At 72.4% G+C, this 54680-nt stretch carries 52 protein-coding genes and 1 pseudogene; 26 read left to right on the forward strand and 27 right to left on the reverse strand.

Features of this window, described 5'->3' with window-relative positions:
- Nucleotides 1–168: 168 nt before the first annotated feature.
- On the reverse strand, nt 169–549 hold the full coding sequence (locus ACIRG6_RS33390) for a hypothetical protein (protein WP_364686497.1): 381 nt from the start codon (nt 547–549) through the stop codon (nt 169–171).
- A gap of 293 nt (nt 550–842) precedes the next feature.
- Here ACIRG6_RS33390 and ACIRG6_RS33395 point away from each other — a divergent pair, with 293 nt between their 5' ends.
- Complete coding sequence (locus ACIRG6_RS33395; RefSeq protein ID WP_364686500.1) at nt 843–1958, forward strand: serine hydrolase domain-containing protein; 1116 nt, start codon at nt 843–845, stop codon at nt 1956–1958.
- A 92-nt stretch (nt 1959–2050) separates the two neighbouring features.
- The gene (locus tag ACIRG6_RS33400) at nt 2051–4003 is read left to right on the forward strand and encodes an APC family permease (protein ID WP_364686503.1); all 1953 of its coding nucleotides are present in this window, start codon (nt 2051–2053) and stop codon (nt 4001–4003) included.
- A 42-nt stretch (nt 4004–4045) separates the two neighbouring features.
- On the opposite strand, the gene ACIRG6_RS33405 is transcribed toward ACIRG6_RS33400, so the two are convergent.
- Nucleotides 4046–4207 (reverse strand): hypothetical protein, encoded by a 162-nt coding sequence (locus ACIRG6_RS33405; protein WP_364686506.1) that lies wholly within the window; start codon nt 4205–4207, stop codon nt 4046–4048.
- Nucleotides 4208–4568: 361 nt separating this feature from the next.
- Entirely contained in the window at nt 4569–4808 is a 240-nt protein-coding gene (locus ACIRG6_RS33410; RefSeq protein ID WP_364686509.1) for a hypothetical protein, read from the reverse strand.
- Between the two features lie 316 nt (nt 4809–5124).
- Here ACIRG6_RS33410 and ACIRG6_RS33415 point away from each other — a divergent pair, with 316 nt between their 5' ends.
- Nucleotides 5125–7785, forward strand: a complete 2661-nt coding sequence (locus tag ACIRG6_RS33415; RefSeq protein ID WP_364686512.1) for an ATP-binding protein — start codon at nt 5125–5127, stop codon at nt 7783–7785.
- Nucleotides 7786–7822: 37 nt separating this feature from the next.
- On the opposite strand, the gene ACIRG6_RS33420 is transcribed toward ACIRG6_RS33415, so the two are convergent.
- Nucleotides 7823–8305, reverse strand: coding sequence for a GNAT family N-acetyltransferase (locus ACIRG6_RS33420; protein ID WP_364686515.1), 483 nt, complete (start codon nt 8303–8305; stop codon nt 7823–7825).
- A 375-nt stretch (nt 8306–8680) separates the two neighbouring features.
- On the opposite strand from ACIRG6_RS33420, the gene ACIRG6_RS33425 reads away from it, so the two are divergent.
- Together ACIRG6_RS33425 and ACIRG6_RS33430 are read left to right on the forward strand one after the other, a co-directional pair.
- A complete protein-coding gene (locus tag ACIRG6_RS33425; RefSeq protein WP_048455366.1) occupies nt 8681–8884 on the forward strand; it encodes a cold-shock protein in 204 nt (67 codons plus the stop codon).
- A 260-nt stretch (nt 8885–9144) separates the two neighbouring features.
- Nucleotides 9145–9315 (forward strand): annotated as a pseudogene (locus tag ACIRG6_RS33430) (DEAD/DEAH box helicase); the annotation flags it as partial.
- Between the two features lie 115 nt (nt 9316–9430).
- Here ACIRG6_RS33430 and ACIRG6_RS33435 read toward each other — a convergent pair.
- Nucleotides 9431–11083: an amidohydrolase gene (locus tag ACIRG6_RS33435; RefSeq protein WP_403325405.1), complete on the reverse strand. Its 1653-nt coding sequence runs from the start codon at nt 11081–11083 to the stop codon at nt 9431–9433.
- A 66-nt stretch (nt 11084–11149) separates the two neighbouring features.
- Complete coding sequence (locus tag ACIRG6_RS33440; protein WP_364686525.1) at nt 11150–12577, reverse strand: APC family permease; 1428 nt, start codon at nt 12575–12577, stop codon at nt 11150–11152.
- Between the two features lie 255 nt (nt 12578–12832).
- Here ACIRG6_RS33440 and ACIRG6_RS33445 point away from each other — a divergent pair, with 255 nt between their 5' ends.
- The 4 genes from ACIRG6_RS33445 to ACIRG6_RS33460 all read left to right on the forward strand — a co-directional run bounded on the left by ACIRG6_RS33445 (nt 12833) and on the right by ACIRG6_RS33460 (nt 15666).
- On the forward strand, nt 12833–13396 hold the full coding sequence (locus tag ACIRG6_RS33445) for a TetR/AcrR family transcriptional regulator (protein ID WP_318218652.1): 564 nt from the start codon (nt 12833–12835) through the stop codon (nt 13394–13396).
- Nucleotides 13397–13480: 84 nt separating this feature from the next.
- Complete coding sequence (locus tag ACIRG6_RS33450) at nt 13481–13642, forward strand: hypothetical protein (RefSeq protein ID WP_403325408.1); 162 nt, start codon at nt 13481–13483, stop codon at nt 13640–13642.
- A 313-nt stretch (nt 13643–13955) separates the two neighbouring features.
- A complete protein-coding gene (locus ACIRG6_RS33455) occupies nt 13956–14927 on the forward strand; it encodes an alpha/beta hydrolase (RefSeq protein ID WP_403325411.1) in 972 nt (323 codons plus the stop codon).
- Between the two features lie 19 nt (nt 14928–14946).
- Entirely contained in the window at nt 14947–15666 is a 720-nt protein-coding gene (locus tag ACIRG6_RS33460; protein ID WP_403325414.1) for an alpha/beta fold hydrolase, read from the forward strand.
- A gap of 95 nt (nt 15667–15761) precedes the next feature.
- Here ACIRG6_RS33460 and ACIRG6_RS33465 read toward each other — a convergent pair whose 3' ends face one another.
- Both ACIRG6_RS33465 and ACIRG6_RS33470 read right to left on the reverse strand, forming a co-directional pair.
- Nucleotides 15762–18038, reverse strand: coding sequence for a PI-PLC domain-containing protein (locus ACIRG6_RS33465; RefSeq protein ID WP_403325417.1), 2277 nt, complete (start codon nt 18036–18038; stop codon nt 15762–15764).
- Nucleotides 18039–18193: 155 nt separating this feature from the next.
- Nucleotides 18194–19639 (reverse strand): glyceraldehyde-3-phosphate dehydrogenase, encoded by a 1446-nt coding sequence (locus ACIRG6_RS33470; RefSeq protein ID WP_350723175.1) that lies wholly within the window; start codon nt 19637–19639, stop codon nt 18194–18196.
- Nucleotides 19640–19887: 248 nt separating this feature from the next.
- Between ACIRG6_RS33470 and ACIRG6_RS33475 the strand changes: the two genes are divergently transcribed.
- On the forward strand, nt 19888–20358 hold the full coding sequence (locus ACIRG6_RS33475; RefSeq protein WP_403325420.1) for an SRPBCC domain-containing protein: 471 nt from the start codon (nt 19888–19890) through the stop codon (nt 20356–20358).
- A gap of 23 nt (nt 20359–20381) precedes the next feature.
- Here the strand turns inward: ACIRG6_RS33475 and ACIRG6_RS33480 are convergent, their stop codons facing one another.
- Nucleotides 20382–20963 (reverse strand): AMIN-like domain-containing (lipo)protein, encoded by a 582-nt coding sequence (locus ACIRG6_RS33480; protein WP_403325423.1) that lies wholly within the window; start codon nt 20961–20963, stop codon nt 20382–20384.
- Between the two features lie 192 nt (nt 20964–21155).
- On the opposite strand from ACIRG6_RS33480, the gene ACIRG6_RS33485 reads away from it, so the two are divergent.
- The gene (locus ACIRG6_RS33485) at nt 21156–21557 is read left to right on the forward strand and encodes an SseB family protein (protein ID WP_225630392.1); all 402 of its coding nucleotides are present in this window, start codon (nt 21156–21158) and stop codon (nt 21555–21557) included.
- Nucleotides 21558–21626: 69 nt separating this feature from the next.
- Here the strand turns inward: ACIRG6_RS33485 and ACIRG6_RS33490 are convergent, their stop codons facing one another.
- The 5 genes from ACIRG6_RS33490 to ACIRG6_RS33510 form a co-directional block, all read right to left on the reverse strand.
- The gene (locus ACIRG6_RS33490; protein ID WP_318217312.1) at nt 21627–22019 is read right to left on the reverse strand and encodes a MarR family winged helix-turn-helix transcriptional regulator; all 393 of its coding nucleotides are present in this window, start codon (nt 22017–22019) and stop codon (nt 21627–21629) included.
- Nucleotides 22020–22108: 89 nt separating this feature from the next.
- Nucleotides 22109–23140: a LacI family DNA-binding transcriptional regulator gene (locus tag ACIRG6_RS33495; protein WP_403325427.1), complete on the reverse strand. Its 1032-nt coding sequence runs from the start codon at nt 23138–23140 to the stop codon at nt 22109–22111.
- Nucleotides 23137–24042, reverse strand: coding sequence for a carbohydrate ABC transporter permease (locus tag ACIRG6_RS33500; RefSeq protein WP_403325430.1), 906 nt, complete (start codon nt 24040–24042; stop codon nt 23137–23139). The genes ACIRG6_RS33495 and ACIRG6_RS33500 overlap by 4 nt, the downstream gene beginning before the upstream one ends.
- Nucleotides 24039–24968: a carbohydrate ABC transporter permease gene (locus ACIRG6_RS33505; RefSeq protein ID WP_403325433.1), complete on the reverse strand. Its 930-nt coding sequence runs from the start codon at nt 24966–24968 to the stop codon at nt 24039–24041. The genes ACIRG6_RS33500 and ACIRG6_RS33505 overlap by 4 nt, the downstream gene beginning before the upstream one ends.
- Nucleotides 24965–26284, reverse strand: coding sequence for an ABC transporter substrate-binding protein (locus ACIRG6_RS33510; protein WP_364683751.1), 1320 nt, complete (start codon nt 26282–26284; stop codon nt 24965–24967). Before ACIRG6_RS33510 ends, ACIRG6_RS33505 begins: the two co-directional genes overlap by 4 nt.
- 185 nt (nt 26285–26469) lie before the next feature.
- On the opposite strand from ACIRG6_RS33510, the gene ACIRG6_RS33515 reads away from it, so the two are divergent.
- The 6 genes from ACIRG6_RS33515 to ACIRG6_RS33540 all read left to right on the forward strand — a co-directional run bounded on the left by ACIRG6_RS33515 (nt 26470) and on the right by ACIRG6_RS33540 (nt 31243).
- A complete protein-coding gene (locus ACIRG6_RS33515) occupies nt 26470–28491 on the forward strand; it encodes a beta-galactosidase (protein WP_403325436.1) in 2022 nt (673 codons plus the stop codon).
- Between the two features lie 125 nt (nt 28492–28616).
- Nucleotides 28617–28904 carry an ArsR family transcriptional regulator gene (locus ACIRG6_RS33520; RefSeq protein WP_364683749.1) on the forward strand — a complete coding sequence of 96 codons (288 nt, stop codon included), beginning with the start codon at nt 28617–28619 and terminating at the stop codon, nt 28902–28904.
- A 198-nt stretch (nt 28905–29102) separates the two neighbouring features.
- Nucleotides 29103–29567: a fluoride efflux transporter FluC gene (locus ACIRG6_RS33525; RefSeq protein ID WP_364683748.1), complete on the forward strand. Its 465-nt coding sequence runs from the start codon at nt 29103–29105 to the stop codon at nt 29565–29567.
- A complete protein-coding gene (locus ACIRG6_RS33530) occupies nt 29564–29953 on the forward strand; it encodes a DUF190 domain-containing protein (protein WP_364683746.1) in 390 nt (129 codons plus the stop codon). Before ACIRG6_RS33525 ends, ACIRG6_RS33530 begins: the two co-directional genes overlap by 4 nt.
- Nucleotides 29950–30324, forward strand: a complete 375-nt coding sequence (locus ACIRG6_RS33535) for a fluoride efflux transporter FluC (protein WP_364823861.1) — start codon at nt 29950–29952, stop codon at nt 30322–30324. The genes ACIRG6_RS33530 and ACIRG6_RS33535 overlap by 4 nt, the downstream gene beginning before the upstream one ends.
- Nucleotides 30325–30406: 82 nt before the next feature.
- Nucleotides 30407–31243, forward strand: coding sequence for an undecaprenyl-diphosphate phosphatase (locus ACIRG6_RS33540; protein WP_350723155.1), 837 nt, complete (start codon nt 30407–30409; stop codon nt 31241–31243).
- A 31-nt stretch (nt 31244–31274) separates the two neighbouring features.
- On the opposite strand, the gene ACIRG6_RS33545 is transcribed toward ACIRG6_RS33540, so the two are convergent.
- Entirely contained in the window at nt 31275–32333 is a 1059-nt protein-coding gene (locus ACIRG6_RS33545; protein WP_364683744.1) for a fatty acid desaturase family protein, read from the reverse strand.
- Nucleotides 32334–32448: 115 nt separating this feature from the next.
- Between ACIRG6_RS33545 and ACIRG6_RS33550 the strand changes: the two genes are divergently transcribed.
- Complete coding sequence (locus tag ACIRG6_RS33550; protein WP_391985049.1) at nt 32449–33372, forward strand: glutaminase; 924 nt, start codon at nt 32449–32451, stop codon at nt 33370–33372.
- 21 nt (nt 33373–33393) lie between these two features.
- On the opposite strand, the gene ACIRG6_RS33555 is transcribed toward ACIRG6_RS33550, so the two are convergent.
- The 3 genes from ACIRG6_RS33555 to ACIRG6_RS33565 all read right to left on the reverse strand — a co-directional run bounded on the left by ACIRG6_RS33555 (nt 33394) and on the right by ACIRG6_RS33565 (nt 36640).
- Nucleotides 33394–34572: a D-alanyl-D-alanine carboxypeptidase family protein gene (locus ACIRG6_RS33555; RefSeq protein ID WP_364683741.1), complete on the reverse strand. Its 1179-nt coding sequence runs from the start codon at nt 34570–34572 to the stop codon at nt 33394–33396.
- Nucleotides 34573–34690: 118 nt separating this feature from the next.
- Complete coding sequence (rho, locus tag ACIRG6_RS33560) at nt 34691–35830, reverse strand: transcription termination factor Rho (protein ID WP_364823865.1); 1140 nt, start codon at nt 35828–35830, stop codon at nt 34691–34693.
- 417 nt (nt 35831–36247) lie between these two features.
- A complete protein-coding gene (locus ACIRG6_RS33565) occupies nt 36248–36640 on the reverse strand; it encodes a nuclear transport factor 2 family protein (protein ID WP_318217299.1) in 393 nt (130 codons plus the stop codon).
- 67 nt (nt 36641–36707) lie between these two features.
- Here ACIRG6_RS33565 and ACIRG6_RS33570 point away from each other — a divergent pair, with 67 nt between their 5' ends.
- Nucleotides 36708–37292: a PadR family transcriptional regulator gene (locus ACIRG6_RS33570; protein ID WP_403325444.1), complete on the forward strand. Its 585-nt coding sequence runs from the start codon at nt 36708–36710 to the stop codon at nt 37290–37292.
- A gap of 4 nt (nt 37293–37296) precedes the next feature.
- Nucleotides 37297–38022 carry a class I SAM-dependent methyltransferase gene (locus ACIRG6_RS33575; protein ID WP_364683735.1) on the forward strand — a complete coding sequence of 242 codons (726 nt, stop codon included), beginning with the start codon at nt 37297–37299 and terminating at the stop codon, nt 38020–38022.
- Between the two features lie 15 nt (nt 38023–38037).
- Here ACIRG6_RS33575 and ACIRG6_RS33580 read toward each other — a convergent pair whose 3' ends face one another.
- From ACIRG6_RS33580 to ACIRG6_RS33610, 7 genes are all read right to left on the reverse strand, one after another.
- Nucleotides 38038–38784, reverse strand: a complete 747-nt coding sequence (locus ACIRG6_RS33580; RefSeq protein WP_364683733.1) for a GntR family transcriptional regulator — start codon at nt 38782–38784, stop codon at nt 38038–38040.
- A 163-nt stretch (nt 38785–38947) separates the two neighbouring features.
- Nucleotides 38948–40114, reverse strand: coding sequence for a serine hydrolase domain-containing protein (locus ACIRG6_RS33585; RefSeq protein ID WP_364683731.1), 1167 nt, complete (start codon nt 40112–40114; stop codon nt 38948–38950).
- Between the two features lie 110 nt (nt 40115–40224).
- Nucleotides 40225–41193, reverse strand: a complete 969-nt coding sequence (locus tag ACIRG6_RS33590; RefSeq protein WP_364683729.1) for an acetylxylan esterase — start codon at nt 41191–41193, stop codon at nt 40225–40227.
- A gap of 298 nt (nt 41194–41491) precedes the next feature.
- On the reverse strand, nt 41492–42073 hold the full coding sequence (locus ACIRG6_RS33595; RefSeq protein ID WP_364683727.1) for an Rv1733c family protein: 582 nt from the start codon (nt 42071–42073) through the stop codon (nt 41492–41494).
- 228 nt (nt 42074–42301) lie between these two features.
- Nucleotides 42302–43081, reverse strand: coding sequence for a ferredoxin reductase (locus tag ACIRG6_RS33600; protein ID WP_403325449.1), 780 nt, complete (start codon nt 43079–43081; stop codon nt 42302–42304).
- Nucleotides 43074–43679 (reverse strand): sulfite oxidase-like oxidoreductase, encoded by a 606-nt coding sequence (locus ACIRG6_RS33605; RefSeq protein ID WP_364683725.1) that lies wholly within the window; start codon nt 43677–43679, stop codon nt 43074–43076. The genes ACIRG6_RS33600 and ACIRG6_RS33605 overlap by 8 nt, the downstream gene beginning before the upstream one ends.
- Nucleotides 43680–43773: 94 nt before the next feature.
- A complete protein-coding gene (locus ACIRG6_RS33610; protein WP_403325602.1) occupies nt 43774–44181 on the reverse strand; it encodes a MarR family winged helix-turn-helix transcriptional regulator in 408 nt (135 codons plus the stop codon).
- A gap of 167 nt (nt 44182–44348) precedes the next feature.
- Here ACIRG6_RS33610 and ACIRG6_RS33615 point away from each other — a divergent pair, with 167 nt between their 5' ends.
- Complete coding sequence (locus ACIRG6_RS33615) at nt 44349–45422, forward strand: hypothetical protein (protein ID WP_364823883.1); 1074 nt, start codon at nt 44349–44351, stop codon at nt 45420–45422.
- 172 nt (nt 45423–45594) lie between these two features.
- Nucleotides 45595–46413 carry a putative protein N(5)-glutamine methyltransferase gene (locus tag ACIRG6_RS33620; protein WP_364683719.1) on the forward strand — a complete coding sequence of 273 codons (819 nt, stop codon included), beginning with the start codon at nt 45595–45597 and terminating at the stop codon, nt 46411–46413.
- Between the two features lie 12 nt (nt 46414–46425).
- Here ACIRG6_RS33620 and ACIRG6_RS33625 read toward each other — a convergent pair whose 3' ends face one another.
- Nucleotides 46426–48504: a SpoIIE family protein phosphatase gene (locus ACIRG6_RS33625; protein ID WP_403325453.1), complete on the reverse strand. Its 2079-nt coding sequence runs from the start codon at nt 48502–48504 to the stop codon at nt 46426–46428.
- A 258-nt stretch (nt 48505–48762) separates the two neighbouring features.
- Between ACIRG6_RS33625 and ACIRG6_RS33630 the strand changes: the two genes are divergently transcribed.
- The 4 genes from ACIRG6_RS33630 to ACIRG6_RS33645 all read left to right on the forward strand — a co-directional run bounded on the left by ACIRG6_RS33630 (nt 48763) and on the right by ACIRG6_RS33645 (nt 52888).
- Nucleotides 48763–49641, forward strand: coding sequence for a hypothetical protein (locus ACIRG6_RS33630; protein WP_364683715.1), 879 nt, complete (start codon nt 48763–48765; stop codon nt 49639–49641).
- Nucleotides 49642–49780: 139 nt separating this feature from the next.
- The gene (locus ACIRG6_RS33635; RefSeq protein ID WP_364683713.1) at nt 49781–50152 is read left to right on the forward strand and encodes a hypothetical protein; all 372 of its coding nucleotides are present in this window, start codon (nt 49781–49783) and stop codon (nt 50150–50152) included.
- Nucleotides 50153–50278: 126 nt separating this feature from the next.
- Nucleotides 50279–52294: an NADPH-dependent 2,4-dienoyl-CoA reductase gene (locus ACIRG6_RS33640; RefSeq protein ID WP_365024467.1), complete on the forward strand. Its 2016-nt coding sequence runs from the start codon at nt 50279–50281 to the stop codon at nt 52292–52294.
- Nucleotides 52295–52336: 42 nt separating this feature from the next.
- Nucleotides 52337–52888, forward strand: coding sequence for a PadR family transcriptional regulator (locus ACIRG6_RS33645; protein WP_365024465.1), 552 nt, complete (start codon nt 52337–52339; stop codon nt 52886–52888).
- A 359-nt stretch (nt 52889–53247) separates the two neighbouring features.
- On the opposite strand, the gene ACIRG6_RS33650 is transcribed toward ACIRG6_RS33645, so the two are convergent.
- Nucleotides 53248–54258: a fibronectin type III domain-containing protein gene (locus tag ACIRG6_RS33650; protein ID WP_403325457.1), complete on the reverse strand. Its 1011-nt coding sequence runs from the start codon at nt 54256–54258 to the stop codon at nt 53248–53250.
- Nucleotides 54259–54680 lie beyond the last annotated feature (422 nt).

A 54680-nucleotide genomic window follows, 5' to 3' on the forward strand; every position in this document is an offset into this window, starting at 1 on the left:
TCGGGATGGCGACCAGCGCCCGGCTCGTTTGCACCGGCCGGTGAAGTCCGTCGAGACCTTGCGACATGACTCCTCTCTACACCGCGGCCGACCCGCCCGCACAGGCACGGACGGACACACGGCCACCCCACCGGAGGCGTCGCCGACGCACCCGCGCAGTCATGCGGGCTACCAGCGGTGGGTGCGCCGCAGGAGGTTGCGTAGGACCCTGCGTGCCGAGCGCAGTGCGGGTCGGGGCCCTGTGGGCAGGGTGCTGTCGGATCGGCCCAGTGGCATCTCAGCCATGGGGTGCCTGCGTCCGGCGATCTCCAGCGTGCAGGTGGCGGAACGCTCTGCGGTCCCGCCGCGGTGGAGAGTGACTTCGAACGGGCGGGGCGGGTCGCCGGGCAGTTCGGCCGTGAGCGCCAGGGTGTCTTTGCGGTGCCGTGTCCGCTGGTAGCCGACCACCTTGCCGTCCACCAGCAGTTCGGCTTCGGATGCGGCGTGGCGCGTCTGCACCGTGACGGAGTGGCTGTCCACGTCGAAGTGGAAGTGGTGAGTGCGGGGCACGGCACACCTCCCAGGCTCCCGAGGGCGGCACGTGTACCCAGCATAGACGGCGCCTCAAGGCCGCGCGGTCTCGTGAGGCCGAAGGCAGGGCGTCGTGGTCGGGGATGCCGGGTTCGGCGGTGTGGACACCGATCCAACGACGGCGTCGAGACGCCGCAGCAGGTGGGGGTACCCCCCGGCCGGATACGGCGATGAGCCCCATCGCGGCTGCCCGCCCTGTCCAGCAAGCTCCTTGCCTACGGGGCGGATCGCACGCGATGCGAGTCGGCCGCATCACTCATCGGGAGGTCGGGATGAAGCGCGTGCATCGGGTGCTGGTGACGGTGACGACCGCGTTGACGCTGCTCGCGGCGCCAACCGCCGCGTTTGCCGGATCGGAGCAGGCGCATCGCGGCGGACTGCAGGAAGGACTGGACGACATCACCGCCACGAGCGCCGTGGGCGCGCTGATGGAGGTGCGGGACGAGGACGGCGTGTGGCGGGGCACCAGCGGGGTCGCCGAACTGGGCACGACGCGGGAGGTCCCGGCACACGCCCGGTTCCGGATGGGCAGCATCACGAAGACGTTCGTCGCCACCGTCACCCTGCAACTCGTGGCCGAAGGCCGGCTGGAGTTCGACGACACGGTCGAGACGTGGCTGCCCGGCGCCGTCCCCGACGGTCACCGGATCACCGTGCGGCATCTGCTCAACCACACGAGTGGGGTGCCCGACTACCGTCCCACGCTGCCGATGCCGCCGAGGCCGGAGTTCCTGGACAACCGCCTGCGGACCTGGTCCGCGGCCGAACTGAGGCAGCGGGCGGTGGCCAACCCGCCGACCTTCGAACCACCGGGATCCGACTACGCGTACTCCAACACCGGCTACCTCCTGCTCGGCCAGATCATCGAGAAGGTGACCGGCCGGTCGTACGGCGAGGAGATCGAGCGCCGGATCATCCGGCCCTTGCGGTTGCACGGCACCTCGCTGCCGGGGACGTCCCCGCGCATCCGAGGGCCGCACCCGCACGGCTACGTACCGATACAGCAGGGCACCGAGAAGCGTCTCGTCGACATCACCGAGATGAATCCGTCGGTGATGGGCGCGGGCGGCGAGATGATCTCCACGACAAGTGATCTCAACCGGTTCATGGCCGCACTGCTCGATGGGCGCCTCCTGCCAGGTCGCCTGCTCGACGAGATGAAGACACCAGGTGTCAAGGACGAGAAGTACGGGCTGGGGCTGCGATGGCGGGACACCTCGTGCGGGGTCCGTGTGTACGGCAACGACGGTGATGCCCTGGCGTATCAGTCCTGGTCGTTCTCCACGGGGGACCGCCGCCGCCAGGTCACGGTCGCGCTCACGCCCGACTTCCGCGGTGATCCCGACGACGCCGTCGACGCGCTCCTGGACAAGGCATTCTGCGACTGACCCGCAGTCGGCCCGCATCCGGCGACTCCGTGCGAGTGCCCCGCCGGTGGTGTCTGGCCGCTCCTGGAACACCCGCCCGTTCTGATAGCGGCATGACCCTCGACCGGCCGATGTACCGCGTCAAGCGGCGGCTCCTTGGCAAGCCGCTCACCACAGAACGTGTGAGTGAGGAGAAACTGAGCAACCGGACGGCGCTCGGCGTACTCGCGTCCGACTGCATCAGCTCGTCGGCCTATGGCTCCGAGGAGATGCTCCGCGTCCTCGTGCCCGTTGTCGGAGCGGCCGCGTTCACGATGGTCCTGCCGGTGACCGGTGCGATTCTGCTGGTGTTGCTGCTGCTGACGCTCTGCTACAGCGATGTCGTCACCATCTACACCAGGGCCGGCGGCTCCTACGTGGTGGCCCGGGAGAACTTCGGACCGGACGTCGCGCAGGTCGCCGCCGTTGCCCTGCTCGTGGACTACATCGTCACCGTCGCCGTCCAGGTGTCAGCCGGCACGAACGCCCTGATCTCGCTCGCCCATCTGGCCGGCAACGGCTGGACGGGGCTGGACCATCTGCAGTTGCCGGTCTCCGTGGCGGTGATCGTACTGCTCGCCTACGGAAATCTGCGCGGAGTGCGCGAGGCGGGCCGGATGTTCGCGCTGCCCGCCTACCTCTTCATCTCCGCGATGGGTCTGGTCTTCCTCGTGGCGGCGGTACGCGGACTGACGAACGAGCTGCCGCACGCCGACCTGAAGGCCCCCGGTGTCGTGCCGCTGGGGACTCCTGGCGACGGCTGGCTCTACGGCGCCTCCTTGTTCATCGTGCTGCGTTCCTTCGCCAACGGCGGCTCGTCCCTCACCGGGCTGGAAGCGATCTCGAACGGCATCTCGGCCTTCCGTGAGCCCCAGGGCCGCAACGCCCGGCGCACCCTCATCGCCATGAGCTGCGTGCTCGCCGCCCTGGTCCTGGGCGTGTCCACCCTGGCGCACTACACGCACGCCGTCCCGTACACCGACGGCACCCCGACCGTCATCGCACAGGAGGCACGGCTGGCCTTCGGGACCGGGACGGTGGGGACGATCGGGCTGGTCTTCGTCCAGCTGGCGACCGCGCTGGTCCTGTACACCGGTGCCAACACTCCCTTCACCGGCTTCCCGTTCCTGGCCAGCTTCGTCGCACAGGACCGGTTCCTGCCCCGGGTGCTCACCCGGCGCGGGCACCGACTGGCGTTCTCCAACGGCATCATCGTGCTCACCGCTCTCTCCCTGGCCCTGCTGCTCGTCACGGGCGCCAGCGTGGACAAGCTGGTGGCGTTGTACGCGATCGGCGTGTTCACCGCCTTCACCATGGCCGGGGCCGGCCTCACCGTCTACCACCTGCGCGGTCGCGGGCCACTGCGCCGGGTGAAGCTCGTGGTCAACGCGCTGGCGGCGATCATCTCCGCGGCGGTGGTGCTGATCTTCGCGGTCACGAAATTCACCGAGGGCGCCTGGCTGGTCGCCGTGGTCTTTCCGTTCGGGGTCTGGGCACTGATCCGGATCAACCGCGAGTACCGGCGCGAGGCCGCTGCCCTGCAGCGACTGCCGACGGGCGCGGACCGGCCGCGTACGCGCCGCCACCGGGTGTTCGTCCTCGTCGAGACGCTTGACCTGGCCACGCTGAAGGCCCTGCGGTACGCCCACGAACTGCGTCCCGACTCCGTCCGGGCGGTGCACTTCGCCATCGACGAGGGGCACGCACAACGGCTGTCCGCCGTCTGGGAATCGACGTCGGCGACCTCGGTCGAGCTGGAACTGGTGGCCTGCCCGGACCGCCGGCTGCGCCACGCGATGAAGGAACTGGCCGTCCGCACCACGCAGGACGGGGAGACGTCCCTGACGGTGCTCGTGCCACGGCGGATGTACGCCAACGCCCTCGGCAAGCTCCTCCACCGGGGCACCGGCGAGACGATGGCACGGACGCTGGAGCAATTGCCCCACGTCGCGGTGACGATTCTGCCGTTCAACGCGTCGCACGCCATGCAGGCGCTGGAATCGGACCACCTGCCCGACCTGGACTGAACAGCACGCTGTCGGTCCTCCCGGGGATCGCGTACCGGATGCTCACGCGTACAGGACCGGAAAGCCGACCTCGCCCCAGACGGAACGCGGAGCGGCGATCGGGTGGGCGTCGGCGGACCATGTCTCCGCGTGGGTGGCGGAGTTGAGGACCGATGGCCGGCCGGAGTCACGGGCGGCTGAGAAGTCCGCCCGTGCCCGCACCATGCGGTGTGCCCCTTCACGGTCCGCGGAGCAGCCGGGACGACCGGGAGGGTCCGGTGAACCTCGCCTCGCCCGTCCCCCTTCCGCACCGCGCACGCTTGCGGGCGTTGCGTCCGACCGGACGAGCGGGACGTCCTGGGGACGGCGTCGAGGGTGGCATCGACTGGCGGCGACGCTCGTCGTCGGTGAGGCCTTCGCATTTCAGGGCCGGCGTCGCGCGGTGGAACTCAAGGTAGCCGCGCAGCGTTTCACGCTCGTCGGCGACCGTGGGAGGGACAGGGCGCTCGGTTGTCACGGTGATCCTCGCGGTGCTTGCGGTGTTGTCGGGTCGGGGTGGACGGTTTGCCGCTCCGTACTGTGCCGTTCAGAACGACGTCAGGTGCAGCAGGTGGAGCAGCGCGGTGGTCAGGGCGTCGGCGGCGCCGGTGGCCGCTGCGAGGGCGAACTGCCGTGCCATGGGGCCCCGGAGGGCGGTGGCGCGTCGGCAGGGGCGGGCCACGGGGGTCGCCGGGGCGGGCCGCCGGTGCGGGTTCGGGGGCGGGGCCGTCGGGGCCGGGGCCTTCGTGAGTGCCGGACGGGGGAACGTGGGGGGCCTGAAGGCCATCGTCTGCTCCTCGGTGGGACGGACACCGCCGCGGGGTGCGGCAAGTACCGCTGATGGAAGGGCGTCCGGCGGGTTTCCGGCGACCGCGGGTGTCTGCGCGGGGTGGTCGCTAGCCTGGCGGGGGCGGGTGTGGCTGGTTTTCCGGAGGCGTACCGGACCGGAAACGAAGCGCGGACCAAAGGGCGTGGCAGGAGTGGGACGTCACATCGAGCGGTTTGTGGCCGAGTTGACGAGGGCGCGGGAGGCAGCGGGCTCACCGCCGCTGAAGCGCATGGTGCGGTTGGGGGGCGCTTCGACGTCCGCGCTTCGGGTCGGCATGTCCAGCCTCAACGACTGGCTGAACGGCCGCTCGGTTCCCGGGAGGAAGAACGAGGCGTTCCTGCTGAGCCTCGTGGGCTACCTCCGCAGGGAGGCCTGGCGTCTCGAGGGCAGACGCAGCGGCAGCCCTGCGCTGGTCCCTGCCGAACGGGAACGGTGGACGCGCCTGGTGCGTGCCGCGCGTACGGAGCGGGCCCAGGAGTCGCCGGGCGGCCGCCCCCGGTCGCGGAGCCCGGAGACCGTGCCGGCCGGCCCCGTCACACTGCCTCCTGCTCCGGCCGACTTCGCGGGACGGGCCGCCGAGATCGACGAGGTCCTGCGCCGGCTGGAGCCCGGGGCGGAGACCGCGCCCGGCATCGCCGTCTCGGTGATCGCGGGTATGGGCGGGGCAGGAAAGACCGCGCTGGCACTGCACGCGGCGCACCGGGCACACCGGCGGGGGTGGTTCCCCGGCGGTGCCGTCTTCGCGGACCTGCGCGGGTACAGCGCCCGTGAACCGGTGCCCCCGGGCGCGGTCGCGGACCGGCTGCTGCGGGCCATGGGTGTGCCGGCCCGGCAACTGCCCGGCACGGAGGACAGCGCGCTGGACGTCTGGCAGCGCCTGCTGCACGACGCGGCCCGACGGGGGACACCGCTGCTGGTGGTGCTGGACAACGTCCGGGAGCCCGGCCAGGTCGGCGCGCTGCTCCCGAGCGCACCGCACCGGGCCCTGATCACTTCTCGGCAGGCGCTCTCCTCACTGCCCGCCCACCGCGTGGGAGTCACCCCGCTGCCGGCGGAGGAGGCGGTGGTGGTGCTGGACACCGTGCTGCAGGGCGGGGACACCCAAGACGCGCGGTGTTCCACCGACCCGGCCGGCGCCCTGCAACTGGCCGAACTGTGCGGCGGACTACCGCTTGCGCTGCGCATCACGGCCGCGCTGCTACGCGCGGACCCGGGCCGGCCGTTGCGGGCACACGCCGACGACCTGCGCGAGGCCCGCGACCGGCTGGACGCCCTGTCGCTCGACGAGGACGACGCGGAGGGCCGGCCGCTGGCGGTCAGGGCCAGCCTCGAATTGTCCTACCACCACCTGCCCGCGGCGCCGGCCCGCGCCCTGCGCCTGCTGGCCACGGCCCCCGGCCCTGATGTCTCCACAGCCACCGCCGCCGTCCTGCTCGACCTTCCCCGCCCCCTGGCCCGCCGCCACTTGGCCGCCCTGGCCCGCCACCACCTGCTCACCCGTACCGATCTGCCGACGACGGCCCCCGACACCCCGTTGACCCTGGAGGACACCGAGCGCTGGTCCCTGCACGACCTGGTGCGGTTGTACGGGGCTGAGCAGGCCGCGCAGCACCGGCCCGGCCCAGGCACGCAGGGGAACGCCGTTCCCGCCGAGGACGAGGTGGCGGCGGCCGCACGGCGGCTCGACGACCACTACACGGCGCTGACGGCGGCGGCCGCCCGCCTGGACGGCACGACAGAGCCGGACACCGCCCCGAACCCCTTCGCCCGTGCCGCCCAGGCACTCGCCTGGCTGGATGCCGAACGGACCAACATCGTCGCCCTGGTCGGCGCCGCCCGGGAGGCCGGCCGCCGGCGGTCGGCCCTCACGCTCACGCTCAACCTCCAGCGCTACCTGGAGGAGCACTGGCACGGCACCGACGCGTACCTCTGCGGCAGGCATGCGGTCGCGGCGGCCGGCCACCTGTCGCAGGCAGACCATGCGGCGGCGCTCACCTACCTCGGGAACGCGTGCCGGCTGACGGGACAGCTCGACGAGGCGGTGGAACGGCTTTCCGAGGCCGTGGAGGTCGCTACGGAGGCCGGGCACCCACACGCGATCAGCTCGGCACTCCACAACCTCGGCCTGGCCCGCGCCCTGCGTGGCGAGCTGCCCCAGGCCGAGGCCGCGCACCGCGAGGACGTGGACCTGTCGCGGCGTCACGGCAACCGGCAGGGCGAGGCCACGGCACTCGTCGCCCTCGCGGACGTGCTCCGACAACGCGGCGAACCCCGGAACGCGACCACGGCACTGGTCAGGGCCGCGCACCTGTTCCATGACCTGGGCGACCGGCGCGGAAGCGGCCTGGTCGCCCTGAACCACGCCCGCACTCTGCTGAACGAGGAACCACGGGCTCCGGGATGCGCCCTGGCGTGTCTGGCGTGGGCAGTACGCGACTTCCGGGAGGCGGGCGCGCAGAGCAAGGTGGCCGTGGCGTCCGTCGGACTCGGCGCCGCCTACTGGACACTGTGCGCGGCCTGCCACGGCCCGGCGGCCATCAGATGGACACGAGAGGGCGCGGCACTGGCCGAGACGGGGACCGACGAGCGGCTCAAGGCCCAGAGCCGGTACCAACTCGGCTCGTTCCTCGCGCAGTCGGGCGACCGTACCGGCGCCCGTACGTTCTTGGAGCGGACCGTGACCGCCTGCGCCGCGGACGACAGCGACCCGGAGCTCGCGCGGCTCGCGCGAGCGGCTCGATCCGCGCTGGCGCACCTGGGGAAGCCCAAGAAGCCCTTGGCCTGCAGCGACGCATCCTCACGGGAGACCGACGAGCCGGCCGACCTCGTCGAGGCCATCGCCCGCGGCGACGCCCTGGTGCACAGCCTCCTGATCGTCGACCCCGTCTGGTTCGCCCTGACCGGTGCCGGCCGGCCGCCACCGGCCGACTCCTGACCGGCCCCGCCCGAGATGGGCGGAGCCCGGCCGGCCGTTACGGAATCAGGAACTCCAGCTCGGGCCGGTCCCACGCCACCGCGGGCGGATTCGCGGAGACGGTCCCGGTCGGCCGCGCGCCGACGCTGCGGTAGAACCCCTCGGCCGGAGGATGCGACACCACGCGGACACGGTCCAGCCCCGCCGCGCGCGCCTCGGACTTCATGTGCTCGACGAGCAGCCGCCCGATGCCCCGGCCCTGCGCCTCGTCGGCGACGAAGAGCAGGTCCAGCTCCGGGGGCGCGAGGAGCAGGGAGTAGAAGCCGAGCACGCGTCCCGTGGGGTCGTCGGTGTCGACGCTGACGAAGACCCGGTGGGCCTCGATGTAGTCGGGACCGACGCGGTAGCCCGCGACCATCGCCGCGAACGGGCCCTCGTAGGCGCGTGAGCCACGCACCAGCCGCGTGAGCCGCTTGCCGTCCCGCGCGACGGCCCGTCGCACGGCGATCGCACCAGACGTGGGCGTAATGCTCGGAGTCATGTGGAGAGTATTACGCATCAGGGCGGTGCCGTGCATCGGCGGGCGGGTCCGCGCACGCCCCGGGCTGCCCGAAACGCTGCGCTCCGGCGCAATCAATAGCTGTGTCCGTGGGCAGAGATTTCGACGGAACACGCAGACAGAATCTCTGCCGTAATAAGTGGAGTGGAATTCTTCACCGCACACAAGCCGCTGCGGCGTGCTACTGTCGATCTCAGTTGCAGTTGTGGTTCCCGAAACTTCAAGTGCCTCCGGTTGGTCCTGTGCCACTGGAAGCGCTTTTGTCCATCCGGTCTTTTTCCGGGCGGGGTGATCATTGCGGCGACACGGGGTCCGCGCAGTGCGGACACCGAGGCACTGCCCCGAAGGAGAAATGACATGGCTGCTGGTACCGTGAAGTGGTTCAACGCGGAAAAGGGCTTCGGCTTCATCGAGCAGGACGGCGGCGGCGCCGACGTGTTCGCCCACTACTCGAACATTGCCGCCCAGGGCTTCCGTGAGCTTCTCGAAGGCCAGAAGGTGACCTTCGACATCGCGCAGGGCCAGAAGGGCCCGACGGCCGAGAACATCGTCATCGCCTGACGCTCACGCGTACTGTGCAGCTGGGGCCCGCATCCCTCGGGGTGCGGGCCCCAGCTGCACGCATTTCCGCAATGCTTTTTCATTGCGGTGGACGCCCGGATGACGGGTGCACTTCGCGCCACTCATTCAGCGTCTGCAGCCGCACGGTTTATCCGTCGGCCGGATTCACTTCGCGTTCCACCGGCCCATTCTTGCCATTCTCCGTGCCGATCATCGCCGCGGAAATTCCTTGATATGTGCCGCGTCGAAGAAGGTTCCGCATGAACCGCGGACGCACGAACGACCGCTTCGCCCCCACCCGCAAGAGCAGTGCCCATTCCGGAAGGGGCGGGTGCCGATTCGGTGGCCGTCGGCCCGCCGCGGTCCGAGGGGAGTTCGCCCTCTCCAGGACGATCACCCCCGCGCTTCCCGCCGTGGAGGGCCTCGCCGACCCCGCTCCCGCCGTGCTCGGCACCTCTCCGCCCGTCTGACCGACGGGACGGACCCGGGCCGAACGGCCAGGTGCGGTCCCGCCGCACAGCCGTCGGCCGCACCCGCGGACGCCGGTCATGCCGAGGTCCGGTGGACGACCTCACCGCCGACCATGACGAGGTCGCACACGGTTCCGGGAATGGCCGCGGGGTCGGCCGTGAGCACGTCACGGGAGAGGACGACCAGATCGGCGAACTTGCCGACCGTCAGCGAACCCCGCTCGTTCTCCAGGAAGTTGGCGTAGGCCGATCCCATCGTGTAGGCGTGGACGGCTGTCTCGATGTCCACGGTCTCTTCCGGAATCCACGCCTCGCCCCCGTTCAGCGGCCGGCGGGTCACCGCCGTGTACAGCCCCACCATGGGATCCATCTCGGCGACGTTCCAGTCGCTGGAGAAGGCCAGCGTCGCCCCCGCCCGGTGCAGGCTGCGCATGGGCCACGCCTTGTGCCACCGTGCCGGACCGACGTTCCGCGCCCAGTCCTGGCCGGGACCGGCGATCTCGGGAGCGCAGTGGCGCGGCTGCATGCAGGCCACGACCCCGAGTTCGGCGAAGCGCGGCACGTCCGCCGGGTCGCAGCACTCCACGTGGACCACCTGGTGGCGGGCGTCACGGGGGCCGTTCGTGCCGCGGGCACGGGCCACCGCGTCCAGCACGGTACGGATGCCCCGGTCGCCGGTGGCGTGCACGAAGCACTGGAAGCCGCGTGCGTCGAGCCGGGACAGCAGACCGGCGAACTCCTCGGGCGGGTAGAAGGTGTCACCGCGGTGCCGGCAGCCCGTGTACGGCTCCAGCAGTGCGGCCGTGCGCGGCTCGACCACGTCGTCGATGTAGAGCTTGAGCGGTCCCACCCGCATCCACTCGTCGTCGAACCGGCGCGCGGCCTCGGCGAATTCGTCCAGGTCGGCCTCGGTGGTGCCCCGGGGATGGAACAGTGCCGCCACCAGCCGGGAGCGCAGGTGTCCTTCCTTGCGCGCCCGTACGAACAGCTCCAGGTCGTCCAGGGAGTTCTGCGGTTCGACGACGGTGGTGATGCCGTAGCGGACCGCGTCCTCCAGGCTCCGCAGCAGCCGCCCGTACTGCCGCTCGGGGGATGCCCAGGGCACGCCGAGGTCGCGCAGCGCCCGATGGCCTTCGCGGGACAGTCCGCGCACGGCGAAGTCCCGTACGAAACCCGTGGGTTCGCCGCTCTCGGGGTCCTTCTCGGGCACGCCGAACGGCAGCGCGCCGCTGTCGCGTGTGACGCCGAGCCTGGCCAGCGCGGCGCTGTTGAGCCACATGGTGTGCACGTCGTAGCTGAGCACGAAGGCGGGCGTGTCGCCGGTGAGCCGGTCGAGGTCCTTCGCGCGGGGCATCCGGCCGTCGGGCAGGACCGAGTAGTCGAACCCCTCCGCCTCGATCCACCCCGCGCCGGGGTGCTGCTCGCGCCAGGCCGCGATCCGGGCGGCGACCTCCGCGAGTGAGCGGGCCCCGGCCAACTGCACGCACTCCTCGTCGGAGCCCAGCCGGACATGGTTGTGCGCGTCCACGAAGCCCGGCAGGACCCGCCGCCCGCCCGCGTCGATCACCTCGGTCCCGGGACCGGTCCACAGTCCGGCCTCCGCGTCGGAGCCCAGCCAGACGATCCGGCCGTCCCGCACGGCGAGTGCCTCGGCCGAGGGGAGGGCCGGGTCCACGGTGTGGATGCGGGCGTTGCGCAGGACCAGGTGGGCGGGGGAGGGGATGGGCATGGTCTGTTCTCCAGTCGGTGCGGGGTGGCGCGGGTTGGGTGGCTGGGTGGGTGTTGTCGGTCGGTGTCAGTCGTCGCCTGCAGGAGCGGTCACCCGCCAGCGGTCGTGCGGATGCCGGCGCAGGTACAGGACGTAGTGGAGGACCGCCGCCGCGATGACGCCGCCGGCGATGGCGAGGTCACGTCCGGCCTGCTGGTACAGGACGTATCCGACCGAGGCGAGCACCACCACGGGCGCCAGGGGCCACAGGGGCATCCGCCAGGCCGGACGGTCGCGCAGCGGTGCCCGGCGGGCGGCCAGCGCGGCCAGGGCGAGCAGGAGGTAGACCACGGCGAGGATCGCGCCGGTGGCCTCGTACAGGGTCGACAGGTCGGCGAAGGCGGCCAGCGCCGCCCCGGGCAGGCTGATGACCAGCGTGGCGACCCAGGGCGAGCCGAAACGGGGGTGGAGGCGGGTCAGCGCACGGTTGACCGGTTCCGGCCAGGCCCGGTCCCGGCCCGAGGCGTACACGACCCGGGCGTTCTGCAGCACCATCACCAGGACCGCGTTGAGGATGGCCAGGGCGACGCACAGGTCGACGACCGTGGCCGTGGTGTCGCCCGCCCAGCCGCGCACCAGGTCGGAGAAGGCGGCCGTGGACAACGTGTCCGTCGACGCGGTCCCCAGCACCGCCGCGACCGTGGGCACGACGATGACGGCGGCGCCGATGAACAACGACCAGAAGACGGTGCGCGCCACGTTGCGGCGGGGCCGGTGGATCTCCTCCGCGAGATAGGCGGCGGTGCCGAAGCCGTTGACCACGAACATCGCGGCGGCGAGCCCGGAGACGAGGAGGCCCATGGTGAACGTCGCCTGCCCGGCCGTGGCCTCGGACACCTCGGGGCGCACGAGCACCGACGGGGAACGCTGGGTGTGTGCCAGGCCGAGGACGGCCACCACGACGGCGGCCACCACTTCGAGGACCAGGAACGCTCCGGTCACCAGAGCGTTCGACTTGACGTCCAGCACGGCCGTCGCGATCGCCACGAGCATGACGGCACAGCCGGCGACCTGAGGGTCCACCTGTACGAGGTCGGCGAGGTAGTCGGCCGTGCCCAGGGCGATCACCGGGGGGATGACCACGAGCATCGCGATGGTCATCGCGAAGGTCACCCAGCCCAGGAACCGGCCCAGCAAGGCGTCGACCATGGCGTACTCGCCACCGGAACTCGGTGTGAGTGTGCCCAGTTCGGCGTAGCACGCGCCCACCGCGATCGAGATGACGATCCCCACCACGATGGTCAGCGGAGCGCCTGTGCCCTGCCCGGCGAACAGCTCCGGGACGAGGATGAACAGCGAAGAGGCGGGTGTGATGCAGGACAGCGTGAGCAGGACGGCGCCCACCGGGCCGAGAACCCGTGCGAGGGCGGCGGGTGCCGTGGTGCCGTCGGACACGGCGGGTGCGGGCGTCGGTGGGGAGGCGCCGTGGGGTGTGCCGGCAGGTGTGTGCGTCATGGAGGTGCGTCCCCGGGTTTCGGGCGGCTGGCCGCGGGCGGAGGGAGCAGGAGGGGGAATATTCCTTGAACGCGGTTCAAGGAAGTTTGAACGTCATACAAGATGTGGAAGGTGGTGGGGCCCTGTCAATAGGCCGGCCGAGACCTCTCGCATTTTGATCAGCGTTCAAGTTCGTCGGCGTGCGTCGCTACACTGGTCGCCGTGACGGCGCCGGAGGCACGACGGAGACGGGGCGGGGTGATCGCCCGTGAGCGCATGCTCGAGGAGGCGATGCGCGCCATCGCGGAGCACGGGCTGGCCGATCTCACCATGTCCGCACTCGCGGAACGCCTGGGCACCTCCGGCGGCCACATCCTGTACTACTTCGGCAGCAAGGACCGGCTGCTCCTCGAAGCGCTGCGCTGGAGCGAGGACCGGCTGACCGAGGAGCGGCGGGCCCTGCTGTCGCGGCGTACCGCCATCCACCGTCGTCTGGACGCCTTCCTCGAGCTGTACCTGCCCGAGGGGCCCCGGGACTCCCGCTGGATGCTGTGGGTCGAACTGTGGGCACGCGCCGCGGGCAACGGTGAGCTGACGAAGGCACAGGAGGAGATCGACCTGGCCTGGCAGGAGGACCTGGAGCGGTTGTTGGCCCGAGGGGTGCGCCAGGGGCGCTTCGGCCTGCCGGAGGAGGAGGTCCCGGCTGCCGCCGACGAACTCCTCGCCCTCCTCGACGGACTCAGCACCAGGGTCGTCCTGGGGCTGCGCGGAGCCACCAGGGAAGGGGCCCTGCACACCGCGCGCCGCGCCGCCCGGAACGCCGTCCGCCCCATCGACTGACGCCGGTCCCCGCCCCGGACGAACCGACACCCGGCCGGCCCACGCCGGTCCGGTCGCCCCGCCCGTACGAACGACGGGAGCGACATGCGCGCACGGCCCGCTCTCGCCCTCGCCTTCGCCGCCCTGGCCGCCGGCTGCGCGGAGGCGACGCGAGAGCCGGAGGAGGTGCGGGACGGAGGGACGCCGTCCGTGTCACGGCCCCCTGCACGGGAGGGCAGGGGAGACGCGGAAGCGGCGATGAAGTGAGCCACGCGCGCGCTGAATGCGGTCGAGCCCCGGAGCGCCTCGCGAGACAGAAATTTCAGGGTGCAGGGGGACCGGCCCTGCACCTTTGACATTGCCTGTCGGGCAGCGGCGCCACACACCGTCGCTCTCACCCTCGCGCGTCGTGACGCGTTCGCCGGCGGAGCACCGGTCGTGCACTCCTGGTCGATCCGCCCGCACTGTGCGGACCTAACGTGCCGAACGACGGGCTCGTCGAGCAGCGCCACACGCGCTCGTCGGGTCCGGTTTCCGCCGGGCCGGTCCGGCGCGTCCCGTGTTTTCCCAGGAGGTTGTTGTGTCAGACGTCTTCGAGCCGGTCCAGCCGGTGCTGGAGCCCGCGGCGGCGGCGTTCGCCGAGGCGACGGCGAACCCGCCCTATCTGTTCGACCTGCCCCCGGCGGAGGGTCGCAAGGCCGTCGACGAGGTGCAGTCCGGTGAGATCGCCAAGCCGGACGTCGAGGAGGAGTGGATCACCGTCTCCGGTGGTCCCACGGGCAGCGTCCGCGCCCGCATCGTCAAGCCCGTCGGGGCCACGGGTACCCTGCCGGTGATCCTCTACATCCACGGCGCCGGCTGGGTGTTCGGCAACGCCCACACCCACGACCGCCTGGTGCGCGAACTGGCCGTCGGCGCCGGTGCGGCCGTGGTCTTCCCCGAGTACGACCTCTCGCCCGAGGCCCGCTACCCCGTCGCCATCGAGCAGAACTACGCCGTCGCCCGGTGGGTCGTGACCCAGGGCGCGACCAAGGCGCTGGACGGTGCGCGGCTGGCCGTGGCCGGCGACTCCGTGGGCGGCAACATGACCGCGGCGCTGACGCTCATGGCCAAGGAACGCGGAGACGTCGCCCTGGTGCAGCAGGTGCTGTTCTACCCCGTCACCGACGCGAGCTTCGACACCGCCTCCTACCACCAGTTCGCCGAGGGCTACTTCCTGCGCCGCGACGGCATGCAGTGGTTCTGGGACCAGTACACCACCGACGAGGCCGAGCGCGCCCAGGTCACCGCCTCGCCCCTGCGTGCCACCACCGAGCAGCTCACCGGACTGCCGCCGGCCCTCGTCATCACCGGCGAGGCCGACGTGCTGCGCGACGAGGGCGAGGCGTACGCCAACAAGCTGCGCGAGGCCGGCGTGCCCGTCACCGCCGTCCGCTACCAGGGCGTCATCCACGACTTCGTGATGCTCAACGCGCTGCGCGAGACCCACGCCGCCGACGCGGCCATCAACCAGGCCGTCGCCACCCTGCGCACCGCCCTCCACGCCGCCTGATCACCGAGGAGCCCCGCTCATGTCCGCTTCCGCACCCACCGTCGTCCTCGTCCACGGCGCGTTCGCCGACGCGGCCAGCTGGTCCGGCGTCATCGAGGAACTCCAGCGCGAAGGCGTCGCCGTCGTGGCGCCGCCCAACCCGCTGCGCGGTCTCGCCTCCGACTCCGCCTACGTCGCCTCCGTCGCCGCGCAGATCGACGGCCCCGTCGTCCTGGTCGGCCACTCCTACGGCGGAGCCCTGATCACCGTCGCCGGCACCACCGACAACGTCGTCGGCCTGGTGTACGTCGCCGCCTACGTCCTGGAGGAGGGCGAGAGCCTCGGCGAACTGCAGGGCCGCTTCCCCGACTCGCCGCTGGTGAGCAGCCTCAAGCAGTGGACCTACCCCACCGCCGAGGGGGGGACGGCCACCGAGGTCACCATCCAGGAGGAGGCGTTCCCCTCGGTCTTCGCCGCCGATGTGCCCACCGAAGTCACGAAGGTCCTGGCCGCCGCACAACGCCCGCTCGCGCTCGGCGCGTTCGGTGAGAAGGCCGCGGCGGCGGCCTGGAAGACCAAGCCGTCGTGGGCCCTGGTGGCCGGCGCGGACCGGACCATCGACCCGGACGTGGAGCGCTTCGGCGCCGAGCGCGCCGCGGCGACCGTCGTCGAGATCGACGGCGCCTCGCACGCCGTCGCCGTCTCCCGGCCGAAGGACGTCGCGCGGATCATCCTGGACGCGGTACGCGGCACCGCCTGAGCAGACGGGCGGCCGACGTACGACGCTCGCCCCTGCGGATGCGGTCCTGCCAGCCGGCGGCAGGGCCGCTTCGGCGATCCGCTTCGGGGGCCGGCTCAGCGCCGGGCCCGTCCACCGGACCGCCGGCCCGCGGTACCGGCCCGCACCGCACCGGGGAGTTTCTCCGGCGACCGCTTCGCGGGGAACCGTGGATCGTCCTGGAGCCGCTCGGTGTTGAGGTCGTCGACCGCGCCCCGGGCGTCCCCGATCGTGGCGTAGTCCACGGCGACGAAGTTGACCGGTCTGTCCCGCCGCCGCTCGCAGTCGTGGGCCCGCTCCAGCACCCGCTGACGGGAGTTGACCGTACCGGCGTCCAGCCGTCGGCCGCCGCCGGCCGTGACGAAGTGGTTGAGCAGGAACAGCCGCTTGTCCGTGCCGCCCCGGTTCGGCAGACAGGTCATCGCGTCGGGGCTGCGGAAGGCGAACGGCGTCTCCATGCCGTACCCGTAGAAGTTCCGGTACCACGGAGCGGGACCGTCCGCCTTCTCCGCGAAGACCACCAGGCGCCGGCCACTGTCGATCATGTCCTTGAGCTTCGGCCACGGGCGGTCCGGATCGGGGGCAGGCACGTACAGCAGGCCGGAGAGTCCGGCCTGCTCGAAGGCGCGCTGGGTGGCCTCGGCGTCGACTCCGTCCTGCACGATCAGGGTGACGATCTCCGAGGGGTGCGCGCGCAGCCAGTCGCCGATCTGCCGCAGCGTGGGCGTCAGTTCCAGCGCGCCCGCGCCGCACACCGAGTGGCACAGCCACAGGCCCGGGTGCGGCGGATTGACCCGGCCCAGGATTCTGGTGAGCTGCCGGCGCAGTTCCGGGGAGAACTCGGAGGTGCTCAGCCGGGCCGCGACCTCCTCGGGCCGCTCCCAGCGGTGCGTGTCGAGGAGCAGCGCGCGCACCCCGGCGTCCAACTGGCCGACGATGTCGGGATCCTGCAGCGGGCCGATGAAGCGGTCCGCCGTCGTGGCCATCGCGTTGTGCGCCGCGAGCTGGGCGATCTCGTCGTAGCGGGCGTCGCACAGCTCGGCACTGCCCTGGCAGATCCGTGGGGAGGGGCCCGTCAGCGCGACCGGGGCGAACACCGTCCCGGCCAGCGCGCACGCCGACACGACGACGGTCAGCGCCGGCCCGTGCCGCGGGTCGGTGAACACCGGCACCGTCGGCCTGGTCTGCCACACCCAGGCGACGGTGATGAGCAACGCTCCCGCGGCGAGCAGGATCACGGCGACGACGGTGGCCGTGGTCAGCAGCCGGTCGAGAGCGGTGGCCTGGACGTCGGCGAGAAGACGGGCGGCCGTCGGCGGCCACGACGCCGGCGCCCTGAAGAGCGCGTCGCCCAGCGTGAGCCGGAGGACGAACACCGCGAGCGCCATGAGCGAGGCGGCGGCGGCCGGCACCCAGCCCAGCGGCATCAGCCGCCGCTTGACGGGGGACGGCGTGGAGAACCACAGCAGCGAGAGCGCGGCCGCGCACAGGATCGCCGCGACCGGCTCCACGACCTCCTGGAACAGCCGCGTGACGGCGCGTGCCCGGTGCACCGGGGCCAGCTCGGCGCGGGACGGATCGACGCGCACGGTGATGACCCAGGTGCCGTCGCGTGCCTCGCGCAGCAGCTCGGCGGCGGTCGCGCGGACCTGGTCCGTCAGGGCGACCGGCGCGAGTGAGGCCAGCGCCGCGGCCACGTCGCCCCGGTCCAGGGCGGTCTCCAGGGTGGGCCCGAGGGCGGCGCGCGCGTCCCGCGGCACCAGCCGCAGCAGGGCTTGAGTGGCCGTGACCGCCTGGTCGTGGGAGAGCGGCAGCGTCGGCAGGTCCTCGAGCGGTGCCTCGCCTGCCACCACCTGCGCGGCCACCTCGGACAGGCGTTGCACGAAGGCCTGGAAATCGGGCTCGGGGCGCTGTTGCAGGGCGGCGACGGCATCACCGAAGTACGCCTGGCTGAGCCTCTCGACGTTCGCGACGACGGGTTCCAGGTCCACGGTGACGCGCAGCCCGTCGCGGTCGCCCTCCAGGTAGTGGATCACCTCGGCGATCTGCCGGTCGCTCATGGTCCGCAGCGTCTCCGGCGGAATCACGACCTTGAGGTTCGAGGTGATGGTGGACTGCGGAACGGGCAGCCGGTCCAGCAGCTCCTGGGTCAGGGGCGTGCTGTGCGGATCGACCAGCACCTCGTCGTAGAACCGCTGATAGGCGTGTTCGTCCTCGAGCACCCGGCTGTAGAACGAGGGGTCGAGCACGGTGCTCCGCACGACGGCGGCCGCGGCCAGGACGGTCAGGCTCAGCACGGCCACGGTCCAGGCCAGCACCTGGACCCATGCCGAGCGGCGAACCGGTCCTTCCATGGCCCCCATTGTCGTTCCCGCCGGCCACATGCCACTCACCGGTGCGGTCCCGTGCCGCCGACGGCGGGTGCGCACAGTGTCGTCGCCCCGCACGCGCGAGGGGCGGCGGGAGGAGAACTCCCGCCGCCCCTCGCGCATATGCGCCGTGCTCCGGATCAGACCGTCGGGGACGGGTACGTCGGGTACTCCACCCCGGAGACGTGCTGGACGACGCGGACGACCTGGCAGGAGTAGCCGAACTCGTTGTCGTACCAGAGGTAGAGGATGGCGTTGTCGCCCTCGACCTTGAGCGCGCCGGCGTCGACGATCGAGGCGTGACGCGAGCCGATGAAGTCGCTGGAGACCGCGTCGGGGGCGCTGATGAAGTCGATCTGGCGCTTGAGCGGCGAGGTCAGCGACACCTCGCGCAGGTGGTCGAGGACGTCCTCGCGGGTCGTCTCACGGGCCAGTTGGAGGTTGAGGATCGCGATCGAGACGTCCGGCACCGGGACGCGGATCGAGCTGCCGGTGATCTTCGCCTTGAGGTCGGGCAGCGCCTTGGCGACGGCGGAGGCGGCACCGGTCTCCGTGATGACCATGTTCAGCGGCGCCGACCGGCCGCGGCGGTCCGACTTGTGGTAGTTGTCCAGCAGGTTCTGGTCGTTCGTGAACGAGTGGACGGTCTCCACGTGGCCGCGCAGCACACCGTACTCGTCGGCCATCGCCTTCAGCGGCGGCACGATCGCGTTGGTGGTGCAGGACGCGCAGGACAGGATCTGCTCGTCCGGCTTGATCGTGTCGTGGTTGACGCCGTGCACGATGTTCGGGACGTCGCCCTTGCCCGGGGCGGTCAGGACGACCTTGTCGATGCCGGGGCGCAGGTGCTTGGACAGGCCCTCGCGGTCGCGCCACTTGCCGGTGTTGTCGATGAGGATGGCGTTCTTGATGCCGTACGCCGTGTAGTCGACCTGCGTGGGGTCGTCGGCGTGGATCACCTTGATCGCGTTGCCGTTGGCGACGATCGTGCTGTTGTCCTCGTCGACGGTGATCGTGCCCTGGAACTGGCCGTGCACCGAGTCGCGGCGCAGCAGCGAGGCCCGCTTGACGAGATCCTGGTCGCCACCGCCCCGGACGACGATGGCACGCAGTCGCAGGCCGTTGCCCGAGCCGGCCTTCTCGATGAGCAGGCGGGCGACGAGGCGGCCGATGCGGCCGAAGCCGTAGAGGACGACGTCGCGCGGCTCACGGCGGTCGATCTTGTTCGCGCCGGTGGCGCCGGCGACGGCCTCGGCGGTGAACTCCGCCACCGACAGGCCGCGGTCGTCGCCCTTGTAGGTCGCGGCCAGCATGCCGATGTCGATCTGCGAGGGACCGAGGTCGAGCGTGGTGAGGGCCTGGACGAAGGGGAGCGTCTCGGTGACCGACAGCTCCGCACCGGCGATCTGCCGGGCGAAGCGGTGCGTCTTGAGGATGCTGACCACCGACTTGTTCACCAGGGAGCGGCTGTGCAGCAGGACGGTGACGTCCCGCTCGCGGTGCAGCTTCCCGATCATCGGGATCATCGATTCCGCGATCTCCTCGCGGTTCTTCCAATTGGTGAACGAGTCGTCGTTGACAGTCACGTCTCTATCTTTCGAGCTAGGCGGCGCTCATATGCTAACCCCACCGCCCCTATGATCGATCAAGTGGGCCCCTCGTCGATCAGATGAGTGCCCGGTCCCGCCCGATCCGGTCCGCCGTCGGCCGGGCTGGAGGACGGGGTGTACGCCGGGCTGTGGTGGTGCGGCACCTCTGTGCCGCAACCTTCCCCCGGCACCGGCGGCCGGTGTGCGGGCTTGCCCGGATCCCGGCGGCGGCGAACAGTGGTGCCATGCACTCGACACGGGTTTCCCGGCATGTGAACGCCCCGCGCGCGGCCGTGTACCGCGCGCTGCTGGACGCGGACGCCGTCGCGGCCTGGCGGACGCCGGACGACATGACGGCCCGGGTCCACGCCTTCGACGCCCGGGAGGGCGGAACCTTCCGTGTGACGCTCACGTACGACGCGGCGACGGGCACCGGGAAGTCCGGCGCGCGCACCGACACCTACCACGGGCGCTTCGCGCGGCTCGTGCCCGGCGAACGGGTCGTGGAGGTGCTGGAGTTCGAGTCGGCGGACCCCGCCTTCGCGGGCACCATGACGATGACCACCACGCTCACCGACGTGTCCGGCGGCACGGACGTCACCGTGGTTCACGAAGGGCTGCCCGACGCCGTGCCGGCCGCGGACAACGAGACGGGCACCCGCATGGCCCTGGCGAAACTGGCCGCGCTCGTGGAGGCCGCGGGCCGGCCCGGCTGAGGGGCGGCCCGCGGCCTCCACCGTCAGCGCCCGGCGCCCCAGGAGTGGGCGACGTCCACCACGACACGGCCGTCCAGCACAAGCACCCGGAACGGCAGCCGCGCCCGCACGCCGAGCCCGATCTGCGTTTCGCTCTCGAAGCTGCCCGCGAAGCGGGTGTCCCGGAAGGTGCGGTAGCCCGTGAGGTCCACACCGGGCAGCGGCCTCCCGGCCCGCCCGGGATAGGTGGGAGCGCCGGTCTCGGGCCGGTAGCCGGGTGCGGCGACCCGGATCTCCAGGACGGCCCCGCCGCCGACCGCGATCGGGCGGCCCGAGCCGTCCTGATGGAGCCGGTCGACGTACCGGACCCGGTAGCCGAGATCACCGGCGCGCGCACCCGGCACCTCGACGGTCATCCGGTCGAAGCACGCGTGCCGGCCGGTCCTGACGTCCCGCACCGGCACGGTCGTCGCCGTGGCCCGGGACTCGGCGAGGCTGCCCCAGCCGGTGGGGCAGGCCGTGATCCGCGCGGTGGCGGCCGGGGCGGCGTCCGCCGCGACCGCGGTCGTCCCCAAGGCGCTGCTCGTGAGCAGGGCCGCGATCAGTGCCGCACTGGTTCGTCGCATGATGTCCCCCAGAGGTGAACATGTTCGTTTATGGGGTGAGACGGCCCGATTGCCCAAAAGGTTGCGGTGGTGTGGGCGTGGACCCCCGGAACAGGATTGCGCCGTGGGCGTTCGGGTACGCGAGGCTGGACCGCGCTCGTGCCGATCATCCGCGCGGGCCCCACCCCCACCGCCGCTACCAGGGAATCTGCCATGGAGACACCCGCGAACGACCACCCGACCACGCCCGCCCAGCGGGCACTGGACGCGCTCGCCGAGAACACCGAGGACACGGCGGCGCTCGACACCCTCGCGAGCAGTGACGTGCTCGTCCCGGTACCGGACGACGCCAACGAGCAGGACGCCGCCGACCCCGGGATGCTGGCCCTGCCGGTGCTGGAGCAGCAGGGCGGCCGCCAGGTGGTGCCCGTGTTCACCTCGGAACTGGAGATGGCCGACCTGCTGCCGTACGTCTCGCGCTACCGCATGGTGCCGCTGGGCGCACTCGCCGCGCAGTGGCCGGCCGACGACCTGTCGCTGTCCATCGACGCCGGCTCGGAGCACCGCCTGACGCTCACGTCGGACGGTGTGCGCACCCTGCTGGCGCGCCCCTAGGGATGCGGGAGCCGGCCCGTCCCCGGACAGCACCGGATGCCGGGCCGGCCCGCCTCCGACGACGAACGGCTAGTGGTCGCCGAGCATGCGGGCCAGCACGGACCGCTGCAGCGGCAGCACCTCGGCGTGCAGGTCGCGCCCCTTGCGGGTCAGGGCGACCCACACACCGCGCCGGTCCTCCGCGCACATGGAGCGCTCCACCAGCCCGTCCTTCTCCAGCCGCGCGATGAGGCGGGACAACGCGCTCTGACTGAGGTGGACCCGGCCGACCAGGTTCTGCACCCGGCACTGGGAGCCCTCCTCCGGCGCCTCGGCCACCAGTATGTCGAGCACCTCGAAGTCGCTCGCGCCCAGGCCGTGCGGGTGCAGCACGCGGTCGATCTCGCACATCGTGCGCGCGTGTATCGAGAGGATCTCCCGCCAGCGTTCCTCGAGCCGCGCCCCGGCCGTCTTGGCTGCCATACCTGCACGGTAGCACCGGACGGAACGTTCGTTGACCGTGCAACTACTGCGGGTGCAAGGAGCGGGCCGTCCCGCCCGGGGCAGGACGCCTAGGTCGACTTACGCCTCACCAGTTCCGTCGGCAGGATCACGGCCGCCGGGTCGTCGCCGCCGATCTGGGCCAGCAGCACCCGGACCATCTCGGCGCTGATCCGGTCCCAGGGCTGGCGGATGGTGGTCAGTTCGGGGCTGGCGGCGACCGCGGCCGGGGAGTCGTCGAACCCGCCCACCGCCACGTCCTCCGGCACCCCCCGCCCGGCCCGCCGCAACGTGGCCAGCACTCCCTGCGCCATCAGGTCGGAGGCCACGAACACGGCGTCCACGTCCGGGGCCTGTGCCAGCAGCCGTTCCGCGGCCGCCTCGCCGCTGGCCCGGCTGTAGTCGCCGGACACGACGAGCCGTTCGTCGACCCCGACGCCCGCCTCGGTGAGCACCTCCTTGTAACCGGCGAGGCGCTCCACGCCGCCCGGGGTGTCCAGCGGGCCGGTGACCACACCGATGCGCCGCCGTCCCAGCGACAGCAGATGGCGCACCATGTCCCGGGCGCCGTCCCGGTCGTCGGCGGCCACGTAACTCACCTTCGAGCCCAGCCCGATCGGCTTGCCGCACGCGACCAGCGGCACGCCCGCGGCGCGCAGCTCCTCGGCGACCGGGTCCCCGGAGTGACTGGAGACCAGCAGCACCCCGTCGACGTGCCCCGCCGTGATGTACCGCGTGATGCGCCGCCGTTCGTCCTTCGTCCCGGCCAGCATCAGCAGCAGCGGCACGTCGTGCGCGGCCAGCGCCTGCGTGCAGCCGCGCAGCAGGACATTGAAGTTGGGGTCCTCGAAGAACCGCTCCTGCGGCTCGGTGAGCAGGAAGCCCACCGAGTCGGAACGCCCGGTGATCAGCGACCGCGCGTGCCGGTTGACGACGTAACCGGTCTTGTGGATCGCGGCGTTGACGGCCTCCTGCGCGGCAGGGCTGACATAGTGCCCGCCGTTGAGCACCCGTGACACCGTGCCCCGTGAGACTCCCGCCTCGCGCGCCACGTCGTGGATCGTGGGCGGTCGGCGCCGGCCCCCCGTGTTGCTCATGGTCATGACTTTACGGCCCCGGAGAGCAGGTCGAGGCTCCAGAACCGCTGGACGACCAGGAACAGCGCGACCAGCGGGATCACCGCGAGGAACGCACCCGTGATCACCAGCGTGTAGAGCGCCGGAGTGTTGGCCCCCTGTTCGAGCAGCGTGTACAGACCGAGCGTGATCGGGAACCTCTCGTCGTCGCTCAGCATGATGAACGGCAGCAGGAAGTTGTTCCACACGGCCACGAACTGGAACAGGAACACCGTCACCAGCCCCGGCACCATCATCGGCAGCGCGACCCGGGTGAAGATCCGCCACTCGCTCGCCCCGTCCATCCGCCCGGCCTCCACCACGTCGGCGGGCACGGCCGCCGACGCGTAGATGCGCGCCAGATAGACGCCGTAGGGGGAGAGGATCTGGGGGAGCAGCACCGACAGGTAGGAGTCCGTGAGGTCCGCCTGCGCCAGCAGCAGGTACTGCGGAACGGCGAGGATCACGGGCGGCATCAGCACGCCGGCGAGCAGCACGTTGAACAGCGTCTCGCGGCCCCGGAAGCGGTAGACGGCCAGCGCGTAGCCGCTGAACGCCGACACGACCGTCGACAGCAGGGCGCCGAGAACGGCGTAGAGGGCCGAGTTGGCCATCCACCGCCAGTAGACGCCGTCGCGGTAGGCGCTCAGGTCGCTCACATTGTCGGCGAAGCCCGTACCCGGCAGGAAGGTGAAGGTCGAGAACAGTTCGCTGCCCGACTTGGTGGCCGCGATGACCACCCAGGCCACCGGCAGCAGGCAGTAGACCGCGCCGAGCAGCAGCGTGAGCGTGGGGACCAGCGCGATACGACGGCGGCGCGGGGGGCCCTGTGCGGTTCCGGGCGTGGTGCCCGCCGCCGGCTGTGCCTTGCGCACGGCAAGAGAACTCATCGCGCCGCCTCCTGCTTGTTGCGCCGGTTCGCCGCCCGCAGGAACCCGAAGGACAGCACCAGAGTGGCGAGGGCGATGATCGCGGCCTGCGCGGCGGCGGCGTAGACGTCGCCCTTGCCGAAGGCGTCCTGGTACACCTTCATCAGCGGACTCCAGGTCGTGGAAACGGAGTTGGTCAGCGGCTTGAGGGTGGTCGGCTCGTTGAACACCTGGAGCGTGGCGATGATCGAGAAGAAGAACGTCAGCACCAGCGAGGGCGTCACCATCGGAATCTTGATCCGCAGCGCGATCTGCAGCGGGGAGGCACCGTCCAGCTTCGCCGCCTCGTACACCTCGGCCGGAATGGCCCGCAGGGAGGTGTAGATGACGATCATGTTGAAGCCGGTGCCGCCCCAGACCGCGATGTTGGACAGGGCGAGGTAGAGCGGGCCGCCGTCCAGCAGGTCCGGCTGCGGGAGACCGAGCCGGTCGAGCGCGTAGGAGAAGGGGCTCACGTCCGGCAGGTACAGGAAGCCCCACAGCAGCGCCGCCACCACACCGGGGATGGCGTACGGGAGGAAGATCGCGAGCCGGGTGACCGGGGTGAAGCGCACCTTGTCGGAGTCCAGCATCAGCGCGAACAGCAGGGCGAGGCCCAGCATCACGGGCACGACGATGCAGCCGTAACCGAGGACGCGCAGCGCCCCGTCCAGCAGCTCGCTGTCGCCGAGCGCGTCGGCGTAGTTCTGGAAACCGGCCCAGACCTCCTTCCGCGCCCCGGCGCCGAGCCCCAGCCCGGACACCTCCACCTTGCGGAAGCTGAGCCAGACCGCGTACCCGATGGGCAGCGCGAAGAAGAGCAGGAAGAGTACGGAAGCCGGGACCAGGAACGCGTACGGGGCTCCCTTCACCCCGTACGACCTCCGGCGTGCCGTCGTGCTGCTCACTGAGCGACCTCGAAGCCCTGCTTCTCGAGGTCGGAGACCGTCTCCTCCTGCATGGTGCCGAGGGCGGCGGCGAAGCCGGACTTCTTCTTGGCGGCGGCGCCGAACGCGTCCTTGAAGGCCGTGTAGGCGACGTTGACGTTCGGGCCCCAGGCCGCGGGCGCCGTGGTCTTCGCGATCTCGGCGGCCCGGCTGTAGAAGTCCGGCTGGTTGGAGAAGTACGCCGGCGGGCTGGTGAAGGCGCCGCTGAGCTGGGCCGAGGTGGAGGCCGGGTAGATGCCGCCCTCCTTGGCGAGCGCGTTGAGCGCGTCGCCGTCGGTGTTCAGCCAGGCGGCGAACTTCGCGGCGGCGTCCTTGTGCTTCGAGTCGGTGGTGACGCCGGTGGAGGAGCCGCCCCAGCTGCCGGTGCGGTTCTCGGCGGCGGACCACTGGGGCAGCGGGGCCATGGCCCACTTGCCCTGGGTGTCCGGTGCGGCGGTGGTCAGGGTGCCGGGCGCCCACACGGCGCTGACCCAGGCGATCTGCTTGCCGGTGTTGAGCGCCTTGTTCCAGGCCGGGGTGTACATCGGCTGGTTGTCGATCGCGCCCTCCTCGACGAGACCGCCCCAGAAGTCGGCGACCTTCTTCGTCGCCGGGTCGTCGATGCCGACCTTCCACTTCTCGCCCTCGGTCGTCCACCACTGGGCGCCGGCCTGCTGGGCGAGGCCCGCGAAGAGGCCGGAGTCGTTGGCGGAGAAGGTGGTGAGGGCCTTGTCGGGAGCCGCCTTCTTCAGCTTGCGCGCGGTCTCGGCGAACTCCTCCCACGTCGCCGGGACCTTCAGGCCGTACTCCTTGAACAGGTCCTCGCGGTAGTAGAACATCATCGGCCCGATGTCCTGCGGGACGGCGTAGACGGCGTCCGTGCCCAGCGTGGTCTGCTGCCACACGCCCTCGGCGAACTTGCCCTTCACGTCGCCGACCTCGCCCGCTATGTCGGCGAGGGCGTCGTTGCTGACCAGTGTCGGGAGTGCCTGGTACTCGGCCTGGACGAGGTCGGGTGCCTGGCCGGCCTTGTGCGCGGTGAGGATCTTGGTGACCAGAGTGTCGCCGGACGCCTGCTTCTTCACCGTGACGGTGATCTGCTCCGACTTGCCCGGCCCCTTGTTCCACAGGTCGACGACCTTGTCCATGCCGGGCGTCCACGTCCAGTACGTCAGCGAGACCGGACCCGACTGTGCCTCGCCGCCGTCGTCGGACGAGCCGCAGGCGGCGAGGGCGGTGGCACCGAGCGCGACGGCGACGGCGGACGTCACCAGGCGGCGGCGCTTCGTGTACGGCATGGATCTCTCCCCTGACCTGGGGTCCTCGCCTGCTGCGAGGACCTGCCATGCTTCTGTGAGCGTTCACAGTAGAGAAACATCCTGGACACTTGTCAATGGTTGTTGCTGTGCGGTTATGTTGGGATCGCACCGCTGATCATGTGTGTGCACGTTCCCAACTGATCGATCACATCGGGAGACCATCCATGCCGGAGACCACCCCCAGGGGCCTCACCGGGCTCGCCTTCGGCGGGGACTACAACCCCGAGCAGTGGCCGGAGAGCGTCTGGCAGGAGGACGTCCGGCTGATGCGCGAGGCAGGCGTCACCATGGTGAGCGCCGGCATCTTCTCCTGGGCCCTGCTGGAGCCCGCCCCCGGCACCTACGACTTCGGCTGGCTCGACCGGCTCCTCGACCTGCTGCACGAGAACGGCATCCGCGTCGACCTCGGCACGCCCACCGTCGCGCCGCCCGCCTGGTTCTACCGCGCCCATCCCGAGGCCCTCCCGGTCACCGCCGAGGGCGTGCGCCACGAGTTCGGCTCCCGGGGCGCCATCTGCCACAGCAACGCCGACTACCGGGCCGCCGCCGCGAACATCACCACCGAGCTCGCCGAGCGCTACGGCGGCCACCCGGCGCTGGCGCTCTGGCACGTCCACAACGAGTACGGCGTCCCCGTCTCCGCCTGCTACTGCGACTCCTGCGCCGCGCACTTCCGCCGCTGGCTCGCGACGACGTACGGCACGGTCGACGCCGTCAACGAGGCCTGGGGCACCGCCTTCTGGGGCCAGCGCTACGCGGACCTCGAACAGATCAACCCGCCGCGCCTCACCCCGACGGTCGGCAACCCGGCCCAGGCACTGGACTACAAGCGCTTCGCCGACGCCACCATGCGCGAGAACTTCACGGCGGAGCGGGACATCCTGCACCGCCTCTCACCCGGCGTCCCGGTCACCACCAACTTCATGACCGCCCTCAGCCAGTGCGACTCCGTCGACTACTGGGCCTGGGGCCGCGAGGTCGACCTCGTCACCAACGACCACTACCTGATCACCGACGGCCGCCGCACCCACGTCAACCTCGCCATGGCCGCCGACCTCACCCGCTCCGTCGCGGGCGGCGCCCCCTGGCTGCTGCTCGAACACTCCACGTCGGGTGTCAACTGGCAGCCCCGCAACCCCGCCAAGGCGCCCGGCCAGATGGCCCGCAACTCCCTCGCCCACGTGGCCCGCGGCTCCGAGGGCGCCATGTTCTTCCAGTGGCGCCAGTCCCGGCGCGGCGCCGAGAAGTTCCACTCGGCGATGCTGCCGCACGGTGGCACCCGGACGCGCGTCTGGCGCGAGGTGGTCGAACTCGGCGCCTCGATCGACTCGCTGAACCCCGTCCGCGGCACCCGCACCGAGGCCGACGTCGCGATGCTCTGGGACTGGCACTCCTGGTGGGCGCAGACCCTCCAGTGGCGCCCCAGCGAGGACCACGACCCCCGCGAACGCGCCGACACCTTCTACGAGGCCCTCTACGACCGCCACCTCACCGTCGACTTCGCCCACCCGGAAGCCGACCTGTCGGCCTATCCCCTCGTGGTCGTCCCCGCCCTGTACCTGATGACCGAGGCGGCCGGGAACAACCTGCGGGAGTACGTGGAGCGGGGCGGCACCCTGGTCGTCTCCTACTTCTCCGGCATCGTCGACGAGCACGACGCCGTCCACGAGGGCGCCTACCCGGGCGCGCTGAGGGACGTGCTGGGCCTCACCGTCGAGGAGTTCTCGCCACTGCTGGCGGGCGAACGGGTGCGGATCACCGGCCCCGACGGCTCCGGGCCGAGCGGCGACGTGTGGACGGAGTTCGTCGAGCCGCGCGGCGCCGAGCCGGTGTGGACGTACGCCGACGGCCCGGCCGCGGGCGGGCCCGCCGTCACCCGCCACCGTCTCGGCGAGGGCACCGCCTGGTACATCTCCACCCGCCTCGGCGCCGAGGGCCTGGACGCGGTCCTCGGCCGGGCGGAGCAGGACGCGCGCATCCCCGCGCGCACCGGCCTGCCCCGCGACGTCGAAGTGGTGCGCCGCACCGGCGGGTCGGGCACCTTCCTGTTCGCGATCAACCACACCGCGTCGGACGCCGAGGTGCCCCTGGACGCCCCCGGCACCGAGCTGACGGCCGGGGAACGCACCGCGGGCCCCCTCACGGTCCCGGCGGGAGCCGTACGGGTCGTACGGCTGGACGGCTAGACCCCTTCCCGGGGAACCCGGCAGAGGACGGGTACCGGACGCGGCGGCCGGAGTTCCGGACAGCGGAGCCCCGGCCGCGGGACAGTGGAGGGACACGGCACGGGAAGGCCCGGAGGGAGGGTGAGATGCCGAGGACTCCCGCGCACGGTACGCGTCTCGACATCCTGGAGTGGCTCAAGGATCCGGTCGCGCACTTCCCGCCGCAACGCCGCCCGGACGCCCTCGCGCACGGCGTCGACGCGGACCTCGTCGCCGCCAGGCTCGGCGTGCCCCGCCGGGTGGCCGAGAGGCACCTGCGCCTGCTCGTCGCCCTCGGCCTGCTGCGCACCAGCAGAATCCGCCGGGGTACCTACTACCGGCGCGACGAGGTCCGGATCGCCGAAGTGGCGCGCATGTTCGAGAAGGGCTGGTAGCGCTCCGCCCCCGGGCCCCGGACCGCTCCCGAAGTGACCCGGACGGGGCCCCGGCGTTAGGCTGGCCGACAGCCGCGGCCGGTGCGCGCGGCGCGGCGGTGGGGCCCGCCGTACCCGAACCGCGGCACAGGTGCCGCCAACGGTCCCTACTTGCGAACGGGGGCACCCCCATGCCCGGCGAGTAGGAGACGCACGACCATGACAGCCCCGGACACGGACAGCCTCGGCGGTGTACGCCCCGCCGCGCCCCGGCGCCCAGGCCGACGCACGCAGGCACCGGTCGTCGCGGTCGTGGCACTCGGCGGCGGCATCGGCGCCACCGCCCGCTACGCGGTCTCCCTGGGCTGGCCCACGGACACCGGCGGCTTCCCCTGGGCGACCTTCTGGGTCAACGTCACCGGGTGCGCGGTGATCGGCGTGTTCATGGTCGTCATCACCGACGTGTGGGCCGCCCACCGCCTCGTGAGGCCGTTCTTCGGCACCGGTGTGCTCGGCGGCTTCACCACCTTCTCCACCTACGCCGTCGACAGCCGGCAACTGTTCGCCACCGGCCACACCCGCACCGGCCTGGCCTACCTCGCCGCGACCCCGCTCGCGGCCCTCACGGCGGTCGGCCTCGCCGCATGGGCGACCCGCCGCGTCCTGAAGCGGAGGCAGCCATGACACGGCTCACCGGCAGCGCCCTGCGCGTGACCGTCCTCGTCGGCGAGAACGACACCTGGCACCACCGGCCCCTGTACTCGGAGATCGTCCACCGGGCCCACCGGTCGGGTCTCGCCGGCGCGAGCGTCTTCCGCGGCATCGAGGGCTTCGGCGCCTCCTCGCTGATCCACACCACCCGGCTGCTGTCCCTGAGCGAGGACCTGCCGGTGGCCGTCGTCATCGTGGACACCGAGGAGCGCGTGCGGGCCTTTCTGCCGCAGCTCGACGAACTCGTCACCGAGGGCCTGGTGATCCTCGACGACTGCGAGGTCATCCGGTACGCGGGCCGCGAGACAGCATCCGGTGGGCCGGGTGGGACGGACCCGAAGGGTAAGAAGTCGTTGTGAACTGGCTGCTGGTCGTCGCGGGTGCCATGGTCGGCGCACCGCTCCGCTATCTCACCGACCGCGCCGTGCAGTCCCGGCACGACTCGGTCTTCCCCTGGGGCACCTTCACGGTGAACGTCGCCGGCTCCCTCGTCCTCGGCGTGCTGACCGGCGCGGTGCTCGCCGGAGCGGCCTCCTCCCGCCTCCAGCTCCTGCTCGGCACCGGGCTGTGCGGCGCCCTGACGACGTACTCGACCTTCTCCTACGAGACGCTGCGGCTGGCCGGGACGGGCGCCCGCCTGCACGCCGCCGTCAACGTCGGGGCGAGCGTGGCGGCCGGCCTCGGCGCTGCCTTCGCGGGGGTGACACTGGCCGACGCGCTCTGGGCGTAAGACGTCGCGTTGACCTGCGTGTAGTAGGACTGGCCCGTCCGCGACTGTCGTCCGGCGCCCGCCCCGAGCAGAACTGGATCCCATGAGCGTCATCAGCATCGGTCAGGCCGTCGTCCTCGGAGCCGTCGAGGGGGTGACCGAGTTCCTGCCCGTCTCCTCCACCGGCCACCTGAAGATCGTCGAGGGGCTGATGGGCATCCCCGTCGACGACGACGCGGTCGTGGGTTTCTCGGCCGTCATCCAGGTCGGTGCGATCGCCGCCGTGCTCGTCTACTTCTTCAAGGACATCGTGCGGATCGTCTCCGCCTGGCTGCGCGGTCTGACCGACCGGGAGGAGCGCTACCACCACGACTACCAGTTCGCCTGGTGGGTCATCCTCGCGACCGTCCCGATCGTCGTCGTCGGCCTGGCGGCCAAGCCGCTGATCGAGGGTTCCCTCGCCTCGCTGTGGGTGGTCGCGGGCTCGCTGATCGCCGGCAGCGCCGTCATGTGGGTGGCGGACCGGACCGGCCGGCACAAGAGGGGCGAGGACGACACGTCGTTCAAGGACGCCATGCTGGTCGGCGGCTCCCAGATCCTCGCCCTGCTCTTCCCCGGCTTCTCCCGCTCCGGCGCCACCATGTCCACCGCGCTGATGCTCGACCTCGACCGGGTGGCCGCCACCCGGCTCTCCTTCTTCCTCGGCATCCCCGCGCTGACCGGTGCCGGTCTGTACGAGCTGAAGGACGCCCTCGGCACGGGGGCGGGCGCGGCGCCGCTGGCCGTCGGTACGGTCGTGTCCTTCGGGGTGGCCTACGCCTCCATCGCCTGGCTGCTGAAGTTCGTCGCCAGGCACTCCTTCGACGCCTTCGTGATCTACCGGATCGTGGTCGGCGTCCTGTTGTTCGGGCTGCTCGGCACGGGCGTGCTGCACGGCTGACCGCCGGGCCGGTGCCGGACGGCCACGCGCCTCAGCGGGCGTCGCGCAGCGGCTCCCCGACACTGCGCAGGTGACGCAGCGCCTCCCGGTGCGAGGCGAGCAGCCCGGTCTGGTGGTAGGGGACGCCCAGCTCCGCGCAGTACCGCTCGGTGATGACCTGGGCCCGGGCGAGGGCGGGCGTCGGCATGCTGGGGAACAGGTGGTGCTCGATCTGGTAGTTGAGGCCGCCCATGAAGGCGTCGACGAACGCGCCGCCCCGCACGTTGCGGGAGGTGAGGACCTGCCGGCGCAGGAAGTCGAGCCGCGTGCCCTCCTCGATCATCGGCATGCCCTTGTGGTTGGGCGCGAAGACCGAGCCCAGGTAGATCCCGAACAGGCCCTGGTGCACGGCGATGAAAGCGAGCGCCTTGCCGGGGGAGAGGACGGTGAACAGGCCTCCGAAGTACAGGACGAAATGGGCGACGAGCAGGGTTCCCTCCAGCAGCGGCCGTTTCATCGACGGGCTGCGCAGCGCCTTGAAACTGCTGAAACTCAGATTGAGCCCTTCCAGCGTCAGCAGCGGAAAGAAGAGGGCGGCCTGGTGCTTTCCGATGAACCGGGGAAGTCCTGTGGCCCTGCTCGCCTGACGCCGTGACCAGACCAGAATGTCGGGCGAGACGTCCGGGTCCTTCTCCTCGTGGTTGGGATTGGCGTGGTGACGGGTGTGCTTGTTCATCCACCAGCCGTAGCTCATGCCCAGCAACAGGTTGGCCACCAGCAGACCGCCCGCCTCGCTCGGGCGCCGGCGCGAGAAGACCTGCCGGTGGGCGAGGTCGTGGGCGGCGAGCCCGAGCTGGCCGAAGACGACGGCCGCCGCCACGGCGACGGTCAACTGGCTCCAGCCGTCCCCGAGGACGGTGAAGGCCGTGACGACGCCGGCGAGCGCGAGGGCGACGGCACCGAAACGCACCGTGTAATACAGCGGGCGCCGCCGCAGCAGCCCCGCGTCGGCTATGCGCCGTGACAGTTCGGAAAAGTCGCTTCCCTTTTCGCGTCCCTTTTCCTTGTCGCGGGCGGGTGACGTCTCGATGAGCACCGTTGGATTGGCCATGCGCTCCAGTATGTGAACGGCCGCCCGTCCGCAGAATGACGTCTGCCCCCGAGAAGGGGTGCAGCTAACCCCACCCCCCGGACGCCGGGGCGCACCCGGGGGGAAGATGGTGACCATGAGTACGCCGACGACCTTCCAGCCGGTCCTGGAGCGCATCGCCGAGGAGATCGCGCGGACCCCCGGCAGCGGCCGGCCCGCCGACTACATCCCGGCGCTCGCCGCCTGCGACCCGCGCCGCTTCGGCATGGCCGTCGCCGAGCCGGACGGCACCGTGTACGGCGTGGGGGAGTGGCGGGAGCCGTTCTCCGCGCAGTCCATCACCAAGGTCTTCACCCTCGCCCTCGACCTGTCCCGCGAGGGCGACGCCCTGTGGGAGCACGTCGGCCGCGAACCGTCCGGCAACCCGTTCAACTCCCTCGTGCAACTGGAGTACGAGAACGGCATCCCGCGCAATCCGTTCATCAACGCGGGGGCCCTGGTCGTCACCGACCGGCTGCACACCCGTACCGGCGACGCGGCGGGCGAACTCCTCGCCTTCCTGCGCGCCGAGAGCGGCAACCCGGACCTGACCTTCGACGAGGAGGTCGCCGCGTCCGAGACGGCCCACGGCGACCGGAACGCCGCCCTGGGCCACTTCATGGCGTCCTACGGCAACATCGACAACCCGGTGCCGGTCCTGCTGGAGCAGTACTTCCGCCAGTGCTCCGTCGCCGCCTCATGCGCCGACCTCGCCCTCGCCACCGGGTTCCTCGCCCGGCACGGGGTCCGCGCCGACGGCACCCGGCTGCTGAGCCGCAGCCAGGCCAAGCAGGTCAATGCGGTGATGCTGACCTGCGGCACGTACGACGCGGCCGGTGACTTCGCCTACCGGGTGGGCCTGCCGGGCAAGAGCGGGGTCGGCGGCGGCATCATCGCGGTCGTCCCCGGCCGCTGCACGCTGTGCGTGTGGAGCCCCGGTCTGGACGAGCGGGGCAATTCGGTCGCCGGGGTGGCTGCCCTGGACCGCTTCACGACGCTGACGGGTCTGTCGGTGTTCTGACCCGGGCCGACGGCCGGCCGGTCAACCCCGCTCCACCCGCCCGGCCTTGAGCCGCAGGGCCAGCGCCACGGCCCCCGCACCGAGCACGGCCGCACCCAGGATCGCGCCGGTCTCCGGCCAGCCCGGCACGCCCGGGGCCGGCTCCGCGTTCGCCGCCGCGGGTGGGACCTCGGGGCCCGGCCGCGGCCGGGTTCCCCCGGGCTCCAGCGAACCGACCGGGTAGACCCACCCGGCGGCGCCGAACCCCCAGTCGAGCAGGGAACGGGCCTCCTCGTACACGGCGTGGCCACCGCCCTCCTGAGGGTTCATCACGGTCACCACCAGGGTGCGGCCGTCGCGCCGGGCGGCGGCGACGAGCGTGTTGCCGGCGCCGCTGGTGTAGCCGTTCTTGATGCCGATCAGCCCGGGATAGGGCTCCACCCCGTCCGCACCCGTGAGCAGCCGGTTGGTGTTCATGATCCCGTACGCGCCCCCGTCGCCGTCGGGGAACATCGCGTCGATCCTGGCGCAGTACCGCGCGAAGTCCCGGTTGCGCAGTCCCGCCCGCCCGAAGACCGCCAGGTCGTAGGCCGAGGAGACCTGGCCCGGCGCGTCGTAGCCGTCGGGTGAGCGCACGTGCGTGTCCCGGGCCCCGAGGGCACGGGCCTCGGCCTGCATCCGGGCGGTGGTGGCGCTCCAGCCGCCGACGAGCGAGGCGAGGACATGGACGGCGTCATTGCCGGAGTTGAGGAACACGCCGTTCCAGAGGTCGGAGACCCGGTACGTGTGGCCCTCCACGACGCCGACCAGACTGCTGCCGGGCCCGATGTCCGACAGTTCCCCGGTACTCACCCGGTGGCTGATGCCGCCCGGCAGGACCGGCAGCACCGTGAGCGCGAACAGCGTCTTGAGGGTGCTGGCCGGCGGCAACTGCCGATGCGCGTCGTGCGCGGCCAGCACCTCTCCGGTGTCGGCGTCGGCCACCACCCAGGACAGGGCGGAGACATCGGGGACCTCCGGCGCGCCGGGGCGGAGCCGGGCCTGGGTACCGGAGCGGTACAGCAGGGACGGTTGCGGTGCCGTGGCGCGTGGCCCGCCGGGCGTACCGGGGTCAGGCCACACCGTGCGGGCGGCCGCGGCGGCGGGCATGAGCGTCAGCAGGCCCGCCACGCAGAGCACACAGATGGACCGAGTCGCCCGCGATGGGAATCCGGTAGTCATACCGCAAACGTAGGAATGTGTCCGCGCGACGCCACGCTGCCCGGGCCGAGCCGCGCCCGCCAGCACCCGGATGGCCGCACCGGACCCGGCCCGGCGGCGGACCACTGCCTGCCGGCCGTCAGTCGGCGGGCAGGGTCGGCTGGACGCGCCGCAGGAACGTGGCGTTGTCCGGCGTCTGGCGCATCCGTTCGAGCAGGGTCTCCAGGCCGGAGTGCCCGTCCCGGGTCCCCAGGGCCCGCCGCAGGCCCCGCACGGCCGTCGACTCGGCGGTGGAGAGCAGGAGTTCCTCGCGGCGGGTGCCGGAGCCGGTCAGGTCCACGGCCGGGAAGACGCGGTGGGAGGCGAGCTCCCGGCTGAGCCGGAGCTCCATGTTGCCGGTGCCCTTGAGCTCCTCGAAGTAGAAGTCGTCCGCGCGTGAGCCGGTCTCCACCAGCGCGGTGGCGAGAACGGTGAGCGAGCCGCCTTCCTCCGCCTTGCGGGCGGCGCCGAAGAACCGCTTCGGCCCGATCAGCGCCCCGGCGTCGACACCGCCGCTGAGCGTGCGGCCCCCGGAGGCGGCGGCGTTGTTGTGCGCCCGGCACAGCCGGGTCAGGGAGTCGAGGAGGATCACGACGTCCTCGCCGGCCTCGACGAGGCGCTTGGCCCGCTCGATCACCAGCTCGGCGAGGGCGATGTGGTGCTTGGCGCTCAGGTCGAACGTCGAGGCGTACACCTCGCCCCGCACGGAGCGACGCATGTCGGTGACCTCTTCGGGCCGTTCGTCCAGCAGCACGACCATCAGGTGTGCCTCGGGGTGGTTGCCGGCGACGGCGGCGGCGATCTGCTGGAGCAGGACGGTCTTGCCGGTCTTGGGCGGGGCGACGATCAGGCCGCGCTGTCCCTTGCCGACCGGGGCGAGCAGGTCGGCGACGCGCCCGGTCAGGCCGGCCGCGGGGTGTTCCAGGCGCAGCCGCTCGTGCGGGTGCAGCGGGGTCAGGTCCCGGAAGTGCCGTCGGCCGCCCTGCCCCGCGGGTGTCCGTCCGTTGACCCGGACGACGTCGGTCAGGGCGCGGCGGTCACCGAGGACGCCCTCGACGAGGTCGCCCTTGCGCAGGCCGTGCCGGCGGACCAGGGCGGGGGAGAGGGCCGGGTCGGACGGCTGGGACAGCAGGTCTCCGGTGCGCAGGTGGCCCTTGCCTCCCGCGTCGATGTCGAGGACACCGGAGGCGATCTCGGCCGGGGACTGCTGCACAGGGGGGTGTTCGAGTGTGGTGGTCATGGTGTTCGGTCCTTTCACGGACGCGGGCATGAGACATGCGGAAGGAAGGGGGGAGGAAGCCGCGCGAGGGGTCGGACGACACCCTGGGGACGGCGGGGAACGGCACCTCGGACTCCAGGGGAAAGACCCTGTTCACGAGGTTGGGCCGAGAAGCGGACGCGCCGGTCGCATCAGGACGGGCGGGTCGGCGAACCGAAGGGGGAATCGCACCGGCGCCCGAAGAAAACCCGACGAAACGAAGGGGGGCGTGCACAGGTGCTGGTCGCACTGTACCACTACGAGCGGTGCTGTGGCGGGAAGACGGGACGACCTCACCGTTACACCTCGCACAACGCGGCCGGCGCCGCGCGTATTCCGGGCAGGCCGAGGTCCCGCCGGTCGCAGCGCCCGGCGGGACCTCGGGACGTCACGCGCCCGTCAGGCGCTCCGGGCCTCCTCGGCGATCCGCTCGAACTGCGCCGCCATGGCCGCCTGCAGCGCCTGAGCACCCGACAGCGGGCGCACCATCACGGTGAGTTCGTCGATGCGGCCGGCCTCGTCGAGGTGCAGGAAGTCGCAGCCGCTGATCTCCCGGTCGCCGACCCGGGCGCTGAAGACCAGTGCGTGGTCGCGGCCGTCCGCCTCGCCGATGACCCGCTCGTACCGGAAGTCCTCGAAGACGCGCTCGACCGCGCGCAGGATCGCCGTCGTGATCGCCTTGCCGTGGTACGGCTTGAACACGACCGGGCTGGTGAAGACCACGTCCTCGGCCAGCAGCGCCGCTACGGCGTCCATGTCGTGCGCCTCGACGGCCGCGCGGAATGCCTGCATCGTCTCTCCTATTAAACTATTTGAATAAGTGCGGAGTAGGGTAGCCAGTTCTTGCTAGCGTGTCGACATGTCTCTGAAGTACGCCGTCCTGGCCGCCCTGCTGGAGGGCGAGGCGTCGGGTTACGAGCTGTCCAAGGTCTTCGACGTCTCGCTCGCCAACTTCTGGCCCGCGACACCCCAGCAGCTCTACCGGGAGCTGGACCGCCTGGCGGGTGAGGGGCTGATCGAGTCCCGGACGGTGCCGCAGGAGCGCCGGCCCACCAAGCGCCTGTTCTCGCTGACGAAGGCCGGCCGGGAGCGGCTGAGCGCCTTCGCCGCCGAGCCGACCCGGCGTCCCACCGCCGTCCGCGACGAGTTCCTCATCAAGATGCAGGCCATGGACGGCGTCGACCCCGAGGAGGTCCGCGCGCTGGTCGAGGAGCGCAGGTCCTGGGCCCTGGGCAAGCTCGCCCGCTACGAACGCGTCCGTGAGCGCCTCCTCGACGGCCGCACGGAGGAGGAGTACCTGCGCGACGCGGACCGCGTCGGCCCCTACCTCACGCTGGCCGCCGGGATCACCTTCGAGCAGGACAACGCCCGCTGGTGCGAACGCGTCCTCTCGGTGCTGGAACAGCGCACTCCCGCGGGCCCGGCCCGGCAGGCCCTAGGCTGACCGGATGTTCAGCCCCGAAGGCCCCACCCTGCGCGAACTCGCCGTCCAGGCGCTGTCGTCGGTCGAGCGCGGCTACGACCTGCTCGCCCCGAAGTTCGACCACACCCCGTACCGCACGCCGGACCGGGTCCTGGACGCCGTGGCGTCGGCGCTGGAGCCGATGGGACCGTTCGGTACCGGACTCGACCTGTGCTGCGGCACGGGCGCGGGCGTGGGCGTCCTCGGCCGGGTGTGCCGGGAACGGGTCACGGGCGTCGACTTCAGCGCGGGCATGCTGGGGGTGGCGCGCAAGCGCTCCGTGCCCGAGGGCCCCGAGGTCTCCTGGGTGCGCGCGGACGCCCGCGCCCTGCCGTTCGGGCCCGTCTTCGACCTCGTGGTGAGCTTCGGGGCGTTCGGGCACTTCCTGCCCCGCGAACTGCCGGGCCTGTTCACCCAGGTGCGCTCCGTGCTGCGGCCGGGCGGCTGCTTCGCCTTTCCCGTCGGCGCCCCGCCCCGCCCCGGCTCCCGGGCGTACTGGACGCTGCTGGGCTTCGACACGGCGATGCGCGTGCGCAACGCGCTGTGGAAGCCGTCGTTCGTCATGTACTACCGGACGTTCCGGCTCGGCGACGTGGGCCGAGAGCTGGCGCGCACCGGATTCCGGGTCGACCTGCACGCCCTGCCCGGCTTCGGACTCCGGCCCGACGGCAGCCCCCGCGCCCGGCTGGTCGTGGCCCGGCGGCTGCCGTGAGCGGCGACTGTCCGGTCAGCCCGCCGCCGGCAGGGTGAACTCGTAGACGAGCGCGTCCTGCCGGGAGTCCACCACCAGGTCGGTGATCTCCAGTGGGCGCGCGTACTGGTCGTGCACCCGCCGGGTGACCCGGACCGCCGGGGTGTCCGCGAGCCGGGTGATCGTGTCGCGGTGGTGCAGGGCCAGCCCCGCCCTGCGCATCCAGTCGTAGGCCCGGCGCAACTGGGCGCAGGCGGAGCCGTCGGCGCGGTCGCGGTACCGGGCCAGCTCCTCCACCTCGGCCAGTGCCACGGCGGAGAACGAGGTCACGGCCGTCCGCCGGCCGCTGCCGTCGGGGGTCGCGGACAGATAGCGGTGCACCAGGGTCGGCCGGCCCGGCGCCAGCCCCAGCGCCGCGGCGTGCTCCGGCGGCGGGGGCTCCCAGGCCACGGTGGCCCGGTCGCCGGTGCACGGCTCGGCCGCCCGGGCGCCGACCGGGAAGGCGAGGGACGCCGGGCTCTCGGCGGGCGGCCCCGGCAGGGTGACATGACTGCCGCGCCGGTCGGTGGCGACCAGGCCCTCCCGGCGCAGCACCTCCAGGGCCTGGCGCACCGTCTCCCGGCTGACCCCGAACCGCTCGGCCAGCAGCCGCTCGCCCGGCAGCCGCTCACCGGGCGGGACCGCCCCGTGCCGCAGTTCGTCGAGCAACTGGGTGGCGACCCGCCGGTACAGAGGCGCGGGCGCGTGGCGGAGAGGGTCGTCGTGCGGGGTGGTGCGGGCCATGCCGCGCCCTCCTGTGGGTGACGTGCGGTAGCCGTGCGGGCTCGGTGCGCCACCAGAATTACCATTGGTCTAAACCAGTAGGGAAGTGCGGCCCGCCGGTTCGGCCGAAACCGGCCGCCCGCACGGGCCGTCACCGCCCCTCGTCACGGGGGCCGGCCACCCCTCACAGGGCGCTGTAGAGGGCCTCCACCAGCGCCATCTTGCGCGGGTCGTCGGCGATGTGCGGCCCCATGCGGTTCATCGCATAGCCCAGCGAGACCCCGGCCTCGGGGTCCGCAAGGCCCGTGGACCCGCCGAAGCCGTCGTGTCCGAAAGCCCGCGGATTGGGCCCGTAGGAGCCGTTCGGGCCACTGAGCCACAGTCCGAGCCCGACCTCCGTCTCGTGGGCGAAACCGGCGCCGAGGACGAGGTCGCGGCAGGCGCCCTGCCCCTCGCGCACCCGCTCGGCGGCCTCCGGGGACAGCAGACGCCGGCCGCCGTACGAACCCCGGCCCGCGAAGATCCCGTACAGCGCGGCGACCGCGCGCGCCGTACCGTGCCCGTTGGCCGCCGGGATCTCGGCGGCCCGCCAGGCCGCCGTGTTGGCCTCCGCCGCGCCCACCGGGGGATTGGTCAGCGCGGCCAGGGCCGCGGGTGCCAACTGGGCGAAGACGGCGGCCTGTTCGCTGCCGGACGCGGCGCGCGGATGCACCAGCTCGGCCGCCCGCCCCGCCTCCCGCTCGGGAAGTCCGATGGTGAAGTCGATCCCGAGCGGCCCGGTCACCTCGCGCGCGAGGAACGCCCCGGGCAGCAGCCCCGACACGCGCCGCACGACCTCGCCGACCAGATATCCGTACGTGATCGCGTGATAGCCGGAGCGGGTGCCGGGCTCCCACCAGGGCTCCATGGCCGCCAGCCGGGCGGTGGTCGACTCCCAGTCGTACAGCGCGGCCACCGGATGCGGTTCCCGCAGACCCGACAGGCCGGCGCGGTGCGACAGCAGATGCCGTACGAGCACCTTCTCCTTCCCCGACGCGGCGAACTCGGGCCAGTAGACGGCCACCGGCGCGTCGAGGTCGAGCAGTCCGCGGTCGGCGAGGATGTGGGCGCACAGGGCGGTCGGGCCCTTCGACGTCGACCACAGGTTGACCAGCGTGTCCCGCTCCCAGGGGCGGGTACGGGCCGCGTCGGCCCAGCCGCCCCACAGGTCCACCACCGTCGCGCCGTCGACGGTGACCGTCACCGCGGCGCCCAGCTCCCCCCGCTCCCGGAAGTTCTCCTCGAACGCGGTGCGCACCGCCGCGAAGCGGGCGTCGCAGCGGCCGTCAACCGGTGCCTCGTGCTCTGCCATGGGCCCTCCGTCGTACGCCGGAAACCGGGCCGCGATGTCATGGCCCGGGCCCGAAGAACGTACCGACTGGTCGGACCGGGCGGAAGTCCGCGGACACGGCCCGCCCGGGCTCAGGCGTACGAGCGCAGCCAGCGGAGCTTCGCGGCCTCCTGGAAGGGGCCGCCGCCCTCGTGGTCGTTGAAGTCGTACACCTCGATCGCCTTGTCCGCGTGCGCCCACGCGTTGAACGCCGCGAAGACGGTCGACGGCGGGCAGGTCTGGTCCTCGAGGGCCGCCGAGAACAGGGCGGGAGCCCGGCCGCGGGCCGCGAAGTGCACGCCGTCGAAGTAGGACAGCGTGCGCAGGGCGTCCCCCGTGCGGCCGCGGTGCGTCTTCAGGTACAGGCCGACCTCCCGGTACGGGTGCCGGTCGGTGAGCGTCACCGCGCGCGGGAAGTCGCAGAGGAACGGCACGTCCGGAGCGACGGCCGCCAGGTCCGGCACCAGGCCGCCGACCGCGATCGATATGCCGCCGCCCTGGCTGCCGCCCAGCGCGACCGTGCGCGCCGGGTCGGTCAGCGGGTGCGAGCGGGCCGCCTCGACCGCGCGCACCGCGTCGGTGAAGACGCGCCGGTAGTAGTAGTTCTCCGGGGCGTCGATGCCGCGGGTCATGAAGCCCGGGTACGCGGGCGTGCCGCCGACCGGGTCGGCGGTCCCGCCACCGCCGCCCCAGGCACTGCCCTGGCCGCGGGTGTCCATGACGAAGTGCGCCCGGCCCGTGGACGCCCACAGCAGGTGCTCGTGCGGCAGTCCACGCCCGCCGCCGTACCCGACGAACTCCACCACCAGCGGCAACGGCTCCTCGACCGCGGCGGGCAGGATCAGCCAGCCCTTCACCGGGTGACCGCCGAACCCGGCGAACGTCACGTCGTACACCCGCACCGTGGACAGTCCCGTGTCGACCGGTTCGAAGCGGGCGTCGAGGTCGTGCGCGCGGGCCTCCTGGAGGGTCTTGCTCCAGAACGCGTCGAAGTCCTCGGGCTCGGTGGACTCGCTGCGGTGCGCGCGGAGTTCCTCGAGCGGAAGGTCGAACAGGGCCATCGAGAACCGCCTTTGCGGGGGAGACAGTGCCGGACCGTACGGATGATCACACCGTACGTGAGTGGTCGGACGACTCGCCAGATCTCGCCGGGACCCGGCTCGGCACCGACGCCGCGCCGCAACCGGATGACGCGTCGATCCGCTGGTCAGCAGGGTGCCCCGGTCTCGGGGGAGCGGCCACGCCGGTCGCCGGACGACCGGTGGCCGATCCAGGTGGTCGGGTCACCTGCGCCGGGAACCGGGAGCCGGGAGCCGAGCCGGGAGCCCGCCGCGGGCCGTGCGGACGCGGCCGCCGGCGTCACGCCCGGCGGTGCGTCCACTGCGGTTCCGTGCGCGCCCAGTCGCGCTCCCACTCGGCCATCCGGCGCCGGAGCGCCGTCCGGTGGACGACGCACTGCCCGAGGAAGACCGTGAGTGCGGCACCCAGGGCCGTGAACGCGCCGACGGTGACGGTGTGCTCCCAGACCGCGGAGTCGCCGGCCGGCGGCGGCACGCTCCGGCCATGGGTGTCGAGCCACACGGCGATCACGTCGCCCTGCCGGGCACCGGCCGGGACACGGCTCGTGGTGGTCTGCGCCTCACCGCCCGGCGTGGTCCAGCGCACGGTCGCGCGGTACGACTGCCCGCCGGTCTGCACCGACGACAGGCTGTCGGGGGTCCGGTCGATCACCGTGGCGTGCACTCGGTGGCGCTCGGAGCGCTGCTGGGCCGCGACCGTCTCCGCCTGGCCCTGGGCCCACAGGGCCGCGGCGGCCCCCAGCAGCGGGGCGCCGACGAACAGCAGCACGGCGACGACCAGCGCGGTCCACGCCTCCACGACGTCCGACCGGCGCCGCAGCGGATTGCGCCGCCAGCGCCAGCCGCGCACCCGGGTTCGCATGTCGACCTCCTCGCGATCACCGCGACCGGAGGATGCCGACGAGCGGCCGTACGGGGTGGGCCGCCGCTGTCTCCGCATCGCGTCACGCGTGCGAGTGCCCGCACAGGTCCGGTACCCCGTCCGGCGGGCGAGTCGCCGGACGGCCGTTCCGTGTCGCCGCCCAAGTGCCCAGCCGGAGCGCGGGGAAACACGGCCCGGACACGGCCCGCTCCCGTGGCCGCCGCGGGGTCAGCCGAAGCGCTCGATGCGGATCCGGTCCACCGGCTGTCCCGCCGCCACCAGCAGCCGCGAGGCATGCTCGGCGAAGGAGTTCGAGCCGCAGACGTACGCCTCCCAGCCTCCGGCGGGCGGGTCGGCGAGCAGGGGCGCCAGGTGCGTGGCCGCCAGCCGCCCCACCGGCGTCCCCTCCGGAGCGCTCCGGGTGAACACGGGCGTCGTCTCCGGGCCGAACTCCCGCGCGTAGATCAGTTCCTCCGGGCTGCGCGCCGACACCAGCAGCCGCAACGGCACCGACAGCCCCCGCGCCCGGTGGTGGCGCACCATCGACATGAGCGGCACCACCCCGGAGCCGGCGCCGAGCAGCAGCGCGGGCCGGTCGCCGGGCCAGGCGAAGAAGCCGCTGAGCGGGCCCCGCACCTCGATCCGGTCGCCGGGCCTGGCCACCGTGTGGAACCAGCCGGACACCTCGCCGTCGGCCACATGGTCGAGGGTCAGCTCGATGTGCCCCGAGTCGTCGGGCGCGGACGCCAGGGAGTAGTGGCGCTGGGCCACGTACCCGTCGGGCGCGGTCAGCCGCAGCATCAGGTGCTGGCCCGGCACGTGCCCCGCCCAGCCGGGCACCGCCAGCCGGAAGGTGGCCGCGCGGGGCGTCTCGCGGCGGATCTCCGTGAGCGTGGCCGTCTGCCACGTCCCGGCCGCCTCGCCCTCCACCTCGATGCGCCCGGGCACGGCGAACCGCGTCGGGGGAGTGAAGGCGGGTGCGCTGTGTGTCGTCGCCGTCTCAGTCACCGGAGTACCGCTGCTCCTGCCAGGGATTGCCGCGCGCGTGGTAGCCGTTCTGCTCCCAGAAGCCCGGCTCGTCGTGGTCGAGGAGCTCCAGCCCCGCGATCCACTTGACGCTCTTCCAGAAGTACAGGTGCGGCACCACCAGCCGCGCCGGACCGCCGTGCTCGGGGGCCAGCGGCCGCCCGTCGTACTCCCACGCGATCCACGCGCGCCCGCCGGTCAGGTCGGCCAGCGGCAGGTTCGCGGTGTAGCCGGTGTGCGCGTAGGCGACGGCGTGCGTGGCGGACGGCAGCGGGCCGGCCGCGTCCAGGAAGGTGTCCAGGGACACGCCCCCGAACCGCACCCCGAACTTCGACCAGCCGGTCACGCAGTGGATGTCGCCGGCGTACGCCGAGGCCGGCAGCCGGCCTGCGTCGGCCCGGTTCCAGGTGCGGGGCCGGGCCACCAGCCCGCCGATGCGGAAGGACCAGTCGTCGCGGGCCAGGTCGGGCGTGACCTCGGCGGACAGCACGGGCCAGTCGTCGCCCGCGTCGTACTGGCCGGGCGGAAGTCCCGGCCGGGCGGAGCGTGCGCGCCCGGTGAAGCCTCGGGTGGTGTTCATGCGGTGGGACCTTTCGGCCGACGGGGAGGGGCTGCCCCGCGGTCGGCGTGATCAGTGCGTACGCGGTCAACGGTACGTGTCTTCGGGCGGGACCTCAGACCGGGTCCTCGCCGGGCCCGGCGTCCCGCCACGCGTTGTACCGCTCCAGATACGCGGCGAAGCGGATCAGGTCCTCCTCGGACCAGTCCGCGAGCCGCTCCCGGAACGCGGTCCGGCGGCTTTCGGTGACCTGCGCCAGGATGCGCCGGCCGGCGTCGGTCAGATGCAGGACCTGGACGCGGTGGTCGTCCGGGTCCACGCGCCGCTCGACCAGCTCGGCGCGCTCCAGCGCGGCCACCTGCCGGCTCACGGTGGACTTGTCCAGGGCGTAGTGGGCGGCCAGGTCGGTGGCCCGGCACCCGTCCCGTTCCTCCAGATGCCCGAGCAGCGTGTACGACACCAGCGACAGCTCGGGGTGCATGCGCCCCGCCGAGGCGCGGGCACGGCGGGCGAAGGCCGTCATCTCCCGCTGGATGGTCTCCACGGCCGTGTCCGCCGCGCGGGCGCCGCGGGTGACAGTCGTCTCGTCGGGCCTCTCGGCTGCCGTCACGGATCCTCCCTCGCAGTTTGGTTGTATAGTACAACTTGAATGCGGAGTTGTATAAGCCAACCATTGGAGGTTGCGGGCCGATGAGGTCGCACGCCCTGCGCCATGTGCTCACGCACCTGATCACCCCGCTGCTGATGTGCATCGGCATGGGGCTCGCGTACATGGGGGCCTTCGTCACCCCCGAGCCGAACCACCTGCCCGTCGCCGTCGTCGGCTCGGGCCCCGAGGCCAAGGTGCTCGCCCAGACGGTCAAGGACGGGGGCGGTGACGCGCTCGACGTCCGGACCGTCCCCACCCGCGCCGAGGCCGTCGACCTGCTCCGGCACCGCGACATCACCGGCGCCTACGTGCCCGGCGGCACGGCCCCCGAGGTCGTCGTGGCCACCGCCGCCTCCGACATGGGCGCCATGGCCGTGGAGAAGGTCTTCACCCCTCTCGCCGAGCGGCAGGGCGTCCCGCTGAAGGTCACCGACGTCGCCGCCCCGGTCGACGACGACCCCACCGGGCAGGGCCTCTTCTTCCTGCTGATCGCGGTCAGCATCGGCTCCTACGCCTCCGTGGCCGCCCTCGGCGCCGCCGGGTCCGCGCTGCCGATGCGGATCCGCGCCCTGCTGACCCTCGGCGTCTCGGTCGTCGTCAGCGGCATCGGCACCCTGCTCGCCGGACCCGTGTTCCACCTCGCGCACCACGACCTCGCCGGCCTGTGGGGGATGGCCTGGCTCTACGCCGCGGGCATCCTGTTCATCGGCGTCGGCCTGCACACCTTCCTCAAGCGGTGGACCACACTCGCCATGATGGTGCTGTTCGTGATGCTCAACTTCACCACCTCCGGCGGCCTGTTCCGTCCCGAGCTGCAGAACGGCTTCTTCGGCACCCTGCACGCCTTCTGGAACGGCGCCGGCTTCGTCGAGGGAATCCGCAGCCTGCTCTACTTCGACGGCGACGGACTGGGCCGCAGCGTCTGGACCCTGGTCGCGTGGCTGCTGCTCGGCCTCGTGGTGACGGGTGTCGCCGCCCTCCGCGAGCGGGCCACCGCGCCCGCGCCGGCCCACCCGAGGCACGCGAGGCCGGACGGGGAGAAGGCGGAACCGCACGCCGACGAGGAGGCGGCGGAAGAGGCCGAGGAAGAGGCCGAGGAGACCGTCGGCGTCTGATCGTTGGGGTAGTGTGACCGACGGCCGCGGACAGTCCCGGCCGCCGGACACCTGGGAGGTGAGACCCATTACCGCTGTGTCGGCCCGGGTGCTCTCACCTCTCGGCAGTGCGGTCACCGGCCACCGGTGACCCGGAGAGCGCCCTTCGGTTCTCGAAAGGCTCTCGGCTTCCATGCCTCCACTGTTCGCGGCGTCCTCTTCTTCTCCTTCCCCCTCGGCCTTCCCCTCCCGTGACTCCGTCGTGGCCGCGCTCCGCGCCGCGGGGTGCGTCTTCGCCGAGGACGAGGCGGAGCTGATCCTCGACGCCGCCCGCACCCCCGGCGAACTCGCCGCGCTGGTCGGCCGCCGCGTCACCGGCCTTCCCCTCGAACTCGTCCTCGGCTGGGCCGAGTTCCACGGACTGCGCATCGCCGTGGCTCCCGGCGTCTTCGTCCCCCGCCGCCGTACCGAGTTCCTCGTGGACCAGGCCCTCGCCCACGCGCCCGACGCGGGCGTGGTCGTGGACCTGTGCTGCGGTTCGGGCGCCGTCGGCGCGGCCCTGGCCGCCGCCCTCGACCGGCCCGAGGTGCATGCCGCCGACGTCGACCCGGCCGCCGTGCGCTGCGCCCGCGGCAACCTCTCCGCCGCCGGCGGCCAGGTGCACACCGGCGACCTGTTCGGCGCGCTGCCCGGCGCGCTGCGCGGGCGGATCGACATACTCGCCGCCAACGTGCCCTACGTCCCCACCGGCGAGGTGGCCCTGCTGCCCGCCGAGGCCCGCGACCACGAGCCGCTGGTCGCCCTCGACGGCGGCGCCGACGGCCTCGACGTGCTGCGCCGGGTCGCCGCCGAGGCCTCCGGCTGGCTCGCGCCCGGCGGCTGCGTGCTGGTCGAGACGAGCGAACGCCAGGCCCCGGCCGCCGTCGACGCCTTCACCCGCGGCGGGCTGGACACCCGTCTCGCGGTCAGCGACGAGCTGTACGCCCAGGTGGTGATCGGCGTCAGGCGGTGACGGAGCGCCGGTCTACTCCGGTGGCGTGGCCCGGGCGATCAGCAGGGCCACGTCGTCGGAGTTCTGCGGCTCGTGCAGCGTGCGCAGGAGCAGGTCGCAGACCTCCTCCAGGGGGCGGTCCGGGCCCTCCAGCACGGCCAGGAGCGCGGCCAGCCGCTCGTCGATCGGATGCCGGCGCGTCTCGACGAGGCCGTCGGTGTAGAACACCAGCCGGTCGCCCGGTTCCAGATCGACGGTGATGGTGGAGAAGGGGACGCCGCCCACCCCGAGCGGCACCCCGGTGGGCAGGTCCAGCAGCTCCGGAGGGCGGCCGGCGCGCAGCCGCACCGGCGGCAGGTGCCCGGCGTTGGCGATGCGGCACTGCCGGGCGTGCGGGTCGTGGACGGCGTAGACACAGGTCGCGATGGCCTGGTCCAGCCCGGCCGTGGTCCGGTCGAGGTGTTCGAGCAGCAGCGCCGGATCCAGGTCCAGGGCGGCCAGCGTGTTCGTCGCGGTGCGCAGCCGCCCCATCGACGCCGCCGCCGTGATGCCGCTGCCCATCACGTCGCCCACGACCAGGGCCGTCTTGCAGCCCTCCAGCGGGATGACGTCGAACCAGTCGCCGCCGACCTCGCTGGTGGCCTCGGCGGGCTGGTACCGGGAGGCGACCTCCAGACCGCCCGTCACCCGCGGGTGGCTCGGCAGCATGCTGCGCTGCAGGGTGAGGGCGGCGTCGCGGGCGTTCTGGTACCAGCGGGCGTTGTCGATCTGCAGCGCGGCGCGCGCGGCCAGCTCCCGGGCCAGCAGCAGATCGTCCTCGTCGAACGGCAGCGGATTGCCGGTCCGCTTCAGGTCCAGGGCGCCGAGCACCTCGCCGCGCGCGATCAGCGGGACGGCGAGGTACGAGTGCACGCCGGCCCGGCGCAGCAGCTCGGCCGCCTCGGGTGAGCGGGCGATGCGGGTCAGGTCATCGTCCGTCACCTGCGTCACCATCACGGGCCGGGCGGTGCGCACGCACTCGGTGACCAGGCGGTCCGGCCCGTACCGGGCGACCTGCCCGGGCGGATCGGCCGCCCGCAGCGCCTCGGGCGCGTTTGCCGCCTGGACGGCCAGGGCCCGGATCACCGCGGGCTCGGCGGGGCCCAGCGTGCTGCGCCGGCCCTTGACGACGGCTTCCAGCAGATCCACGGCCGCTATGTCGGCGAGGTCCGGCACGGCAACGTCGGCCAGTTCGTGGGCCGTGCGGTCCAGCTCCAGCGTGGTGCCGATCCGGGCGGAGGCGTCGGAGACGGCGGCGAGGCGGCGCCGCGCGGCCTCCGCCTCGACGCCCGCCCGGTACTGCTCGGTGACGTCCACGATCGAGACGGCCACACCCAGCACCGCGCCGAGGGCGTCCTCCAGCCGGTACAGCGAGACCGACCAGGCATGGTCCTCGTCCGGGTCGGCCGGGGTCCGACCGGTCGCGGACTGGTCGATGACGGGCCGCCCGGTCTCCAGCACCCTGCGCGCCGCGCCCTCCAGCGCTTCCCCGCCCGCCTCCGGCAGCACCTCCTGGATCGTGCGGCCGACGTGGGCCTCGGCGGGGACGCCGTTGATCCGCTCCAGCGCCGGGTTGACCGACACGTACCGCAGCTCCGTGTCAAGGACCGCCAGCCCGATCGGGGACTGTGTGATCACCCGGGCGGACAGTGCCACGTCGTGCTCCAGCTGGCGCACCGTGGACCGGTCGACCGCGAGCCCGAGCGCGTAGACGTCGCCGCGGTCGTCGAGCAGCCGCATGTTGCGGAACTCGACCAGCCGGGTGACGCCGTCCTTGCGGCGGACGGGGAAGGCGCCGGCCCAGCTCCGGCCGGTCTTCATCACGTCGGCGAACAGCTTCACGACCAGGTCGAGATGCTTCTCGTGGACCATGATCCGGGCGGCGTACTCACCCAGCGCCTCCGGGGCGGAGTAGCCGAACAGCTCCTCGGCCTGCGGGCTCCACAGCACGATCCGGCCCTCGGTGTCCAGCACGACCGAGGCCACGTTCAGCACGTCGAGCAGCCCGCTGGGACGCACCGGCCCGCGCGGCGACTCGGCGCCCTCGAAACCGGCAGACCCGGCTGCACTCATTCCACGCCCCGCCTTCGCCGTTCCACGCGGCACGTCTTCCCGATGCCGACTCCTTTGTTCTACCGCGTTCCACCTCGTACAGGGCCGGTTCTCCGAGGCCTCTGCCGTCCCTTCCAGCATCTCCCCGCCAGGCGGCGACCGCCCCGCGGGACATGTCGCACCCGATGCGTCCTTGGTATGTACATGACCATGCGGGGCGGGCCACACTGTGCGCCGAGTGCGTGCCGCCCGACCACCCCCCCACCGAGGAGCCGACTCATGCCCCTGCGCGCCCGGCAACGTTGTCACGCGGTCCTGACCCCACTCGCCGCCCTGGCCCTCTTCCTCGCCGCACCGCCCGCCGGGGTCGCCGCCCCCGCCACCGACACCTGGACCGAGGCCGGCTCGGACCGGGCCGACCCGCTCACCGAGAGCCAGGGTCTGGCCTCGGTGGAGGTCCCGGCCGGCAGTCCGAACCGCTACACCGGGATCGGCACCGTCCCCTGGGGCCTCGCCGGCCGCGGCTGGAACCACGTCGGCGACCCCGACGCCTCCTACGACGGGTACTACGTCGAGCCGTACCAGCGCGACGACGGGAACACGAAGATGTTCCGCGTGCAGGCACCGGACGGCCGCTGGTCGGAGTACGTGCACGCGCTGAGCGCGGGCGAGGCGCTGAACAACTCCTGGGCCGCGATCTCGCCGGACGGCCAGTGGATGCTGTCCGGCGAGTGGGGCACCATGAACCGGCTGCTGGTCTTCCCGACGCCCGGAGTCAACCCGGTCACCTCGCCCTCGGCGAACCTCCCGCAGGCGGCCACTGTCCGCCTGGACCACGCCGTGCGCGATGTCCAGGGCTGTGACTTCCTCGACGCGACCACCCTGCTGTGCTCCTCCGACGACCCGGAGGGCGCCCTCTTCGGGCTCACCAAGCCGCTGCTGCGGATCGACCTCTCCGCCGCGCCGAACGGCACCGCCGATGTCACCGGCCGCGTCACCGCCCTGCGGCAGCTGCCGCTGCGCAGCGCCTGCTCCGGCGCCTTCGAGGCGGAGGGCGTCGACTACGACCGCCGTACCGGCACCCTGCGCGTGATCGTGGTCTCTCCGGGTTTCTGCGTGCTGACCGACAGCAAGACGTACCGCCTCACACGCGGCTGAGACGGCGGCCGCCGGCCCGTGCCGGTAGTGCTCCGCCCGAGGTGGTGCTTTTCTTGGGGTATGACTGCGGTGCCGTGGAATGTCCACGTTGTGGAGCGGCCCACGGCACCGCACCGCGGCCAGGAGAGGAGCGATCACGATGGACGGCGAGCGACTGCATCCGGAGTCCGTCTCGGTGGAGCTGAGCGGATGCGACAAGGAGGACGCCCGCACCGTGTTCGACGCCCTGTGCGCGTGCTTCTCGTCCGACCGGCACGCGGGCGACGTGACCCGGGAGTACGACGATGTGCGCCCGACCGTGTGGCTCGGCACCTTCGACGTGGCCGACGCCCACCAGGGCCAGTGCGGCCCCACTCGGCTCCACGCCTCCGTGGAGGCCGACGTACAGGGCGGCTACTGGGCGATCGAGCGATTCCGCACCACCCTGGACTCCCTGTTCACCGTGCGCGACCTGAGCACGGCCTCCGGCGACCAGGAGCGCGAACTGCACGTACGGCTGGAGAGCCGCTGACCGAGGGCCCGTCGTCGGTCCGCCGGACGCGGCGGTGTGGTGTGCGCCGCCTCTTTGTGCAACTAGTTGCACAAAGAGGCGGCCGTCCTCTACAACAGAGGCACGACACCGCGCACGGAGGGCCCGATGAGCCGTTACCCGCACCTGCTGAGCCCGCTCGACCTGGGCTTCACCACCCTGCCCAACCGGGTCCTCATGGGCTCCATGCACGTGGGCCTCGAGGAGGCCGACCGCGGCTTCGAGCGCATGGCCGCCTTCTACGCCGCCCGGGCCCGCGGGGGAGTGGGCCTCATCGTCACCGGCGGCATCGCCCCCAACGACGAGGGCCGGCCCTACGAGGGCGGCGCCAAGCTCACCACCGAGGCGGAGGCCGCGCGGCACCGGGTCGTCACCGAGGCCGTGCACCGCGAGGGCGGCCGGATCGCGATGCAGATCCTGCACTTCGGCCGCTACGCCTACCACGCCGACCTCGTCGCGCCGAGCCCGCTCCAGGCGCCGATCAGCCCCCACGTGCCCCGCGAGCTGACCGACGACGAGGTCGAGCGGACCATTGACGACTACGCCCGCACCGCCCGCCTCGCCCGCGAGGCCGGTTACGACGGCGTCGAGATCATGGGCTCCGAGGGCTACCTCATCAACGAGTTCATCGCCGCGCACACCAACCGGCGCACCGACCGCTGGGGCGGCTCCTACGAGAACCGCATGCGCTTGCCCGTCGAGATCGTCCGCCGGGTGCGCGAGGCGGTCGGCGAGGACTTCATCGTCGTCTACCGCCTGTCCATGCTCGACCTCGTTCCCGGCGGTTCCACGCTGGAGGAGGTCGTCACGCTCGCCAAGGCCGTCGAGGCCGCCGGAGCGACCATCATCAACACCGGCATCGGCTGGCACGAGGCCCGCATCCCCACCATCGCCACCTCCGTGCCGCGCGGCGCCTACACCTGGGTGACCAAGCGGCTGATGGGCGAGGTGTCGGTGCCGCTCGTCACGACCAACCGCATCAACACCCCCGAGGTGGCCGAGCAGTTGCTCGCCGAGGGCACCGCCGACATGGTGTCGATGGCCCGCCCGATGCTCGCCGACCCCGACTTCGTCGCCAAGGCCGAGGCCGGCCGCCCCGAGGCCATCAACACCTGCATCGGCTGCAACCAGGCCTGCCTCGACCACACCTTCGGCGGGAAGATCACCTCCTGCCTGGTCAACCCGCGCGCCTGCCACGAGACCGAGCTGGTCCTCTCCCCGACCCGGCTCCGCAAGCGCGTCGCCGTCGTCGGCGCCGGACCGGCCGGGCTGGCCTGCGCCGTGAGCGCGGCCGAGCGCGGCCACGAGGTCACCCTCTTCGACGCCGCCGGCGAGATCGGCGGCCAGCTCAACGTCGCCCGCAAGGTCCCCGGCAAGCAGGAGTTCGACGAGACCCTGCGCTACTTCCGGACCCAGCTCGACGCGCTCGGCGTCGACGTACGGCTGAACACCCGCGTCGGCGTGGACGACCTGGCCGGCCACGACGAGGTCGTCGTCGCCACCGGAGTCACCCCGCGCGTCCCCGACATCCCCGGCGTCGACCACCCGAGCGTCCTCGGCTACCTGGACGTCCTGCGCGACGGCGCCCCCGTCGGCGACCGCGTCGCCATCCTCGGCGCGGGCGGCATCGGCTTCGACGTCGCCGAGTTCCTCACCGACGGCGGCGACAAGGCCCACGAGGACCCCGCCACCTACTTCCGCCTGTGGGGCGTCGACATGGACTACCGCGCGCCCGGCGGCCTCGCCGCACCCGAGCGCCCGGCACCGCCGCGCACCGTCCACCTGCTCCAGCGCAAGACGTCCAAGGTCGGCGCCGGTCTGGGCAAGACCACCGGCTGGATCCACCGCACCGAGCTCAAGCACCGCGGCGTCACCATGGTCCCGGGCGTGCGCTACGACCGGATCGACGACGCCGGCCTGCACATCACGATCGGCGACGAGTCCATGGTGCTGGAGGTCGACACGGTCGTCCTGTGCACCGGCCAGGAGCCGCGCCGGGGCCTGTACGACGAGCTGGTCGCCGCCGGCCGCAGCGCCCACCTCATCGGCGGCGCCGACGTGGCCGCCGAACTGGACGCCAAGCGGGCCGTCAAGCAGGGCACCGAACTGGCGGCGGCGCTGTAGGAGGCGTGCGGGAGCGGCGTGGGCCGTCCCTAGGATGAGCCCATGTCACTCCCGCACGCGATCCTCACCGCCCTGGTCGAAAAGCCGTCGTCGGGGCTGGAGCTGACCCGCCGGTTCGACAAGTCCATCGGCTACTTCTGGTCGGCGACGCACCAGCAGATCTACCGCGAGCTGGGAAAACTGGAAGCGCAGGGGCTGATCCGCGCACTGCCCGAGCAGCAGCCCGCCCGCGGGCAGAAGAAGAGCTACGAGGTCCTGCCCGCCGGGCGCGACGAGCTGGCCCGGTGGACCGCCGCCGCGCAGGACCCGCGGCCCCTGCGGGACACCATGCTGCTGCGCCTGCGGGCCGCCGCCGTGGTCGGCACCTTGGGCATCGAGGCGGACCTGCGACGCCATCTGGAGCTGCACGAACGGCAGTTGTCCGAGTACGAGGAGATCGAGAAGCGCGACTTCCCGCCGGGGCAGGAGAGCGCGGAGGACCGGCTGCGGCATCTGGTGCTGCGCGCCGGCATCGACCTGGAGACCTTCTGGACCCAGTGGCTCAGGCACGCCCTGGCGGAATTCGCCGAGCTGCCGGGCGACGCCCCGTCATGACGCCCGCGCGTCGCGCTCAGCACCGGTACGGCTTCGAGCGCCGGCGGTGGTCGTGACCGTCACCGTGCTCCCGGTGGTGCTCACCGAGATCCCCGGACCCGCGGAGGCCGGACCGTGGCCAGGGCGACGGGCAGCGCGGCGGCGGCTGCCACGGTCAGGCCGGAGCGGAGAAGCGGCGATGCGATGCGCATGCGGACTGCCCTCCGGCGGCACGGTTGGCGGACATCCCGTGTGCCGCCGGGACCGGATCGTGCGTGCTGCCCCCGCAGGGGCGGCCGACAGGGCGGCGACCGGCTCCGAATGCGGAGCGCGACCGGCCAGGTGACCCGACCACGGCCGTCCGCGCACCCGCCGGGACGTCACCGTTCCTCGCCCGTCGTCACCGTCCGCTCCGCCGAGAAACCGCCCCAGGTCCCGTCGGGCAGCTTGGCCCGGACCCGCACCCGGCGCGTGGCGCCGGCCTCCTGCCCGGCGTAGAAGCTGTACTCGGCCCTCTCGCGCGGCGCGGCGCCGCCGTACACGAGCGAGGTGGCCCTGCTGCCGTCCAGGTGGATCTCGTACTCGGTGACCACACCGTCGGTGCGCGGCGGCACCCAGTCGAGGTCGATGTAGTACGCCCCGTCGGCGCGGTGGGTCGCCGCGCGCAGGCCGGTGGGCGCGGTGGCACGGCCGTCGTCGGCGCCCGGGGTGGTGAGGCGGACGGCGGCACTGGCGGGGGAGACGTTGTCGGCGGCGTCCCGCGCCCGGACGGTGAACGCGTAGCGGGTGCCCGGGCGCAGGCCGGTGACGACGGCCGCGGTCTGGGCGCCGCCGACGCTGTGGATCTTCGTGCCGCCCTGGTAGACGTCGTACGAGACGACGCCCCGGTCGTCCGTCGCCGCTGACCAGGTGAGCTGGACCACCCGGCTGCCCGCCACCCGGCCGTGCGCACCCGGCGGCCGGGTGGGTGCGGAGCGGTCGGCGGCCGCGGCGGCCGGGGTCGTCGCCCGCACCTCCGCGCTGCTCGGCCCGACCCGCCCGTCGGCGTCGCGCGCCCGTACGGTGAAGACGTAGGCGGTCGAGGGATGGAGCCGGGTGACATCGACCATGCGGTCGGCGGCCGGCACCTCCGTCACCTTGGTGGCGCCGCGGTACACCTCGTAGGTCTCGACCCCGTCGACGGCGTTCCACATCACGTGCACGCTGGTCGCGCTGCCCGCCTCGGCGGTGACGCCCGTCGGTGCCCCGGGCGGACGGCCGCCCCCGCCGTCGTCGCCCGTGCCCCAGCCGCAGGAGGAGACCAGCGCGAGGGCACCGCAGACCAGGGCGCAGCGGAGCAGCACGCAACGGCGCGGGACGCGACGGGGGGCGGGAACGGGAACGCCTCGCACGGTTCTGCCTCCCGGGGCGGCCAGACGGCAATGGTCCGGACCAATATGCCGCCGTGACGCGATCACATCAAGGGGGCCGTCGTGGTCGATCACCCGGACGGGTTACGTATCCTGGATCTCCTGACGGTCCAAGTCCCCGTGATGGCAGGGGCGTTGAGGCCGGTGGCGCGGGCCGCTGTCGTCGCTGATCCCGCGCCGGCGCGGGCGGCCGGGCGGGCCGGAACCGGTACCGGACCCGGCCCGCCCGCCCTCAGGGGGTGTCGTGCGGATCGTGCCGGGGGCGCGGGGTCCGGCACTCGGGTCGGTTGCAAGGCACCGCTGCCCGGAGTCGGCCTGATCCGAACGACACCCCCTGGTCGCACGCCCGGGTGTGCACCGTCTGGCCCTGTGATGGTGGTCAGACGGCCCGATCCGGGGACACA

The organism is Streptomyces flaveolus (assembly GCF_044765825.1).
Lineage (GTDB): Bacteria > Actinomycetota > Actinomycetes > Streptomycetales > Streptomycetaceae > Streptomyces > Streptomyces flaveolus.

Coding starts and splice junctions, on each gene's coding strand:
- ACIRG6_RS33395 (WP_364686500.1), top strand. CDS start 843: ATGAAGCGCGTGCATCGGGTGCTGGTGACGGTGACGACCGCGTTGACG.
- ACIRG6_RS33400 (WP_364686503.1), top strand. CDS start 2,051: ATGACCCTCGACCGGCCGATGTACCGCGTCAAGCGGCGGCTCCTTGGC.
- ACIRG6_RS33405 (WP_364686506.1), bottom strand. CDS start 4,207: ATGGTGCGGGCACGGGCGGACTTCTCAGCCGCCCGTGACTCCGGCCGG.
- ACIRG6_RS33410 (WP_364686509.1), bottom strand. CDS start 4,808: ATGGCCTTCAGGCCCCCCACGTTCCCCCGTCCGGCACTCACGAAGGCC.
- ACIRG6_RS33415 (WP_364686512.1), top strand. CDS start 5,125: ATGTCCAGCCTCAACGACTGGCTGAACGGCCGCTCGGTTCCCGGGAGG.
- ACIRG6_RS33420 (WP_364686515.1), bottom strand. CDS start 8,305: ATGACTCCGAGCATTACGCCCACGTCTGGTGCGATCGCCGTGCGACGG.
- ACIRG6_RS33425 (WP_048455366.1), top strand. CDS start 8,681: ATGGCTGCTGGTACCGTGAAGTGGTTCAACGCGGAAAAGGGCTTCGGC.
- ACIRG6_RS33435 (WP_403325405.1), bottom strand. CDS start 11,083: ATGCCCATCCCCTCCCCCGCCCACCTGGTCCTGCGCAACGCCCGCATC.
- ACIRG6_RS33440 (WP_364686525.1), bottom strand. CDS start 12,577: ATGACGCACACACCTGCCGGCACACCCCACGGCGCCTCCCCACCGACG.
- ACIRG6_RS33445 (WP_318218652.1), top strand. CDS start 12,833: ATGCTCGAGGAGGCGATGCGCGCCATCGCGGAGCACGGGCTGGCCGAT.
- ACIRG6_RS33450 (WP_403325408.1), top strand. CDS start 13,481: ATGCGCGCACGGCCCGCTCTCGCCCTCGCCTTCGCCGCCCTGGCCGCC.
- ACIRG6_RS33460 (WP_403325414.1), top strand. CDS start 14,947: ATGTCCGCTTCCGCACCCACCGTCGTCCTCGTCCACGGCGCGTTCGCC.
- ACIRG6_RS33465 (WP_403325417.1), bottom strand. CDS start 18,038: ATGGAAGGACCGGTTCGCCGCTCGGCATGGGTCCAGGTGCTGGCCTGG.
- ACIRG6_RS33475 (WP_403325420.1), top strand. CDS start 19,888: ATGCACTCGACACGGGTTTCCCGGCATGTGAACGCCCCGCGCGCGGCC.
- ACIRG6_RS33480 (WP_403325423.1), bottom strand. CDS start 20,963: ATGCGACGAACCAGTGCGGCACTGATCGCGGCCCTGCTCACGAGCAGC.
- ACIRG6_RS33485 (WP_225630392.1), top strand. CDS start 21,156: ATGGAGACACCCGCGAACGACCACCCGACCACGCCCGCCCAGCGGGCA.
- ACIRG6_RS33490 (WP_318217312.1), bottom strand. CDS start 22,019: ATGGCAGCCAAGACGGCCGGGGCGCGGCTCGAGGAACGCTGGCGGGAG.
- ACIRG6_RS33495 (WP_403325427.1), bottom strand. CDS start 23,140: ATGACCATGAGCAACACGGGGGGCCGGCGCCGACCGCCCACGATCCAC.
- ACIRG6_RS33500 (WP_403325430.1), bottom strand. CDS start 24,042: ATGAGTTCTCTTGCCGTGCGCAAGGCACAGCCGGCGGCGGGCACCACG.
- ACIRG6_RS33510 (WP_364683751.1), bottom strand. CDS start 26,284: ATGCCGTACACGAAGCGCCGCCGCCTGGTGACGTCCGCCGTCGCCGTC.
- ACIRG6_RS33515 (WP_403325436.1), top strand. CDS start 26,470: ATGCCGGAGACCACCCCCAGGGGCCTCACCGGGCTCGCCTTCGGCGGG.
- ACIRG6_RS33520 (WP_364683749.1), top strand. CDS start 28,617: ATGCCGAGGACTCCCGCGCACGGTACGCGTCTCGACATCCTGGAGTGG.
- ACIRG6_RS33525 (WP_364683748.1), top strand. CDS start 29,103: ATGACAGCCCCGGACACGGACAGCCTCGGCGGTGTACGCCCCGCCGCG.
- ACIRG6_RS33530 (WP_364683746.1), top strand. CDS start 29,564: ATGACACGGCTCACCGGCAGCGCCCTGCGCGTGACCGTCCTCGTCGGC.
- ACIRG6_RS33540 (WP_350723155.1), top strand. CDS start 30,407: ATGAGCGTCATCAGCATCGGTCAGGCCGTCGTCCTCGGAGCCGTCGAG.
- ACIRG6_RS33545 (WP_364683744.1), bottom strand. CDS start 32,333: ATGGCCAATCCAACGGTGCTCATCGAGACGTCACCCGCCCGCGACAAG.
- ACIRG6_RS33550 (WP_391985049.1), top strand. CDS start 32,449: ATGAGTACGCCGACGACCTTCCAGCCGGTCCTGGAGCGCATCGCCGAG.
- ACIRG6_RS33555 (WP_364683741.1), bottom strand. CDS start 34,572: ATGACTACCGGATTCCCATCGCGGGCGACTCGGTCCATCTGTGTGCTC.
- rho (WP_364823865.1), bottom strand. CDS start 35,830: ATGACCACCACACTCGAACACCCCCCTGTGCAGCAGTCCCCGGCCGAG.
- ACIRG6_RS33565 (WP_318217299.1), bottom strand. CDS start 36,640: ATGCAGGCATTCCGCGCGGCCGTCGAGGCGCACGACATGGACGCCGTA.
- ACIRG6_RS33570 (WP_403325444.1), top strand. CDS start 36,708: ATGTCTCTGAAGTACGCCGTCCTGGCCGCCCTGCTGGAGGGCGAGGCG.
- ACIRG6_RS33575 (WP_364683735.1), top strand. CDS start 37,297: ATGTTCAGCCCCGAAGGCCCCACCCTGCGCGAACTCGCCGTCCAGGCG.
- ACIRG6_RS33580 (WP_364683733.1), bottom strand. CDS start 38,784: ATGGCCCGCACCACCCCGCACGACGACCCTCTCCGCCACGCGCCCGCG.
- ACIRG6_RS33585 (WP_364683731.1), bottom strand. CDS start 40,114: ATGGCAGAGCACGAGGCACCGGTTGACGGCCGCTGCGACGCCCGCTTC.
- ACIRG6_RS33590 (WP_364683729.1), bottom strand. CDS start 41,193: ATGGCCCTGTTCGACCTTCCGCTCGAGGAACTCCGCGCGCACCGCAGC.
- ACIRG6_RS33595 (WP_364683727.1), bottom strand. CDS start 42,073: ATGCGAACCCGGGTGCGCGGCTGGCGCTGGCGGCGCAATCCGCTGCGG.
- ACIRG6_RS33605 (WP_364683725.1), bottom strand. CDS start 43,679: ATGAACACCACCCGAGGCTTCACCGGGCGCGCACGCTCCGCCCGGCCG.
- ACIRG6_RS33610 (WP_403325602.1), bottom strand. CDS start 44,181: ATGACGGCCTTCGCCCGCCGTGCCCGCGCCTCGGCGGGGCGCATGCAC.
- ACIRG6_RS33615 (WP_364823883.1), top strand. CDS start 44,349: ATGAGGTCGCACGCCCTGCGCCATGTGCTCACGCACCTGATCACCCCG.
- ACIRG6_RS33620 (WP_364683719.1), top strand. CDS start 45,595: ATGCCTCCACTGTTCGCGGCGTCCTCTTCTTCTCCTTCCCCCTCGGCC.
- ACIRG6_RS33625 (WP_403325453.1), bottom strand. CDS start 48,504: ATGAGTGCAGCCGGGTCTGCCGGTTTCGAGGGCGCCGAGTCGCCGCGC.
- ACIRG6_RS33630 (WP_364683715.1), top strand. CDS start 48,763: ATGCCCCTGCGCGCCCGGCAACGTTGTCACGCGGTCCTGACCCCACTC.
- ACIRG6_RS33635 (WP_364683713.1), top strand. CDS start 49,781: ATGGACGGCGAGCGACTGCATCCGGAGTCCGTCTCGGTGGAGCTGAGC.
- ACIRG6_RS33640 (WP_365024467.1), top strand. CDS start 50,279: ATGAGCCGTTACCCGCACCTGCTGAGCCCGCTCGACCTGGGCTTCACC.
- ACIRG6_RS33645 (WP_365024465.1), top strand. CDS start 52,337: ATGTCACTCCCGCACGCGATCCTCACCGCCCTGGTCGAAAAGCCGTCG.